This window comes from Streptomyces olivaceoviridis, assembly GCF_014650115.1.
GTDB classification, from domain to species: domain Bacteria; phylum Actinomycetota; class Actinomycetes; order Streptomycetales; family Streptomycetaceae; genus Streptomyces; species Streptomyces olivaceoviridis.
Genome location: NZ_BMUI01000010.1, coordinates 1 through 55,653, shown reverse-complemented (window position 1 = coordinate 55,653; position 55,653 = coordinate 1). Strand labels below are relative to the sequence as shown.

At 73.4% G+C, this 55,653-nt stretch carries 50 protein-coding genes and 1 pseudogene (1 of these 51 only partly in view); 25 read left to right on the top strand and 26 right to left on the bottom strand.

Features of this window, described 5'->3' with window-relative positions:
- The 4 genes from IE273_RS20320 to IE273_RS20305 form a co-directional block, all read left to right on the top strand.
- Positions 1 to 924, top strand: the 3' portion of a protein-coding gene (locus IE273_RS20320) for an alpha/beta hydrolase (protein WP_189816602.1). It extends 39 nt beyond the left edge of the window; the window shows 924 of its 963 coding nt (coding positions 40-963); its start codon lies off the left edge, out of view; the stop codon is at positions 922 to 924.
- 221 nt (positions 925 to 1,145) lie between these two features.
- A complete protein-coding gene (locus IE273_RS20315) occupies positions 1,146 to 2,582 on the top strand; it encodes an amidase (protein ID WP_189816601.1) in 1,437 nt (478 codons plus the stop codon).
- 26 nt (positions 2,583 to 2,608) lie between these two features.
- Positions 2,609 to 2,827 carry an NfeD C-terminal domain-containing protein gene (locus tag IE273_RS20310; protein ID WP_189816600.1) on the top strand — a complete coding sequence of 73 codons (219 nt, stop codon included), beginning with the start codon at positions 2,609 to 2,611 and terminating at the stop codon, positions 2,825 to 2,827.
- Positions 2,828 to 2,960: 133 nt separating this feature from the next.
- Positions 2,961 to 4,448, top strand: coding sequence for an SPFH domain-containing protein (locus tag IE273_RS20305; RefSeq protein ID WP_189816599.1), 1,488 nt, complete (start codon positions 2,961 to 2,963; stop codon positions 4,446 to 4,448).
- Between the two features lie 429 nt (positions 4,449 to 4,877).
- Here IE273_RS20305 and IE273_RS20300 read toward each other — a convergent pair.
- Both IE273_RS20300 and IE273_RS20295 read right to left on the bottom strand, forming a co-directional pair.
- Positions 4,878 to 5,298 (bottom strand): annotated as a pseudogene (locus IE273_RS20300) (hypothetical protein).
- A 261-nt stretch (positions 5,299 to 5,559) separates the two neighbouring features.
- Positions 5,560 to 6,243 carry a helix-turn-helix transcriptional regulator gene (locus IE273_RS20295; RefSeq protein ID WP_189816598.1) on the bottom strand — a complete coding sequence of 228 codons (684 nt, stop codon included), beginning with the start codon at positions 6,241 to 6,243 and terminating at the stop codon, positions 5,560 to 5,562.
- 112 nt (positions 6,244 to 6,355) lie between these two features.
- Here IE273_RS20295 and IE273_RS20290 point away from each other — a divergent pair, with 112 nt between their 5' ends.
- Together IE273_RS20290 and IE273_RS20285 are read left to right on the top strand one after the other, a co-directional pair.
- The gene (locus tag IE273_RS20290) at positions 6,356 to 6,826 is read left to right on the top strand and encodes a cupin domain-containing protein (protein WP_189816597.1); all 471 of its coding nucleotides are present in this window, start codon (positions 6,356 to 6,358) and stop codon (positions 6,824 to 6,826) included.
- A 46-nt stretch (positions 6,827 to 6,872) separates the two neighbouring features.
- Positions 6,873 to 7,319: a type II toxin-antitoxin system PemK/MazF family toxin gene (locus tag IE273_RS20285; RefSeq protein ID WP_189816596.1), complete on the top strand. Its 447-nt coding sequence runs from the start codon at positions 6,873 to 6,875 to the stop codon at positions 7,317 to 7,319.
- A 211-nt stretch (positions 7,320 to 7,530) separates the two neighbouring features.
- Here the strand turns inward: IE273_RS20285 and IE273_RS20280 are convergent, their stop codons facing one another.
- Positions 7,531 to 8,355 carry a TIGR02452 family protein gene (locus IE273_RS20280; protein ID WP_189816595.1) on the bottom strand — a complete coding sequence of 275 codons (825 nt, stop codon included), beginning with the start codon at positions 8,353 to 8,355 and terminating at the stop codon, positions 7,531 to 7,533.
- Between the two features lie 270 nt (positions 8,356 to 8,625).
- Between IE273_RS20280 and egtA the strand changes: the two genes are divergently transcribed.
- Genes egtA through egtD form a run of 4 tightly spaced genes read left to right on the top strand, consistent with a single transcriptional unit; the run spans position 8,626 to position 13,086 of the window.
- Positions 8,626 to 9,975 carry an ergothioneine biosynthesis glutamate--cysteine ligase EgtA gene (gene egtA, locus IE273_RS20275; protein WP_189816594.1) on the top strand — a complete coding sequence of 450 codons (1,350 nt, stop codon included), beginning with the start codon at positions 8,626 to 8,628 and terminating at the stop codon, positions 9,973 to 9,975.
- Positions 9,972 to 11,315, top strand: coding sequence for an ergothioneine biosynthesis protein EgtB (gene egtB / locus IE273_RS20270; RefSeq protein WP_189816593.1), 1,344 nt, complete (start codon positions 9,972 to 9,974; stop codon positions 11,313 to 11,315). Before egtA ends, egtB begins: the two co-directional genes overlap by 4 nt.
- Complete coding sequence (gene egtC / locus IE273_RS20265) at positions 11,315 to 12,130, top strand: ergothioneine biosynthesis protein EgtC (protein ID WP_189816592.1); 816 nt, start codon at positions 11,315 to 11,317, stop codon at positions 12,128 to 12,130. The genes egtB and egtC overlap by 1 nt, the downstream gene beginning before the upstream one ends.
- On the top strand, positions 12,127 to 13,086 hold the full coding sequence (gene egtD, locus IE273_RS20260; protein ID WP_189816591.1) for an L-histidine N(alpha)-methyltransferase: 960 nt from the start codon (positions 12,127 to 12,129) through the stop codon (positions 13,084 to 13,086). Before egtC ends, egtD begins: the two co-directional genes overlap by 4 nt.
- A 15-nt stretch (positions 13,087 to 13,101) precedes the next feature.
- Here the strand turns inward: egtD and IE273_RS20255 are convergent, their stop codons facing one another.
- Positions 13,102 to 14,358 (bottom strand): extracellular solute-binding protein, encoded by a 1,257-nt coding sequence (locus IE273_RS20255; protein WP_189816590.1) that lies wholly within the window; start codon positions 14,356 to 14,358, stop codon positions 13,102 to 13,104.
- Between the two features lie 209 nt (positions 14,359 to 14,567).
- Between IE273_RS20255 and IE273_RS20250 the strand changes: the two genes are divergently transcribed.
- Positions 14,568 to 14,783 (top strand): dodecin, encoded by a 216-nt coding sequence (locus tag IE273_RS20250; protein WP_189816589.1) that lies wholly within the window; start codon positions 14,568 to 14,570, stop codon positions 14,781 to 14,783.
- A 21-nt stretch (positions 14,784 to 14,804) separates the two neighbouring features.
- Here the strand turns inward: IE273_RS20250 and IE273_RS20245 are convergent, their stop codons facing one another.
- On the bottom strand, positions 14,805 to 15,296 hold the full coding sequence (locus IE273_RS20245; protein WP_189816588.1) for a phosphatase domain-containing protein: 492 nt from the start codon (positions 15,294 to 15,296) through the stop codon (positions 14,805 to 14,807).
- A 105-nt stretch (positions 15,297 to 15,401) separates the two neighbouring features.
- On the opposite strand from IE273_RS20245, the gene IE273_RS20240 reads away from it, so the two are divergent.
- The 3 genes from IE273_RS20240 to IE273_RS20230 all read left to right on the top strand — a co-directional run bounded on the left by IE273_RS20240 (position 15,402) and on the right by IE273_RS20230 (position 19,048).
- Entirely contained in the window at positions 15,402 to 16,409 is a 1,008-nt protein-coding gene (locus IE273_RS20240) for an LLM class flavin-dependent oxidoreductase (protein ID WP_189816587.1), read from the top strand.
- A gap of 75 nt (positions 16,410 to 16,484) precedes the next feature.
- Positions 16,485 to 16,682, top strand: coding sequence for an antitoxin (locus tag IE273_RS20235; protein ID WP_189816586.1), 198 nt, complete (start codon positions 16,485 to 16,487; stop codon positions 16,680 to 16,682).
- Positions 16,683 to 16,711: 29 nt separating this feature from the next.
- Positions 16,712 to 19,048 carry an ATP-binding cassette domain-containing protein gene (locus IE273_RS20230; RefSeq protein WP_189816585.1) on the top strand — a complete coding sequence of 779 codons (2,337 nt, stop codon included), beginning with the start codon at positions 16,712 to 16,714 and terminating at the stop codon, positions 19,046 to 19,048.
- 11 nt (positions 19,049 to 19,059) lie between these two features.
- On the opposite strand, the gene IE273_RS20225 is transcribed toward IE273_RS20230, so the two are convergent.
- From IE273_RS20225 to IE273_RS20200, 6 genes are all read right to left on the bottom strand, one after another.
- Positions 19,060 to 19,950, bottom strand: a complete 891-nt coding sequence (locus IE273_RS20225) for a lysophospholipid acyltransferase family protein (RefSeq protein ID WP_189816584.1) — start codon at positions 19,948 to 19,950, stop codon at positions 19,060 to 19,062.
- Positions 19,950 to 20,720 (bottom strand): GNAT family N-acetyltransferase, encoded by a 771-nt coding sequence (locus tag IE273_RS20220; RefSeq protein WP_189816583.1) that lies wholly within the window; start codon positions 20,718 to 20,720, stop codon positions 19,950 to 19,952. The genes IE273_RS20225 and IE273_RS20220 overlap by 1 nt, the downstream gene beginning before the upstream one ends.
- A 312-nt stretch (positions 20,721 to 21,032) precedes the next feature.
- Positions 21,033 to 22,061, bottom strand: coding sequence for a hypothetical protein (locus IE273_RS20215; protein WP_189816582.1), 1,029 nt, complete (start codon positions 22,059 to 22,061; stop codon positions 21,033 to 21,035).
- 94 nt (positions 22,062 to 22,155) lie between these two features.
- A complete protein-coding gene (locus IE273_RS20210; protein WP_189816581.1) occupies positions 22,156 to 22,905 on the bottom strand; it encodes a succinate dehydrogenase/fumarate reductase iron-sulfur subunit in 750 nt (249 codons plus the stop codon).
- Entirely contained in the window at positions 22,902 to 24,851 is a 1,950-nt protein-coding gene (locus IE273_RS20205; RefSeq protein ID WP_189816580.1) for a fumarate reductase/succinate dehydrogenase flavoprotein subunit, read from the bottom strand. The genes IE273_RS20210 and IE273_RS20205 overlap by 4 nt, the downstream gene beginning before the upstream one ends.
- A 1-nt stretch (position 24,852) precedes the next feature.
- Positions 24,853 to 25,524 (bottom strand): succinate dehydrogenase, encoded by a 672-nt coding sequence (locus tag IE273_RS20200; protein WP_189816756.1) that lies wholly within the window; start codon positions 25,522 to 25,524, stop codon positions 24,853 to 24,855.
- Positions 25,525 to 25,644: 120 nt separating this feature from the next.
- On the opposite strand from IE273_RS20200, the gene IE273_RS20195 reads away from it, so the two are divergent.
- Positions 25,645 to 26,529 (top strand): LysR family transcriptional regulator, encoded by an 885-nt coding sequence (locus IE273_RS20195; protein ID WP_189816579.1) that lies wholly within the window; start codon positions 25,645 to 25,647, stop codon positions 26,527 to 26,529.
- 93 nt (positions 26,530 to 26,622) lie between these two features.
- On the opposite strand, the gene IE273_RS20190 is transcribed toward IE273_RS20195, so the two are convergent.
- Positions 26,623 to 27,513 (bottom strand): NAD(P)H-binding protein, encoded by an 891-nt coding sequence (locus IE273_RS20190; RefSeq protein WP_189816578.1) that lies wholly within the window; start codon positions 27,511 to 27,513, stop codon positions 26,623 to 26,625.
- A 158-nt stretch (positions 27,514 to 27,671) separates the two neighbouring features.
- On the opposite strand from IE273_RS20190, the gene IE273_RS20185 reads away from it, so the two are divergent.
- Positions 27,672 to 28,592: a LysR family transcriptional regulator gene (locus tag IE273_RS20185; protein ID WP_189816577.1), complete on the top strand. Its 921-nt coding sequence runs from the start codon at positions 27,672 to 27,674 to the stop codon at positions 28,590 to 28,592.
- Here the strand turns inward: IE273_RS20185 and IE273_RS20180 are convergent.
- The 3 genes from IE273_RS20180 to IE273_RS20170 form a co-directional block, all read right to left on the bottom strand.
- Positions 28,529 to 30,673, bottom strand: coding sequence for a putative bifunctional diguanylate cyclase/phosphodiesterase (locus IE273_RS20180; RefSeq protein ID WP_189816576.1), 2,145 nt, complete (start codon positions 30,671 to 30,673; stop codon positions 28,529 to 28,531). The genes IE273_RS20185 and IE273_RS20180 overlap by 64 nt on opposite strands.
- Positions 30,670 to 31,482 carry an SAM-dependent methyltransferase gene (locus IE273_RS20175; protein WP_189816575.1) on the bottom strand — a complete coding sequence of 271 codons (813 nt, stop codon included), beginning with the start codon at positions 31,480 to 31,482 and terminating at the stop codon, positions 30,670 to 30,672. The genes IE273_RS20180 and IE273_RS20175 overlap by 4 nt, the downstream gene beginning before the upstream one ends.
- A gap of 273 nt (positions 31,483 to 31,755) precedes the next feature.
- Positions 31,756 to 32,721: an SCO0930 family lipoprotein gene (locus tag IE273_RS20170; RefSeq protein ID WP_189816755.1), complete on the bottom strand. Its 966-nt coding sequence runs from the start codon at positions 32,719 to 32,721 to the stop codon at positions 31,756 to 31,758.
- Between the two features lie 808 nt (positions 32,722 to 33,529).
- Between IE273_RS20170 and IE273_RS44700 the strand changes: the two genes are divergently transcribed.
- Positions 33,530 to 33,658, top strand: a complete 129-nt coding sequence (locus tag IE273_RS44700; protein ID WP_258055832.1) for a hypothetical protein — start codon at positions 33,530 to 33,532, stop codon at positions 33,656 to 33,658.
- Between the two features lie 33 nt (positions 33,659 to 33,691).
- Positions 33,692 to 34,456: a bestrophin-like domain gene (locus IE273_RS20165; protein ID WP_189816574.1), complete on the top strand. Its 765-nt coding sequence runs from the start codon at positions 33,692 to 33,694 to the stop codon at positions 34,454 to 34,456.
- 161 nt (positions 34,457 to 34,617) lie between these two features.
- Here the strand turns inward: IE273_RS20165 and IE273_RS20160 are convergent, their stop codons facing one another.
- A complete protein-coding gene (locus IE273_RS20160; protein ID WP_189816573.1) occupies positions 34,618 to 35,625 on the bottom strand; it encodes a hypothetical protein in 1,008 nt (335 codons plus the stop codon).
- A 332-nt stretch (positions 35,626 to 35,957) separates the two neighbouring features.
- Between IE273_RS20160 and IE273_RS20155 the strand changes: the two genes are divergently transcribed.
- Complete coding sequence (locus IE273_RS20155) at positions 35,958 to 36,629, top strand: class F sortase (protein ID WP_189816572.1); 672 nt, start codon at positions 35,958 to 35,960, stop codon at positions 36,627 to 36,629.
- A gap of 49 nt (positions 36,630 to 36,678) precedes the next feature.
- Here IE273_RS20155 and IE273_RS20150 read toward each other — a convergent pair whose 3' ends face one another.
- On the bottom strand, positions 36,679 to 37,515 hold the full coding sequence (locus IE273_RS20150; protein WP_189816571.1) for a polysaccharide deacetylase family protein: 837 nt from the start codon (positions 37,513 to 37,515) through the stop codon (positions 36,679 to 36,681).
- A 95-nt stretch (positions 37,516 to 37,610) separates the two neighbouring features.
- Positions 37,611 to 40,889 (bottom strand): bifunctional lysylphosphatidylglycerol synthetase/lysine--tRNA ligase LysX, encoded by a 3,279-nt coding sequence (gene lysX, locus IE273_RS20145; RefSeq protein ID WP_189816570.1) that lies wholly within the window; start codon positions 40,887 to 40,889, stop codon positions 37,611 to 37,613.
- Positions 40,890 to 41,062: 173 nt separating this feature from the next.
- Between lysX and IE273_RS20140 the strand changes: the two genes are divergently transcribed.
- Positions 41,063 to 41,467 (top strand): universal stress protein, encoded by a 405-nt coding sequence (locus tag IE273_RS20140; RefSeq protein WP_189816754.1) that lies wholly within the window; start codon positions 41,063 to 41,065, stop codon positions 41,465 to 41,467.
- Between the two features lie 348 nt (positions 41,468 to 41,815).
- Positions 41,816 to 43,237: an amino acid permease gene (locus IE273_RS20135; RefSeq protein WP_189816569.1), complete on the top strand. Its 1,422-nt coding sequence runs from the start codon at positions 41,816 to 41,818 to the stop codon at positions 43,235 to 43,237.
- On the opposite strand, the gene IE273_RS20130 is transcribed toward IE273_RS20135, so the two are convergent.
- Positions 43,238 to 44,386: a CapA family protein gene (locus tag IE273_RS20130; protein WP_189816568.1), complete on the bottom strand. Its 1,149-nt coding sequence runs from the start codon at positions 44,384 to 44,386 to the stop codon at positions 43,238 to 43,240. It abuts the gene before it with no gap.
- Positions 44,387 to 44,647: 261 nt separating this feature from the next.
- Here IE273_RS20130 and IE273_RS20125 point away from each other — a divergent pair, with 261 nt between their 5' ends.
- From IE273_RS20125 to IE273_RS20115, 3 genes are all read left to right on the top strand, one after another.
- Entirely contained in the window at positions 44,648 to 45,196 is a 549-nt protein-coding gene (locus tag IE273_RS20125; protein WP_103813702.1) for a sigma-70 family RNA polymerase sigma factor, read from the top strand.
- Positions 45,197 to 45,346: 150 nt separating this feature from the next.
- The gene (locus IE273_RS20120; RefSeq protein WP_189816567.1) at positions 45,347 to 45,862 is read left to right on the top strand and encodes a hypothetical protein; all 516 of its coding nucleotides are present in this window, start codon (positions 45,347 to 45,349) and stop codon (positions 45,860 to 45,862) included.
- Positions 45,863 to 46,013: 151 nt separating this feature from the next.
- Complete coding sequence (locus tag IE273_RS20115) at positions 46,014 to 46,667, top strand: zf-HC2 domain-containing protein (protein ID WP_189816566.1); 654 nt, start codon at positions 46,014 to 46,016, stop codon at positions 46,665 to 46,667.
- Between the two features lie 76 nt (positions 46,668 to 46,743).
- Here IE273_RS20115 and IE273_RS20110 read toward each other — a convergent pair whose 3' ends face one another.
- The 3 genes from IE273_RS20110 to IE273_RS20100 all read right to left on the bottom strand — a co-directional run bounded on the left by IE273_RS20110 (position 46,744) and on the right by IE273_RS20100 (position 51,177).
- Positions 46,744 to 47,607 carry an Fpg/Nei family DNA glycosylase gene (locus IE273_RS20110; RefSeq protein ID WP_189816565.1) on the bottom strand — a complete coding sequence of 288 codons (864 nt, stop codon included), beginning with the start codon at positions 47,605 to 47,607 and terminating at the stop codon, positions 46,744 to 46,746.
- Positions 47,608 to 47,647: 40 nt separating this feature from the next.
- The gene (locus tag IE273_RS20105; RefSeq protein WP_189816564.1) at positions 47,648 to 49,732 is read right to left on the bottom strand and encodes a SpoIIE family protein phosphatase; all 2,085 of its coding nucleotides are present in this window, start codon (positions 49,730 to 49,732) and stop codon (positions 47,648 to 47,650) included.
- A 74-nt stretch (positions 49,733 to 49,806) separates the two neighbouring features.
- Positions 49,807 to 51,177: a DUF6777 domain-containing protein gene (locus IE273_RS20100; RefSeq protein WP_189816563.1), complete on the bottom strand. Its 1,371-nt coding sequence runs from the start codon at positions 51,175 to 51,177 to the stop codon at positions 49,807 to 49,809.
- Positions 51,178 to 51,304: 127 nt separating this feature from the next.
- On the opposite strand from IE273_RS20100, the gene IE273_RS20095 reads away from it, so the two are divergent.
- Positions 51,305 to 52,726, top strand: a complete 1,422-nt coding sequence (locus tag IE273_RS20095; RefSeq protein ID WP_189816562.1) for a lipase maturation factor family protein — start codon at positions 51,305 to 51,307, stop codon at positions 52,724 to 52,726.
- Here IE273_RS20095 and IE273_RS20090 read toward each other — a convergent pair.
- From IE273_RS20090 to IE273_RS20075, 4 genes are read right to left on the bottom strand one after another with little or no spacing between them, the layout of a single operon-like run.
- Complete coding sequence (locus IE273_RS20090; RefSeq protein ID WP_189816561.1) at positions 52,714 to 53,553, bottom strand: amidohydrolase family protein; 840 nt, start codon at positions 53,551 to 53,553, stop codon at positions 52,714 to 52,716. The two genes, IE273_RS20095 and IE273_RS20090, sit on opposite strands and share 13 nt — an antisense overlap.
- On the bottom strand, positions 53,550 to 53,864 hold the full coding sequence (locus tag IE273_RS20085; protein ID WP_189816560.1) for an L-rhamnose mutarotase: 315 nt from the start codon (positions 53,862 to 53,864) through the stop codon (positions 53,550 to 53,552). The genes IE273_RS20090 and IE273_RS20085 overlap by 4 nt, the downstream gene beginning before the upstream one ends.
- Positions 53,861 to 54,829, bottom strand: a complete 969-nt coding sequence (locus IE273_RS20080) for an aldo/keto reductase (protein WP_189816559.1) — start codon at positions 54,827 to 54,829, stop codon at positions 53,861 to 53,863. The genes IE273_RS20085 and IE273_RS20080 overlap by 4 nt, the downstream gene beginning before the upstream one ends.
- On the bottom strand, positions 54,826 to 55,599 hold the full coding sequence (locus tag IE273_RS20075) for an SDR family NAD(P)-dependent oxidoreductase (protein WP_189816558.1): 774 nt from the start codon (positions 55,597 to 55,599) through the stop codon (positions 54,826 to 54,828). Before IE273_RS20075 ends, IE273_RS20080 begins: the two co-directional genes overlap by 4 nt.
- Positions 55,600 to 55,653: the final 54 nt, after the last annotated feature.

Here is a 55,653-nt window from a genome sequence, read left to right as displayed (position 1 = left end):
GCCGTACTGGAGTCGTTCCGGGGCGTGATCGAACCCGGCTTGACACCGGAAGACGTCGAGGCCGCCCGGCGCGGCGCGGCCGTCGAGCTGGTCGACGTGACCATGGACGGCGCGTTCGAGGCGGAGGACCGTACGGTGCCCGGTCCGGAGGGTGCCCCCGGTGTCCGCCTCCTCCTGTGCCGGCCGATGACCGCTCCCGTCCCGGCCCCGCTGCCGGTGCTGTACCACGTGCACGGCGGCGGCCTGGTCGCCGGCACCAACCGGGTCGGCGTGACCGAACCGCTGGCCTGGGCGCGCGAGCTGGGCGCGGTCGTGGTGTCGGTGGAGTACCGGCTCGCGCCCGAGCACCCGCATCCGGCGCCGATCGAGGACGTGTACGCCGGGCTGCTGTGGACCGCGGAGCACGCGCGGGAGATCGGCGGCGACCCGGACCGGATCGTCGTGGCGGGCGCCAGCGCGGGCGGCGGTCTGACCGCGGCCCTGGCCCTGCTCGCCCGGGACCGGCGGGGCCCGCGTCCCCTCGGCCAGCTGTTGATGTGCCCGATGCTGGACGACCGCAACGACAGCGTCTCCAGCCGTCAGATGGCCGGCCTGGGCGTGTGGGACCGTACCGCGAACGAGACCGCCTGGACGGCCCTGCTCGGCGAGCGCCGCGGCGGCCCCGAGGTCTCTCCGTACGCGGCCCCGGCCCGCGCGACCGACCTGTCCGGCCTTCCCCCGGCCTTCCTGGACGTGGGCTCCGCGGAGACCTTCCGGGACGAGGTGGTCGGCTACGCGTCCCGGATCTGGCAGGCCGGCGGCGAGGCCGAGCTCCACGTCTGGCCGGGCGGCTGCCACGGCTTCGACGCCCTCGCCCCGGAGGCGACCCTGTCCCGCACGGCCCGCGCGGCCCGCCTGGGGTGGCTGCGACGACTGCTGGGTTGATCGCCCACCACGCGAGACCCCGCACGCCCCGGCACGACACGCCCGGCCCCGGAGCCGTACGGCGAGGAGCCCTGGGACTTCGACGAGGCGGGCGAACACCGCTCGCCCCCGGGAAGAAACCGGCCCCCGGAAGACACCCGTCGGAAAACCGCGCTCCCGGCCCGCTGTGACGTTACCGTTCGGTAGACATCGTGCCCGGAGTCTCCCGGAGGTGCTCGTCCATGACGCCCGACCGTGCCGCAGGACTCGTGGAGACCCGGCGTGCGCTCGCCGAGGGGGAGGTGAGCTCGCGGGAGGTGGTGGAGCGGACGCTGGCGCGGATCGAGGCCGCTCAGGCGACGCTGAACCCCTTCCGGATCGTGCGCGCCGAGGCCGCCCTCGCCGAAGCGGAGGCCGCGGACCGGGAGTTGGCCGCCGGTGTGCGGCGCCCGCTGCTCGGGGTGCCGGTGGCGGTGAAGGACGACATGGACGTGGCCGGTGAGCCGACCGCGTTCGGCTGCTGCGGCGAGTTCCCGCCGGCGCCCGCGGACGGGGAGGCGGTACGGCGGCTGCGCGCGGCCGGCGCGGTGATCGTCGGCAAGACGAACACGTGTGAGCTGGGGCAGTGGCCGTTCACCGAGGGGCCGGCCTTCGGGGAGACCCGCAACCCGTGGCACACCGAGCACACGCCCGGCGGGTCCTCCGGTGGGTCGGCCGCAGCCGTCGCCGCCGGACTCGTCCCGGCCGCGCTCGGCTCCGACGGCGCCGGTTCGGTACGCATCCCGGCCTCCTGGACGCACCTGATCGGCATCAAGCCGCAGCGCGGCCGTATCTCGACCTGGCCGCGCGGCGAGTCCTTCCACGGCATCACGGTGAACGGCACCCTCGCCCGTACGGTCGCCGACGCGGCCCTGCTGCTCGACGCGGCGAGCGGCAACCACGACCGGGACCCGCACCGGCCGCCCGCGCTGACGGTGGCGGACGCGGTCGGCCGCGACCCGGGCCGGCTGCGCGTCGCCCTGTCGCTGAAGCCGCCGTTCACCGCCGTACCCGCTCGGCTGGACCCGGTGATCCGCTCCCGGGTCGTCGAACTCGCCGAGCGGCTGGCGCGGTTGGGGCACGTCGTGGAGGAGGCCGATCCGCCGTACGGGCAGATCGGGCTGGCCTTCGTGCCCCGGGCCACCGCCGGGATCGCCGAGCGGGTCCGCGAGGCACCGGATCCGGCGCTGCTCGATCCGCGTACCCGGGGCGCCGCCCGGCTCGGCCGGCTGCTCGCCGGTGCCCCGCTCCGTGCGGCCCGGCGCGCCGAAGCGGTGCTGCACCGGCGGATCGGCGCGTTCTTCGAGTCGTACGATGTGATCCTCGCCCCGACCACCGCCATGCCCCCGCCCCGGATCGGTGCCTTGTCCGGACTCGGCGGGCTGGCCACGGACCGGGCGATCATCGCCGCCTGCCCGTACGCCTGGCCGTGGAACGTGCTCGGCTGGCCGGGGGTGAACGTGCCCGCCGGGTTCGCGGGCCCCGGACTCCCGGTGGGCGCGCAGTTGCTCGGCCCAGCCGACAGTGAGCCGCTCCTGGTGTCGCTGGCCGCGCAGTTGGAGGCGGAGCTGCGCTGGCACGAGCTGTGGCCGCCGGAGGGGGCGGACGCCGACGCGGATGCCGGCACTCCGGCCGCGTGACGGCGTTCCGCCCGTACGCTGGGGCCATGGACGACGCGTCGATGGTCGGGCTGATGGGGCGGGTGACCGGGACGGTCGGACCCGGTCTGGTCGGCGAGGTGATCGTGCGGGTGCGCGGCGGCGCGGAGCACTTCCTCGCCTATCCGGCCGGCGGCACGGGCCGGATCGCGACCGGCACGGTCGTGATGGTGGTGGAGTACCTGCCACCGAGGACGGTCTACGTGACGGCGGCGTACGACAGTTGAGCCCGCGTCGCCCCAGGTGAGAGCGGCGTGCGTCAAGATTGCAACAAGGATTACCCGGCGTCTTCACCCGGGCCCGCGGCAGGCGCACACTCCCTTCGTTCGGTGCCGACAGGGCACCATGCAAAGGGGGCGTATGCCGATGGTTGTCGGCGTCGTTGCGGGGGCGGTCGTCGTTGCCGTCCTCGTGTTGATCGGTCTGTTCAAGATGATGTGGCGGGTCGCCGAGCCGAACGAGGCGCTCATCATCTCCGGGTCCAAGCACCGCACCGAGGGCCTGGAGGAGGGCATGGGCTTCCGCATCGTCACCGGGCGCGGCACGCTGGTGTTGCCCGGTGTGCAGGCGGTGCGCAAGCTGTCGCTGGACCTGAACGAGACCGAGCTGCACGTGGACTGCGTGACGCACCAGGGCATTCCGCTGAAGGTGCGGGGCGTGGTCATCTTCAAGGTCGGCGACGACTTCGTGTCGATCGCGAACGCGGCCCGCCGTTTCCTGGACCAGCAGAAGCTGATGTCGGAGCGGGTGCACAACGTCTTCGCCGGTCATCTGCGGTCGATCGTGGGCGGGTTGACGGTCGAGGACATGATCCGCGACCGGGAGAAGCTGACCGGGCAGACCCGGGCGGCCTGTGGCACGGAGATGGAGAAGCTCGGTCTGATCGTGGACTCGCTCCAGATCCACGAGATCGAGGATCCGACCGGCTACATCCAGAACCTGGCGATGCCGCACGCGGCGGCCGTCCAGCGGGACGCGCGCATCGCGCAGGCCGAGGCGAACCGGCTGGCCACGGAGGCCGAGCAGCAGTCGTTCGCGCGGATGGCGGAAGCCACCCGGGACAGTGAGATCCTCCAGGCCGGCTACCAGGCCGAGCGGGACAAGGCAGCGGCCAAGTCCCAGCAGGCCGGCCCGCTCGCCGCGGCGGCGGCCCGGCAGGAGGTCGTCGTGCAGGAGACACGGGTCGCCGAACTGGAGGCGCACCGGCGGGAACAGCAGCTCCAGGCGGACGTCCGCAAGCCGGCGGACGCCAAGGCGTACGAGAAGCGGACGCTGGCCGAGGCCGAGCGTGACGCGAGGATCTCGGCGGCCCAGGCGAAGGCGAAGGAGACGGAGCTGGCGGCGGCGGCCGAGGCGACCCGGGTGAAGGCCGCCGCCGCGGCCGAGGCCGAGGCGACCAAGACCCGGGGTGCGGCGAGCGCCGCCGCCACCCGGGCCACCGGTGAGGCCGAGGCCGCCGCCCAGCAGGCGAAGGGCCTGGCGGAGGCCGAGGCCACCCGCGCCCAGGGCCTGGCGGAGGCGGAGGCCATCAAGGCGCGGGCCGCGGCCCTCGCGGAGAACCAGGAGGCGGTCGTCGCCCAGCAACTCGCCGAGAAGTGGCCGGAGATCGTCCAGGCGGGGGCGTCGGCGTTCGGCAACGTGGACAACATGGTGCTGCTCAACGGCGCGGACGGCATGGGCGAGTTGTTCGCCAAGGCGCTCACCATGGGCGGCACCGGGCTCGGCCTCGCCCGCAAGCTGCTCGCCACGATGGGGGACAACGGGCAGCCGGTGAACGGGGGGTCGCCCTCGCTCAACGGCGTGGTGGCCCCTCCGCCGCAGAAGGTGCCGGTGGAGCAGGAGGGCTGAGCAAGGGGTGCTGTGCGCGGCCGGGGTCCCTCACCAGGGGCCCCGGCCGTGCGTGTGCACGAGCCGGTCGACCGTCTCCGGGCGCGGGGCCGGGTTCGCCCCGGCGGCGTGGGCGAGTTCCGGGTCGGCGAGGAGTTCCGTGAGCCCGGGGGCCGGGGGCCGGGAGGTTCGGGTGGTGGGCCAGGGCCGCCCTGGCCTCGGGCCGGGGTCACGGGTGAGCCGTTCGACGACGGCCGGCTCGGTGTCGGGTCCCGTGCGCCCGGGGCGCGGACCCTGGGGTCGGCGTGCCCCGCGAGATGGGCAGGCCCGGTGCGCCGGAAGTCCGGCAGGCTGGCCAGGCGTTCGCGTCCCGGGTGTCGGGTGTCGGCATGTTCCCTGGTCCCCCGTGCGCGTCCCGGCCTCGCGGCTCCAAGCTCCGACCCTACGGGCTCACGCCGTGAGCAGGGCGACGCCGAGGGCGATCAGGGCGCCTGCCTTGAGGACTTCCAGGGCGCCACAGGTGGCTGCGCGAACGGGGCAGTTCCTCTCCCGCGAGGACCCGGTCGGACCTGCGGTTGAGAAGGGGGCGGACGACGGCCAGCTGGGCGAGGAGGAGGGCCGCCACCGCCGCGGTCAGCGAGATGACGGCGGCCGGGGCGTCGCCCAGCGCGACCGCGAGGATCACGACGACCGCGAGGACGGTCTCCACGGCGTTCAGCGCGCGGAACACCAGTCGTCCGATCGCGAGACCGACGGGGATCGTCACACCCGGGGCTCGGAACTTCAGCGGCGCCTCCAGGAAGGAGATCGCCAGCACCATCCCGAGCCAGACGAAGGTGACCGCGCCGGCGGTGGCGGCGGCGGTGTTCATGGAGGGCCTTTCTCCGCCGGGGTGGTGGGGCGGCGGGGTCGATCGGGGCGGGCGGTGCGGTGGCCGCGGATCCGGCTCGCGGTGCGACGGCCGCCGACTCTGCGAACGGCGCGGTGGCTGCCGACCCAGCAGGGGGTGCGGTGGCTGCCGCGGGCGGCGGGCGGTGCGTTGGCCGGCGATCCGGCTAGCGGCGCGGTGGCTGCCGCGGGCGGCGGGCTCGGCTCGGTGAGTGAGGCGCGCCCGGACGCCGCGCGGGGCGGTTCAGCCGGGCGCGGTCCCCGCCAAGTGGGCCACGCAGGAGTCGGGTTCGGCGAACGGTTCCAGCGTGGCGGCCGTCAGCGGTGCGCCCAGCTCCGCCAACGCTCCCTGCATCAGGCCAAGATGGAGCGAGCAGACCAACCCGCCCTGTTCCTCGGCGAGTTCGAGGAAGGGACAGTGCCGCAGGCGGATCCGCTCCGGCGTCCGGCCGGGCTCGCCGCCCGCTCCGTCCTCTCCGTCCGGCCGCGGCGCGAAGCCCAGGCCGTCCAGCAGGGCGAGCAACGCGGCCACCGACCGCTCGGGCGTCGCCGGCTCGAACGGCGGGAGAGGGTCCACCAGGAAGCGGCCCCAGGCCCGGCCCGTCTCCATCGCCTCCGCCCGCGCCCCGGCCGGGTCGGCGGCGGCCCACCGGCTGAGCAGCATACGGGCGAGCAACCGGTAGTCGCGGTGGCCGCCGCGGTCCATGCCGGGGCGCACGGTGTAGACGGTGCGGGGCCGGCCCGGTCCCGTGGGTGCCACGGCCCGGCGCTCCACCAGGCCGTCGGCCACGAGGGCGTCCAGGTGGAACCGCACGGTGTTGGGGTGGAGCCCCATCCGCTCGGCGGCCTCCGCGATCCCGAGCGGTGCGGGCGCGGTGCGCAGCACCTCCAGCACCTCCCGGCGGCGCGGGCTCTCCCGCGTGGTCACGTCCGGACACCCCTCTCCCACCTGCGGCTATTTTCACGAATCCTACATGGATTAATTGTAAAGTGGTCGGACACTGTGGGCAGGGATACGGAAGAGCCGAGGAGAACACCAGATGACGTCGCCGTCCGCGACCGCCACTGCAGCAGCCCGTCCGGCGACGGACCCGCGCGTGCTGTGCGACACCCGCGCGCTGGCCGACACGCCCCCGGCACCGGCCGGGGTGCTGTGGAAGCTGGCGGAGAGCGGTCGGCAACTCGACGCGAACGTCGTCCGGCTGGCTCCGGGCGGGCGGATCACGGCCCACACCGAGGCGCAACTGGACGTGCTGGTCCTGGTCGTCGCCGGGGACGGCACGCTCGGCAACGGCTCCTCGGAGGCGGTGGAGGCGCTCACCGAGGGCGCCCTGGTCTGGCTGCCGCACGGCGCCGCCCGCAGCATCACCGCCGGCGAGTCCGGGCTGACCTACCTGACGGTGCACAGCCGGCGCCCCGGCATGCGGATCGGCGCGCGCCCGACGGGCACGGCACCGCTCCAGCGCCCCGGCTCCGCACCGGATCGGCACCCCGGTTCGGCCTCGCAGTAACCCACCTGCTCCGGGGCCGGGTTGGCCGGACCACTAGGGTGCCTCCGTGAGCACGTTTACCGAAGAGAACGTCCCCGGCCGGTACGGCCCGCACGCCACCACCGAGGCCGACCCGCGCGAGGTCGGCCGGGTGCGCACCGAGTACTCCCCGGCCCATGACGGCGACCCGGACCCCGGGGAGATCGTATGGACCTGGGTGCCGTTCGAGGAGAACGACGGCCGGGGCAAGGACCGCCCGGTGCTGGTGGTGGCCCGGGAGCCCGCCGGCACCCTGCTCGCCGTACAGCTGTCCAGCAAGCGGCACGACGGCGACCGCGAGTGGGTGGCGATCGGGAGCGGGCCGTGGGACCGGTCGGGCCGTGATTCGTGGGTGGACGTGGACCGGGTGCTGCGACTGCACGAGGAGGGCATGCGCCGCGAGGCGTGCGCGCTGGACCGCATGCGGTTCAACCTCGTCCGCCAACGCCTGCACGAACGTTACGGCTGGACCTGAGCGCGCCGGGCCACGGCACGTGCGTTACGGGTGTAAGGGTGGACCTGAGCGCGCCGGGCCGCGGCACGAGCGTACGGCTGGACCTGACCGCCCCCGAGCCCCACGGGCCGTGCCCACGGTCGAGCGATACGGCAGGGTCCGCCCCCTGGTCCCGGGCCGAGCCGGCAGCCGGCAGCCGGCAGCCGGACCCCCAACTCCCGAATCCCCGCTACTACACCCCCACCGACTCCGGGAACGCCCGTTCGAACGCCCCCCGCACCACCGCCCCCGGCGTCCGGTCCAACACTCCGAACACCACGTGCTCGAACGTCCGGGCGAACCGGCCGTCAGGCCCCAGTAGCGTCCGGAAGGCCCCCGCGACCCGCGCCGGGTCGTTCTGGAAGACGCCGCAGCCCCAGGCGCCGAGCACCAGCCGCCGGTAACCGTGGGCGGCGGCCGTCTCCAGGACGCGTCCGGCCCGTACGGCCAGGGCTGCCGGGAGCGCGGCGGCCCGCTCCGGCGCCGTCCGCCGGATCACACCCGCGTTGGGGGCGGCGGCCGTCAGGAAGCCCGCATGGTACGGCTCGGCGAGCAGCCGGCCCCGGTCGTCGCGGAAGACGGGGACGGCCGGGGAATGGATCACGCGGTCCGAGTAGAACGGATCGCGGTCGGCGCGGTGATGGTCGTAGAAGGCACGGGCCGTCAGCAGGCAGGTGTGCAGCGCGGAGGCGCGGCACAACGCCTCCTCCTGCGCCTGCGCGCCGTTGAGGTAACCGCCGCCGGGATTGCGGGCGGAGGCGAAGTTCAGGACGGCGACGGGGGCGTCGGCGAGCCGGCGGGCCGCCTCCAGGCTGCTCTCGCCGGTGACCTCGACCACCAACTCGGTTCCGCTTGCCGGTGTCACCGGCACCGGGGCGGGGCCGTACATCCGGGTGCCCGCCCGCGCGGCCTGCACCGATTCTGCGAGCGACACCTCCCGGCCGTCCGAGGCGATATACCGGCCCGCGGCCACGATACGTTCCGTTTCCTCGGCGATCCCGCGCAGGCGCGCGCTCACGGCGCCACCCCCGTGGGCGCCACGACCGCGGCCCGCGCGGTCTCCCCCGTCGTGCTCATGCACGCATCCTGGGTGATGCTGGTGATGCGGTGCAACGGAGTTTCCCGGCTCCGCGACGGCCCGGAGACATCCAAGGAAACGGAGGTGACGGATCCGGAACGTCCCCGCTGGCACTCTTGTGCGAATCGGTGCGAAGGTCTTGGGTGGAACGAGTGCCACCGGCCCGGACGCCGTGCCCGTGGCATGGTGGAATCTCAGGAGGATCCCGACATGTCTCATACACACAGCGACGGTGGTGACTGTACGGAGCACCGCACCGCCGTCACCGAGGCCGAGGTGGAGGCCCTGGTCCGGGGCATCTGCTTCAAGACCGGACCGCCCCGCACCCTCGGTGTCGAGCTGGAGTGGCTCGTCCACCCGCTGGAGCTGCCGCAGCTCCCGGTCACACCCGAACGACTCGAAGCGGCCTACGCCACCGTGCGGGCCGTACCCCTGGGATCGGCGCTCACCGTCGAACCCGGCGGCCAGTTGGAGCTGAGCTCGCCGCCCGCCGCCTCCCTGATGGAGTGCGTCGACACCGTCTCCGCCGACCTGGACGCCGTCCGGGCCGTGCTGGCCCAGGACGGTCTCGGCCTCGCGGGCATCGGTCACGATCCCTGGCACCCGCCCCGCAGATTCCTGCACGAACCCCGTTACGACGCCATGGAGACCTGCCTGGACCGCACCGGTCCGGCCGGCCGGCACATGATGTGCGCCTCGGCGTCCGTCCAGGTCTGCGTGGACGCCGGACACGAGGAGCCCGGCCCGCTGGGGCACACCCGGCGCTGGTGGCTGGCGCACCAGCTGGGCGCGGTCCTGGTGGCCGCGTTCGCCAACTCGTCGCTGATCGGCGGTCGCCCCACGGGCTGGCGGTCCGCCCGGCAGCTGATATGGACGGAGATAGGTGCCGGCCGGGCCGGCGCTCCCCCGCCGAACGGCGAGCCGCGGGCCGCCTGGGCCCGGCACGTGCTGGACGCGCCGGTGATGTGCGTGCGCCGGGACAGCGGACCGTGGGAGGTGCCCGAGGGGCTCACCTTCCGGGAGTGGACCCGCTCCGGTTCGCCCCGGCCGCCCACCCGGGCGGACCTCGACTACCACCTCACCACGCTGTTCCCGCCGGTCCGGCCGCGCGGCCATCTGGAGCTGCGGATGATCGACGCCCAGCCCGGCGAGGACGGCTGGATCGTGCCGCTCGCGGTGACGGCAGCGCTGTTCGACGACCCGGAGGCCGCCGAGACCGCCTACCGGACCGTGAAACCACTGGGTGAACGGGCCCTTGACCGGCCCGCACCGCACAACCCCCTGTGGGTCGACGCGGCCCGGTCCGGGCTCGCCGACCCGGAGCTGCGCGAGGCCGCCGACGTCTGCTTCGCGGCGGCCCTGGACGCGCTGCCCCGGCTCGGCGCCACCAGCCGGGTCACCGACGCCGTGGCCGCGTTCCGGGACCGCTATGTCGCCCGGGGCCGCTGCCCGGCCGACGACCTGCTGGACCGACTGCCCGTGACCGCCCCGCCCTCGTCCGGGTCCGGCCCGGCCGGACGCACCCGCACCGCCCGCGGGAGGAAGGACATCCGTACATGACCGCCCCCGAGACCGACATCCAGACCCGGACGGCCGAGACGGACGCCGAGGCGCTGCGGGAGCGCGCACTGGCCTCCCTCACCACCGCCCGCGACCGCACCACGCTGCTGACCTCCTGCGTCGACGAACCGGACCTCACCGCCCAGCACTCGCCGCTGATGTCCCCACTGGTGTGGGACCTGGCACACATCGGCAACCAGGAGGAGCTGTGGCTGCTGCGGGCGGTCGGCGGCCGGGAGTCGATGCGGCCCGAGATCGACAGCCTGTACGACGCCTTCGAGCACCCGCGGTCCGAGCGCCCCACCCTGCCGCTGCTGCCGCCCGCCGAGGCCCGCCGGTACGCGGCGGAGGTGCGCGGCCGGGCGCTGGACCTGCTCCAGACGGCGGACTTCCACGGCACCCGGCTGACCGAGGCCGGCTTCGCCTTCGGCATGATCGCCCAGCACGAACAGCAGCACGACGAGACCATGCTGATCACCCATCAGCTCCGCAAGGGCCCGCAGGCGCTGACCGCCCCGGACCCGGAGCCGGTCCCGCTCTTCACCGGTCCGGCCGAAGTCCTCGTCCCCGGGGGGCCGTTCACCATGGGCACCTCCAGCGAGCCCTGGGCGCTGGACAACGAGCGCCCGGCGCACCCGCGCGAGGTGGCACCGTTCTGGATCGACACGACCCCGGTGACGAACGCGGCGTACCAGGCGTTCATCGAGGACGGCGGCTACGACACCGAGCGCTGGTGGTCGCCGGAGGGCTGGGCGCACATCAGGCAGCACGCCATATCCGCCCCGCTGTTCTGGCGGCGGGACGGCGGCCAGTGGCTGCGGCGCCGGTTCGGGATCACGGAACCGGTCCCGCCCGACGAGCCGGTGCTGCACGTGTGCTGGTACGAGGCGGACGCCTACGCCCGCTGGGCCGGGCGGCGGCTGCCCACCGAGACGGAGTGGGAGAAGGCGGCCCGCTTCGACCCGGCCACCGGCCGCTCGCGGCGCTACCCGTGGGGCGACGCCGACCCAGGGCCGGAACACGCCAACCTGGGCCAGCGGCACCTCAGGCCCGCTCCCGCCGGGAGCTACCCGGCCGGTGCCTCGCCGCTCGGCGTCCGGCAGCTGATCGGTGACGTGTGGGAGTGGACGGCGAGCGACTTCCTGCCGTACCCGGGCTTCCGCGCCTTCCCGTACAAGGAGTACTCGGAGGTGTTCTTCGGCCCCGAGCACAAGGTGCTGCGCGGTGGTTCGTTCGCCGTGGACCCGGTGGCCTGCCGGGGCACCTTCCGCAACTGGGACTATCCGATCCGCCGGCAGATCTTCTCCGGGTTCCGCACCGCACGCTCGGAGACGGTCTGATGTGCCGTCACCTTGCCTACCTGGGCCCCGAGGAACCGCTCGGCCGGGTCCTCACGGAGCCCCCGCACAGTCTGTTCCGCCAGTCGTGGGCGCCGCGCCGGCAGCGGCACGGCACGGTCAACGCCGATGGTTTCGGGGTGGGCTGGTACGCCTCGCAGGACCCGGTACCGGCGCGCTACCGGCGGGCCGGGCCGATCTGGGCCGACCTGTCCTTCGCCGACCTGTCCCGGGTGGTGCGCTCGGGTGCCGTGCTCGCGGCCGTCCGGGACGCGACCTTCGCGGGGGCGGACGCCGAGGCCGCCGCGGCGCCGTTCGCGTCCGGACGGTGGCTGTTCAGTCACAACGGCGCGGTCGCGGGCTGGCCGGACGCGGCGGCGCCCCTGGTGTCCGCGCTGCCGCCGGTCGAGCTGCTCTCGCTCCAGGCCCGTAACGACTCGGCGTTCGTCTGGGCGCTGGTCCTGCACCGGCTGCGCAGCGGCGACGAAGCGGACCAGGCCATGGGAGAAACGGTTCGCCAGCTGGCGTGGGCGGCCCCCGCCTCCCGCCTCAACCTGCTGCTGACCGACGGAGCCACGATCACGGCCACCGCCTGGGGCGACTCGCTCTGGTACCGCACGGAGCCCGGCCGGAGCACGGTCGTCGCCTCCGAGCCGTACGACGACGACCCGTTCTGGCGGGAGGTCCCCGACCGCACCGTGCTCACCGCGAGCCGCGCCGGCGTGCTGCTCGCCCCGCTGGAGGACCCGGCGGCCTCGCCCGCGCTCGGCTCCGCCCGAGCGGGGGCACCCCGATCACCGAAGGAGCCCTGCCGTTGAGCCCCCTGCACGTCACCCTCACGCTCCCCGAGGACGCGACGGACGCCGCGCTGCGCGCCGACGTCCTGCGCGGCCTCACCGCCACTCCCAAGTGGCTGCCGCCCAAGTGGTTCTACGACGCCCGCGGCAGCGAGCTGTTCGAGCGGATCACCGAACTGCCCGAGTACTACCCCACGCGCGCCGAACGGGAGGTCCTCGCCGCCCGGTCCGGTGAGATCGCCGCCGCGAGCGGTGCCCGCACCCTGGTCGAACTGGGCTCGGGCTCCTCGGAGAAGACCCGCTATCTGATCGACGCGCTCCCCCTCTCGGCGTACGTCCCGGTCGACGTCAGCGAGAGCGCCCTCACCCAGGCCGGCGGGGCCCTGATCGAGGAGCGCCCCGACCTCGAAGTCCACGCCCTGATCGCCGACTTCACCGCCCCGCTGGCCCTGCCCGCCACACCGGGGCCCCGGCTGGTGGCCTTTCTCGGCGGCACGATCGGCAACCTGCTGCCCGTCGAACGCGCGGGGTTCCTCGCCTCGGTGCGGGCGCTGCTCGCCCCGGGCGACGGGCTGCTGCTCGGCACGGACCTGGTGAAGGACGAGCGGGTGCTGGTCCGGGCGTACGACGACGCGGCCGGGGTGACGGCCGCGTTCAACAAGAACGTGCTGGCCGTGGTCGACCGCGAACTGGGCGCCGACTTCGACCCGGACGCGTTCGACCACGTGGCCCTCTGGGACGCCGAGCGGGAGTGGATCGAGATGCGGCTGCGCTCCCGTACCGCGCAGACCGTGAAGGTGCCCGCGCTGGATCTCGCCGTGGACTTCGCGGCGGGCGAGGAGCTGCGCACCGAGGTGTCGGCCAAGTTCCGCAAGGAGGGCGTGACCGGAGAACTGGCCGCGGCCGGCCTGGAGCTGACCCACTGGTGGACGGACGCCGAGGGCCGGTTCGCACTGTCGCTGAGCGTGGTGCGGTGAGCCGGGTGCGCCCGGTCAGCCCACGTTCGGGGCGAGCGCCTCGGTGATCTCGCGGGAGGCGCGGCGGGCCTCGGTCGCCGGGTCCGCGCCGCCCAGCACCCGGGTCATGTACTCCTTGATCGGGTTGTCGGCCTCCACGTCGGCCCACTGAGGGGTGTTGGGGGTCGCCCGGCCGTGTGCCGCGCCCGCGGCCATGGCGGCGACCCCCTCCTCACCCCCGACCGCGTCGGCCAGCGTGGTCTTGTTGGGCACGTAGTTCATGGCGCGGGCGAGCTCGGTGTCCCACTTGGCGCCGGTGAGCGCCCCGACGACGGCGGTCGCGGCGAACTGGTCGTCGGTGTTGCGCGGGACGACCAGGTCCGAGCCGCCGGTGAAGACCGTGCCGGGCCGCCCGGCGGTCCGGCCGGGCACGGGGAAGAAGCCGAGCTTGTCCTTCAGGCCCGGGTTCTGCCGGACGACCGCCTGGGCGAGCCCGGGTACGGCGACGATCTGCGCGACCTTGCCGCCGGCGAACACCCCGGCCTGGGGCGGGTGTTCCTCGTCGGCGTCCACGGGCCCCTCGCCCAGCGCCTGGAGCCGGCGGTAGAAGTCCATGCCGCGCAGCGCGGCCGGGGTGTCCAGGGTGCCCTGCCACTCGTAGTCCTTCTCCCGGGCGAGGTCGCCGCCCTCGTCCCAGATGAAGCCGGAGAGCGTGTACCAGTCCTGCCCGGCGAGGTAGATGCCCTGGTTGCCGCCGGAGTCGAGCTTCTCGGTGGCGGCGAGCCACGCGTCGCGAGTCTTCGGCGGGCCGGTGACGCCGGCCTGCTCGAACAGGTCCTTGCGGTAGATGACGACGCGGTTGGCGGCGTACCACGGGATGCCGTACTGCTTGTTCCCGTCCTTGCCGGGCTCGGCGAGACCGGGCAGCCACTTCTCCTTGCCCCAGTCCCGCATCGACTCCAGGGTCAGGTCCGCGAGCCGGCCGCCGTCCGCGTACAGCGGCACCTGGGTGTTGCCGACCTCGATGACGTCGGGGCCGTCGCCGGAGCCGTCCCTGAGCGCGCCGCGGACCTTGTCGACGATGCCGGTCCACTCCTGGATGCGGATGTCCAGCCGCAGGTCCTCGTGGGTGCGTTCGAAGTCCTCGGTGAACCGCCGCAGGAACTCCCCGGAGGCGCTGCCCTTCATCAGCCACACGGTCACGGTCTTGCGGTCGTGGTCGCCGGGGAGCATCCCGCAGCCGCTGACGAGTGAACCGGTGACGCAGATGAGGGCGAGCAGACGACGTCTCACGAGGGGTCCTGTTCTGTCTGGCGAGAGTGCTGGGACAGGGGTGGGGGCCCGACGTGGGGGGACGAGCGCGCGGCTCGTACGGGTGTTCCGGATTTTGGTATGGACCAATGCCGAGGTCAAGGGCCGGCCCCGGCCGGCCCGCGACGCCGTGCGCGCGGAGCGCTGATACGGCACGGTGGAGTACGGCGCGACACGAGAGGAGCACCCGCATGACGAACCACACCTACCGGGTCACCGAGATCGTCGGCACCTCGCACGAGGGCGTCGACCAGGCCATCCGCAACGGCATCGCCCGCGCCGACCAGACGCTGCGCAACCTGGACTGGTTCGAGGTGACGCAGGTCCGCGGCCAGATCGAGAACGGCCGGATCGAGCACTACCAGGTGGGCCTGAAGGTCGGCTTCCGCCTGGAGGACGGCGACTGAGCCCGTCCGCTCGGGCCCTGCTCAGGTACGTCCTTCCCACTCCTGCGCCTCTTGCAGGGCTGCCGACTTCGCGGCCCAGCGGGCCCGTACGACGGTGAAACCGGCCCGCTCGGCGTCGTCGCAGACCAGTTCGTCGTCGTCCACGACCACCCGGACCTCCCGGTCCCGGGCGAGCCGGCGCAGGATCTCCAGCTTGGTGAACCGGGCCGGCCTGCGGTCGGCGTCGCGCCGCATGTGCACGCGCCCCTCCGGGAGCCCGTGGGCCGCGAGCCACTCCAACGTGTCCCGGCGGCACCGCTCGGGGCGGCCGGTGAGGTAGACGACCTCGCAGGCGCGGGCGCTCTCCACGGCCAGCGCCACGCCCTCGGCGATCGGCGGGTCCTGGGGCGCGGCGGCGAAGAACGCGTCCCAGTTCCGCGGCCGGCTCTCCAGGAAGTGCTGGCGGTGGGCCGTGTCGGCAAGCGTGTTGTCGAGGTCGAACACGGCGAGCGGGCGCTCGCTGCTGTCGGTCACACCGACCACCCTAACCAGCCCCCGGCCGGCCGTACGGCGCGTACCCGCGCACCCACCGGGGGTGGCCGCGGGAATCCCGGGCCTGCCACGGCGTTGAACCCTGTTGTGAGCAGCACGCTGATCAGCCGGACCCGGTTCTCCGTCCTCGACCGCTCCCGCACCCGCGAGGGCCACCCGCCCGCCGAGGCGCTGCGGGACACCGTCGCGCTGGCGCGCGAGGTGGAGGCGCTCGGCTACCACCGGTTCTGGGTGTCCGAGCACCACGGCGTGCCGGGTGTCGCCGGCTCCGCGCCGACCGCGGTCGCCGCCGCGGTCGCCGCCGCCACCCGCACCGTCCGGGTCGGCACCGGCGGGGTCATGCTGCCCAACCACCAGCCCCTGGTGGTCGCCGAGCAGTTCGGGGTGCTGGAGGCCCTGTTCCCGGGCCGTGTCGACATGGGGCTCGGCCGCTCCGTCGGCTTCACGGACGGGGTGCGCAGGGCGCTCGGCCGGGACAAGGGCGACGCGGAGGACTTCGCGGCCCGGCTCGGCGAGTTGCTGGACTGGTTCACGGGCAGCTCGCCGACCGGGGTGCACGCCCGCCCCGCGGAGGGGCTGACCGTGCCGCCGTTCGTGCTGGCCATGGGCGAGGGCGCGCCCATCGCGGCCCGCGCGGGCCTGCCCATGGTCATCGGAGACCTGCGGGGCCGCGCGAAGATGCTGCGCGGCATCGACCAGTACCGCTCCCTGTTCCGCCCCTCCCGCTGGGCGTCCGAGCCGTACGTCGTGATCTCCGGCACGGTGGCGGTCGCCGGCACCGAGGCCGAGGCGCGCCGGCTGCTGGTCCCCGAGGCCTGGGCGATGGCGTACTCCCGCACGCACGGCACCTTCCCGCCGCTCGCCCCCGCCGAGGCGGTCGAGGCCCGTGCGATGACCGCGAAGGAACGGGACCTCTACGCGTCCGGGCTCGCCGGGCACATCGCGGGCACCGCGGACCAGGTCGCCCACGAGCTGGAGACCGTGCTCAAGGAGACGGGCGCCGAGGAGGTGCTCGTCACCACCAGCACCTACGACCGTACGGCCCTGCTCGACTCCCACCGGCGGCTCGCCGCGCTCTTCGCGCCGGTCAGGTGACCCGCCCCGAGATGCGAACCCGGCCGGGGCCGGTGACCCTGGGAGGGCGAACCCCTAGCGACGAGGAGGGCTGCCATGTCCCTCAAGGACAAGATCAAGGGCATGCTCAAGGGCCGTGAGGGTATGGCCGACAAGGGCATCGGCAAGGGCGGCGACTACATCGACGAGCGCACCGGGAACAAGTACCAGTCGCAGGTCGACACCGGCCAGGACAAACTGCGCGACGAGTTCGGCACCCGGCCGCAGGACCGGGACAACCCCCCGCAGGTCTAGCGCGCGGGGGCGGTTAGAGTATCCCCCCGATGCACAGCCCCCATGACCCGTACGTCCGCGTCCGCGGCGCCCGCGAGCACAACCTCAAGGGCGTCGACGTGGACATCCCCCGGGACGTCCTCGCCGTCTTCACCGGCGTCTCCGGCTCGGGCAAGTCGTCCCTGGCGTTCGGCACGGTCTACGCCGAGGCGCAGCGGCGGTACTTCGAGTCGGTCGCCCCGTACGCGCGCCGGCTGATCCACCAGGTGGGAGCGCCCAAGGTCGGCGAGATCAGCGGGCTGCCGCCCGCGGTCTCGCTCCAGCAGCGCCGCTCCGCCCCCGGCTCGCGCTCCTCGGTGGGCACGGTCACCAACCTCTCCAATTCGCTGCGCATGCTGTTCTCGCGCGCCGGCGCCTACCCGCCCGGCGCCGAGCGGCTGGACTCGGACGCGTTCTCGCCGAACACGGCGGCCGGTGCCTGCCCCACGTGCCACGGCCTCGGGCAGGTGCACGAGACCACCGAGGAGCTGCTGGTCCCGGACCCCTCGCTGACCATCCGGGAGGGCGCCGTCGCGGCCTGGCCGGGCGCCTGGCAGGGCAAGAACCTGCGGGACATCCTGGACACGCTCGGTCACGACGTGGACCGGCCCTGGCGCGAACTGCCCGCCCGTGAGCGCGAGTGGATCCTGTTCACCGACGAGCAGCCGGTGGTCACCGTCCACCCGGTCCGGGACGCCGACCGCATCCAACGGCCGTACCAGGGCACCTACATGAGCGCCCGCCGGTACGTCCTGAAGACGTTCTCCGACACCAAGTCGCCGACCCTGCGGGCGAAGGCGGAGCGCTTCCTGACCAGCGCGCCCTGCCCCGCCTGCGGGGGCAGCCGGCTGCGGCCCGAGGCCCTCGCGGTGACCTTCGGCGGGCGGACCATCGCCGAGCTGGCCGCGCTGCCGCTGACCGACCTCGCGGGACTGCTCGACGGCGGCACCGGGACGGAGACGGCCCGGGTACTCAAAGCCGACCTCATGTCCCGGATCGCGCCGGTGGTCGAGCTGGGGCTCGGCTATCTCAGCCTGGACCGGGCCGCCCCCACCCTCTCTGCGGGCGAGCTGCAACGGCTGCGGCTCGCCACGCAGTTGCGGTCCGGGCTGTTCGGTGTGGTGTACGTGCTGGACGAGCCCTCCGCGGGGCTGCACCCGGCGGACACCGAGGCCCTGCTGACCGTGCTGGACCGGCTGAAGGCGGCCGGGAACTCGGTGTTCGTGGTGGAGCACCACCTGGAGGTGGTGCGCGGCGCCGACTGGGTGGTCGACGTGGGCCCCGGCGCGGGCGAGCACGGCGGGCGGGTGCTGTACAGCGGGCCGGTCGCCGAGCTGGCCTCGGTCGAGGAGTCGGCGACGGCCGTGTTCCTCTTCGACGAGTCGCCCGGTCCGCCGCGCGAAGTCCGCACACCGCGGGACTGGTTGGCGGTGGGCCCGGTGACCCGGCACAACCTGCGGGAGGTGACGGCACGGTTCCCGCTCGGCGCGTTCACCGCGGTGACCGGTGTCTCCGGCTCCGGCAAGTCCACGCTGATCGGCGAGTTGACGGAGGACCTGGACGGCATCGAGCGGCTGGTCCGCGTCGACCAGAAGCCCATCGGGCGCACCCCGCGCTCCAACCTGGCCACCTACACCGGCCTGTTCGACGTCGTGCGGAAGGTGTTCGCCGGCACCGAGGAGGCGCGGGAGCGTGGGTACGGCGTCGGGCGGTTCTCGTTCAACGTGGCCGGTGGGCGCTGCGAGACCTGCCAGGGCGAGGGGTTCGTCAGCGTGGAACTGCTGTTCCTGCCGAGCACCTACGCGCCCTGCCCGGACTGCGGCGGCGCCCGCTACAACCCCGAGACGCTCCAGGTGACGTACCGGGGACGGACCATCGCCGACGTGCTCGACCTGACCGTGGAGGCCGCGGCGGAGTTCTTCGCGGACTCCCCCGCCGCCGCCCGCAGCCTCGGCACCCTGCTGGACGTGGGCCTCGGCTATCTGCGGCTCGGCCAGCCGGCGACCGAGCTGTCCGGCGGGGAGGCGCAGCGGATCAAGCTGGCGAGCGAGCTCCAGCGCGGGCGCCGGGGCCACACCCTGTACCTGCTGGACGAGCCGACGACCGGTCTGCACCCGGCCGATGTGGAGGTCCTGATGGACCGGTTGCACGGGCTGGTCGACGCCGGGCACACCGTCGTCGTGGTCGAGCACGACATGACGGTGGTGGCGGGCGCGGACTGGGTGATCGACCTGGGTCCGGGCGGCGGCGACCGGGGCGGCCGGATCGTGGCGGCCGGCCCGCCGGACCGGGTGTCCCGCGCGGAGGGCAGCGCGACGGCGCCCTATCTGGCACGGGTCATGCCCTGAGCCCCGGGTCGCTACCCGTTCCCGCTGACGGACCGGCCACCCCGCGCCGGGCCCGGCGCAGCCGGACCCAACTGGTCGTACGGGCCCTCCAGCGCGCTCGCGACCAGCGCCGCGTGGGTCCAGGCCGGCTGGGGCGCGGCCGGCTGGGCCGCGTGGGCGAGGGCGCGGCGGTCGGGGTGGGTGCCGGGCGGGATCACCGGCCGGACCTCCACCTCGGCGACCAGGCCGCGGGCCCGGGCCACCCGCCACAGGGAGGCCAGCAGGGTGTCCTCGCCGACGAAGGCCGCCGTGGTGCCGGGCCCGCCGTCCTGCCACCGGTAGCGCAGACCGACCGGCTGGACGGGCACGCCCGCGTCGAGCGCGGCCTGGAAGACGGCCCGGCGGAAACGGCCGTGGGCGCGCCCGCACCAGGTGCTGCCCTCGGGGAACGCGGCCACGGCCGCGCCCGCGCGCAGGGCGCCGGCGATCTCGGCGACCGTGCCGGGCAGGGCGCGCAGCCGGTCCCGCTCGATGAACAGGGTCCCGCCGCGCGCGGCCAGCGCGCCCGCCAGGGGCCACCGCCGGACCTCGGTCTTGGCGAGCATCCGGGCCGGGCGGACGGCGGTGAGCAGCGGGATGTCCAGCCACGAGACGTGGTTGGCGACCAGCAGCAGTCCGCCGGCCGGCGGGGCGGCGCCGGTGATCCGGATCCGGACCCCGACGGCCCGCACGATCGTCCGGCACCACCGCCCGACCCACTCGGCGGGGATCCTCCCGCCGAGCGGGCACAGCGCGATCCCGGCCAGCAGGAGCACGGCGACCGCGGTCAGCCGCAGCACGGCACGGGGTACGGCCGCGGCGGCCCGGACCGGCTCCAGGCAGGCGCCCGGGGTGCAGGGCGCGGTGGGCAGCCACACACTCATCAGGCCGGGACGAGGGAGAGGAAGTGCCGCAGGTAGCGCGGGTCGACCCGGCGCATCGACAGCAGGACGTACAGGTCGGCGACCCCGAAGTCGGGGTCGTGCGCGGGCTCGCCGCACACCCAGGCGCCCAGCCGGAGGTAGCCGCGCAGCAGGGCGGGGAGTTCGGTGCGGGCGGCGGGGGCCGCGGCGTTCGGGGTCCACGGCAGCAGCGGCCGGACCCGGAACTCCTCGGGCGCCAGGTGCTTGTTCCGGACCCGCTCCCAGGTGCCGGTGGCGAGGGCGCCGCCGTCGGCGAGGGGTACCGAGCAGCAGCCCGCCAGCCACTCGTGGCCCCGGTCGGTCATGTAGCGGGCGATGCCGGCCCAGATCAGGCCGATGACGGTGCCGTCGCGGTGGTCGGGGTGGACGCAGGAGCGGCCGACCTCGACCAGGCCGGGCCGGATCGCGTCCAGCGCGGCCAGGTCGAACTCGCCCTCGGAGTAGAGCCGGCCGGCGACCGCGGCCCGCTCCGGCGGCAGCAGCCGGTAGGTGCCGACGACCTGCCCGGTCACCTCCTCGCGCACGAGCAGGTGGTCGCAGTAGGCGTCGAAGGCGTCGATGTCGTGCCCCGGCTCGGCGGTGGCCAGCAGGGCCCCCATCTCCCCGGCGAAGACGTCGTGCCGCAGCCGCTGGGCGGCACGCACGTCGGCCTCGTCGCGGGCGAGGGTGACGGTGTAGCGGGTGGGGGCCGCGGGCTGCGGGGGGCGGTCGAGGGTGGAAACGCCGGTCATGGCTCTCTCCTGGGCACGGGCCGGGTCGGCGACAGAGGAGGCGGGCCTGGTGCGTACGGCCCGCCGCTCCTGTTCTTCCGAGGCCGGTTGGCGTGCGCGTGACCGGTGCCGGGAGAGGGGATGTGGGGGTGGTGAACGCCGGGGTCCGACGGGGCCGGCCGTCCTCGGCCCGGGCGTCCTCGGCCCGGGCGTCCTCGGCCCGGGCGTCCTCGGCCCGGGCGTTCTCGGTCAGGCGTCCATGGTCAGGGGTCCATGGTCAGGGGTCCTGACTCACGCGTCCTTGCTCACGCGTCCTTGCTCACGCGTCCTTGCTCACGCGTCCTTGCTCACGCACGCGGCGAGCAGGCGCCCGGCCTCCTCCTCGCCGAGCACCCGCTCCAGGACGAGGTCGCCCGTCATGTGCGGGAAGAACCGGCCGGCGGGCCAGCTCCGCTCGTACGGCGGCGGGTCCAGGACGAGCAGCCGTACGCCGTCCACGACGGGGATGTCCGAGGGGGTGCCCTCGTTCCAGACCCAGTCGCCGGACGGGGTGACGAGGTTGAAGGCGCCGGTGGTGTCCAGTTGTCCGGGCTGGTCCCGGCAGACGGCCGCCTCCTCGGCGGAGGGGGCGCGGCCGGGCAGGTGGCCGCCGCCGATCAGCACGTCGGCGAGCAGGGTGTGCAACTGGAAGTTGTCGCCGATACCGCTCATGCGCAGGGCGTACCCGGTGCCGGTGGGGCGGTCCAGCACGATCAGCGGTTCGTCGTCCAGGACGAGCAGGGCGTAGGCCAGGCACTTGAAGTCGTGCCCGGATGCCTCCTCCACCGAGCGCAGGGTCCGCAGCAGGCGGGCGCGCGTGTCGGTGTCGAGGGCGGTGCGGACGGCGGCGTGGTTGAGCATGGCGACGGAGGCCATCTCCCACTGGTGCAGGGTGAGCCAGGCCACGGCCGCGTCCTCCCCGACCCGGTCGAAGAGGTCCGGGACCGGTTCCCCGGCCTCCGGGTCGGGGAGCTCCCCGCCGCCGGTCGCCTCCCACCGCTCGCAGGCCTCCCACGCGCCGTCGAGCGTCCCGGCGAGCCCGGCGAGGACGCGCGGCCCGCACGCGGAGGCGTCGGCACCGCGCTCGACGCACGCGCCGACGATCACGGCGACGGTGGCGCGTGGGCCGGGTGGCACCTCGTCGAGTATGCCGGCGAGCCGTGGCCCGGCCTGGTGGAACTCCTGGTCGGCCGCGTCACCGAAGAACCGGTGCATGTCCTGGAAGTACTGTTGCGAGCGGTCGGCGTCCCGTTCGCGGACAGCGGCCTCGAAACCGGCTGCGGCGTCGCGGAACCGCTCCCTCCCCTTGTTCCCGAAGATCATGCGCGGAGACTACCGGGACCGGGAGAGCCAGACGGGGCCGGGGAGCACCACTCCCGGCCCCGCCCGTCCACCGGTCGGCGAACGCTCTTGTGTGCTACCTCTTGCCGGCCTTCCGGGTGGCCCGCAGCCACTCCTTGTTCATGCTGGTGATCGAGACCAGCGGGATCCCCTTGGGACAGGCGGTCGCGCACTCACCGGTCAGCGTGCAGCCGCCGAACCCCTCCGCGTCCATCTGCGCCACCATGTCCAGCACCCGCGTCTCCCGCTCGGGCGCGCCCTGGGGCAGTACGTTCAGATGGTTGACCTTGGCGGAGGTGAACAGCATCGCCGCCCCGTTGGGACACGCGGCGACGCACGCCCCGCACCCGATGCACTCGGCGTGTTCGAACGCGAAGTCGGCGTCGGCCTTCGGCACCGGCGTGGCGTGGGCCTCGGGCGCGGAGCCGGTCGGCGCGGTGATGTAACCGCCGGCCTGGATGATCCGGTCGAACGCCGACCGGTCCACGACCAGGTCCTTGATCACCGGGAACGCGGACGCCCGCCACGGCTCGATGTCGATCGTGTCGCCGTCCCGGAAGGACCGCATGTGCAGCTGGCAGGTGGTGGTGCGCTCCGGTCCGTGCGCGTCGCCGTTGATGACGAGCGAGCACGCGCCGCAGATGCCCTCGCGGCAGTCGTGGTCGAAGGCGACCGGCTCCTCCCCGGTGAGGATGAGCTGTTCGTTGAGGACGTCCAGCATCTCCAGGAAGGACATGTCGGGCGAGATGTCGTCCACCTCGTAGGTGGACATCGCTCCTTCGGCGTCGGCGTTCTTCTGCCGCCAGACGCGCAGGGTGAGCTTCATGCGTAGCTCCGCTGGGTGGGATGGACGTACTCGAAGACCAGGTCTTCCTTGTGCAGGACGGGCGCCTCGCCGGTGCCGGTGAACTCCCAGGCGGCGGCGTACGAGAACTCCTCGTCCTTGCGGGCGGCCTCGCCGTCCGGGGTCTGGGACTCCTCGCGGAAGTGGCCGCCGCAGGACTCGGAGCGGTGCAGCGCGTCGAGGCACATCAGCTCGGCGAGCTCCAGGTAGTCGACGATGCGGTTGGCCTTCTCCAACGACTGGTTGAACTCCTCGCCGGTGCCGGGCACCTTGATCCGGCGCCAGAACTCCTCGCGGATCTGCGGGATGCGCTCCAGCGCCTTGCGCAGCCCCGTGTCGGAGCGGGCCATGCCGCAGAACTCCCACATCAGCTCGCCGAGTTCGCGGTGGAAGGAGTCCGGGGTGCGGTCGCCGTCCACGGCCAGCAGCAGGTTGATCCGGTCCTCGGTCTCGGCCAGCACCTCCTGGACGACGGGGTGGCCTTCGGTGACCGGTTCCTGGTGCGGGTTGCGGGCCAGGTAGTCGTTGATGGTGGCCGGCAGCACGAAGTAGCCGTCGGCCAGGCCCTGCATCAGCGCCGAGGCGCCGAGCCGGTTCGCGCCGTGGTCGGAGAAGTTGGCCTCGCCGATCGCGAACAGGCCGGGGATCGTGGTCTGGAGGTCGTAGTCGACCCACAGGCCGCCCATCGTGTAGTGCACGGCCGGGTAGATCCGCATCGGCACCTCGTACGGATCCTCGTCGGTGATCCGCTGGTACATGTCGAAGAGGTTGCCGTACTTGTCCTCGACGGCCTTGCGCCCCATCCGCCGGATGGCATCCGCGAAGTCGAGGTACACACCCTGCCCGCCGGGACCCACTCCCCTGCCCTCGTCGCAGACGTTCTTCGCGGCGCGGGAGGCGATGTCCCGGGGCACGAGGTTGCCGAAGGAGGGGTAGATGCGCTCCAGGTAGTAGTCGCGCTCGTCCTCGGGGATCTCGTTCGGCGGCCGGGTGTCGCCCTGGGCCTTGGGCACCCAGATCCGGCCGTCGTTGCGCAGCGACTCGCTCATCAGCGTCAGCTTGGACTGGTGGTCGCCGGTGCGCGGGATGCAGGTCGGGTGGATCTGGGTGAAGCAGGGGTTGGCGAAGTACGCGCCGCGCCGGTGCGCCCGCCAGACGGCGGTCGCGTTGGAGTTCATGGCGTTGGTCGACAGGTAGAAGACGTTGCCGTAGCCGCCGGAGGCGAGGACGACGGCGTCCGCGAAGTACGTGTCGATCCTGCCGGTGACGAGATCGCGCGCCACGATCCCGCGTGCCCGTCCGTCGACGACGATCAGGTCGAGCATCTCGGTGCGCGGGTGCATCTCCACGTTCCCGGCCGCGATCTGCCGGGACAGCGCCTGGTAGGCGCCCAGCAGCAGCTGCTGGCCCGTCTGGCCGCGGGCGTAGAAGGTGCGCGAGACCTGGACACCGCCGAAGGAGCGGGTGTCGAGCAGGCCGCCGTACTCACGGGCGAACGGCACGCCCTGGGCCACGCACTGGTCGATGATCTCGACGGAGATCTGCGCGAGCCGGTGCACATTGGACTCGCGGGCCCGGAAGTCGCCGCCCTTGACGGTGTCGTAGAAGAGCCGGTGGATGGAGTCGCCGTCGTTGCGGTAGTTCTTCGCCGCGTTGATACCGCCCTGCGCGGCGATGGAGTGGGCGCGGCGCGGGGAGTCCTGGTAGCAGAACTGGACGACGTGGTACCCCTGTTCGGCCAGCGTGGCGCCGGCGGAGCCGCCGGCCAGGCCGGTGCCGACGACGATGATCGTGTGCTTGCGGCGGTTGGCGGGGTTGACCAGCTTCGCCTCGAAGCGGCGCTTGTCCCAGCGTTCGCGGACGGGCCCGGCGGGGGCCTTGGTGTCGGTGACCGGCGCGCCGGTCGCGTAGTCGGCGTAGGTAGTCATGTCAGCTCACCACTCCGGTCATGACGCCCACGGGTACGGCGATGAAACCGGCCGTGAGCAGCAGCGCGAGGACGTTCGCGAGGGTCTTCAGGGCGCGGTCGCGGGTGCGGCTGCCGACGCCGAGGGTCTGGGCGGCGCTCCAGAAGCCGTGCCGGATGTGCAGCCCGAGCGCGAGCATCGCGACGATGTAGATCACGTTGCCGTACCAGGTGGAGAAGGTGTCCACGACGTTCTGGTACGGGTGGCCCTCCTGGAAGCCGCCGGAGTGCACGGTGCCGGTGGTCAGGTCGAGGAGGTGCCAGACGATGAACAGGCCGAGGATGACACCGCCCCAGCGCATGGTGCGGGTCGCGTAGCCGGCCCGCGGCTTCTTGTGCACGTACTTGCTGGGCCGTGCCTTGATGTCGCGCCGGCTGAGCTGGTAGGCGGACGTGGCGTGGGCCACCACGGCGACCACGAGGACGATCCGGATGAGCCAGAGCGTCCACTCGTAGTGCATGAAGGGCTCTCCCACGGTGCGCAGCCAGTGTGCGTAGTGGTTGAACTCGCCCGCGCCGAAGTAGATCTTCAGATTGCCGATCATGTGCGCGACCAGGTACAGCAGCATGATCACGCCGCTGACGGCCATCACCGTCTTCTTGCCGACGGAGGAGTCCCACATCGTGCGCGCCATGGACGTCCGTCGGTCCGTCCGCGTTGCCAGAGCCATGGAACAGCACGCTAGGGGCGAAGGACCCGATCGGTCCAAGACATGGTCCAGCTCGTTTCCATAGGCCGGGGCTATCCTGGGGGTGTGCAGTTCCAGCAGCTCCAGTACTTCGTGGCCGTCGCCGAGACCCGGCACTTCACCCGGGCCGCCGAGCTGGTCCACGTCGCCCAGCCCTCGCTGTCCCAGCAGATCAAGGCGCTGGAGCGGGAACTGGGCGCGGACCTCTTCCTGCGCGCCCGGGGCAACATCACGCTCACCGACGCCGGCGAGGCGCTGCTGCCGCTGGCCCGGCGCATCCTGGCCGACGCCGACACCGCCCGGCACGAGGTGCAGGAACTGGTGCAGCTGCGGCGGGGACGGGTACGGCTGGGGGCGACGCCGAGCCTGTGCACGGGACTGCTGCCGGACGTGCTGCGGGCCTTCCACGACCGGTATCCCGGTATCCAGCTCCTGATCGAGGAGGGCGGCTCCCACGACCTGGTACGGGGACTGGCGCGCGGCGCGCTCGATCTCGCGCTGATCGTGCTGCCGCTGCCGACGCCGGCGCCCGCGCTGACGACGGTCGAGCTGCTGCGCGAGGACCTGGTGGTGGTGTCCTCGCCGGAGGCGCCGGAACCCGGCCGGGGCGGACGGGCCGTGGAGATCGCCGACCTGGAGGGGGAACGGCTGGTGATGTTCCGGCACGGGTACGACCTGCGGGAACTGACCGTCGCCGCGTGCCGCTCCGCCGGGTTCGAGCCGGACTTCGCGGTGGAGGGCGGCGAGATGGACGCGGTGCTGGGATTCGTCCGGGCGGGGCTCGGCGTGGCCGTCGTCCCCCGGATGGTGGCCACACGGGCGGGCCGGGGCCTGCGGGTCACCCCGCTGGCCCGCCCCGGCCTGCACCGCACCATCGCACTCGCCCACCGCAGCGATGTGGCTCCGCCGCGAGCGGCCCGGGAACTGCAACGGATGCTGCTGGAGCGGTAGGCGGTACGGGCGGAGCCTGCTGATGACCGGCGCGGTGCCGCCGGTGGCACCGGTGGGAGTCAGCGGTGCCGGCGGCACCTCAGGCGGTGGCCGTCAGGTCAGTACGGTCGGCTTGAGCACCTCCTCGCACCACCGGCGGAAGGACGTGGGCGCGGTCTCGGGCGTGGTGGGTGCCGCGCTGCCGTAGAAGCCCTGCTCGGCGGTCGCGGCCGCGAGGTCGGCCACGGCCTGGGCCCAGTTCTCGCTCGCGCCGTGCTTCAGCATCGACGCCCGGTACTCCGCCCCGCTGATCCGCCGGAAGCGGACCGGCCGGTCCAGCACCTCGGAGACGACGCCTGCCATGCCCTCGGGTGTCAGCGTGTCGGGGCCGACCATCGGGACGTCCTCCTGGCCGGTCCAGGAACCGTCGAGCAGCAGCCGTGCCGCTGTGGCGCCGATGTCACGGGTGGTGCAGGTGCGCAGCACCCGGTCGCCGTACGTCGCCATGGCGATCACACCGCTGTCCCGGATCGCCGCGGCCTGGTGGAGCAGGTTCTCCATGAGGTACGGCGGGCACAGCGCCCGGTGGTGGACACCGGTGGCCCGGACCTCGTCGTCCATGGCCAGCGAGGCCGAGATCTGCCCGGCGTTCCGGGCGACGCCGCGGCCCAGGGTGGAGACGGCGACGACCCGCTGGACGCCCCCGGCGCGGATCGCGTCGACCAGGGGCCGGGTGAAGGCGTCGAAGTGGCCGTCGACGCTGTCGGCGGTGGGCGTCGGCGGCACCAGCCAGAACACCCGGTCGACGCCCGCGCACGCCTTGGCGGTGACGTCGGGGTCGGCGTGCGAGCCGGTGACGGCCTCGACGCGGGCCCGCACGCGCGGGGACAGGCGCTCGGGATCGCGCACGATCACGCGGACTTCTCCCGCCGCGTCCCCGGCGTCGAGGAGGGAGTCGAGGACCCGGCTGCCGATCTGGCCGGTCGGGGTGGTGACAAGGATCATGGAAGGCTCCTGGAAGCACGGGAGGGAGGCGTGACCGAGCCTGCCGTCCGGCGCCCGGCAACTGAAGGACCGCTTCGCTCCGGGTTGTTACCCTCAGGGCAATACCGAGCTCGGGGGTACTGCCGAGCCGAAGGCACCGACCAAGGGAGGGCGAAGCCGTGGAGTCCCGCCCGCTGCGCTACTTCGTCGCCGTCGCCGAAGAACTCAACTTCGCCCGCGCGGCCGAACGGCTGGGCATCTCCGCCCCGCCGCTGTCCCGGGCGATCCGCCACCTGGAGGCGGAGCTCGGGGTCACCCTCTTCGAACGGACCACCCACAGCGTGGCCCTGACCCGCGCGGGCGAAGTGCTCCTCGCCCAGGCGCGGTTCGCGCTGGACGCCCTGGAGGCCGCCGGGCGGCGGGCCCGGCGCGCTGCGGACCCGGACCGGAAGCTGGTCCTGGCGGTCAAGGCCGACGGCGACGCGGGACTGCTGGAGCCGGTCCTGGAGCGCTACGCCACCGACCCGGCCGCCGTCCCGGTGACGGTCCGGCTGTGCGGCTGGCTGGAACAGCCGCGGCTGCTGCGGCGCGGCGAGGCCGACGCCGCGCTGGTCCACGAGCCCTTCGACCGCACCGGCCTGGACAGCGAGACCCTGGTCGCCGAGCCGCGGGTCGCGGTGCTCGGCGCGGCCCACCCGCTCGCCGCCCGCGACCACGTCCTCCTCGCCGACCTCGGGCTGCGCCCCGGGGATGTGCACCGGTTCCTGGAGGACATGCGGCACGAGGGACGCGATCTGGCCCAGTTGCTCACCCGTGTCGCCCTGGGCGAGCTGGTCGCGCTGCTGCCGGCGTCCGTCGCCGACCGCTATCCGCGTCCGGGCGCCGTCTACCGGCCCGTCCCGGACGCGCCGCCCTCGCTGCTGGCGGTCGCCTGGCCGCAGCAGTCCCGTTCCACGGCCACCGCGGCACTCGTCAGGGCGGCCACCGCCGTCGCCGCGGCCGTCCGGGAGGGGGACGACGGCGCGGCTCCGGCCGGTCAGCCCGTCGCGTCCACCAAAGCCAGGTCGTGGAGTCTCTCCGGCGGGCCCGGGCGGGCGTAGTACCAGCCCTGGGCCGTGTCGCAGCCCAGTATCCGCAACTGCTCGGCCTGGGCGCCGGTCTCCACGCCCTCGACCGTGACCGCCAGGTCGAGGCTGTGGGCGAGCGAGACGATGCCCTCCACGATCTTCAGGTCGACGGGGTCGGCGGGGAACTGCTGCATGCCCTGGGTGAAGGAGCGGTCCAGCTTGAGGATGCTCACCGGCAGGCGGCGCAGGTTGGCGAGGTTGGAGTAGCCGGTGCCGAAGTCGTCCAGGGCGATGTCGACGCCCATCTCCGCGAGCCGGCGCAGGGGCTTGAGCAGGTCGTCGTCGGCGCCGATGAGCGCGGACTCGGTGACCTCCAGGCACAGGGCGTCCGGGGTGACGCCCGTCCGTTCGAGGATGTCGACCGTGTCCTGCACCAGGCCGGGGTGGCTGAGCTGGCACGGGGACAGGTTGACGTTGATCCGCAGCGGGCCGGCCGCCTTCTGCCCGCCGTGGAGTTCGCGCCAGGCGCGGGCCTGGCGGATCGACTCCTCCAGGACCCAGCGGCCGAGCGGCACGATCAGGCCGGTGTGCTCGGCGAGCGGGATGAAGCGGTCGGGGCCGAGGACGCCGTGCTGCGGGTGCAGCCAGCGCACCAGGGCCTCGGCGCCGCGCACGCTGCCGTCGCCGAGGTGGACCAGGGGCTGGTACTCGATGAAGAACTCGCCGCGCTCCAGCGCGGTCGGCAGGGCCGTGGTCAGACCGTGCCGGGTGATGGCGCGGGCGTCGGCCTCGGGGTCGGCGAGTTCGGAGCGGTTGCCGCCCGCCGATTTGGCGCGGTACATGGTGATGTCGGCGCTGCGCAGCACCTCGGCCGCGGTGCGCTCCCCGGCCGGGCCCTCCACGATGCCGAGGCTGCCGCGGACCATGAGGTCACGGCCGTCGATGCTGATCGGGGTGACCAGCGCGTTCATGATGCGCTCGGCGAGTTCGTCCACCTTCCGTTCGGTGCCGGGGCCGGTGGTCAGGGCCACGAACTCGTCGCCGCCGAGCCGGGCGACCATCTCGCCGGGCGCGGTCGCGCAGGACTGGAGCCGGTCGGCGACCTCCACCAGCAGCCGGTCGCCGGCCGCGTGGCCGAGGCTGTCGTTGACGGTCTTGAAGCCGTCCAGGTCCAGGTAGCACAGCCCGAAGCGCTGGCCCTCGCCCGCGCCGAGGGCCTTCTCCAGCCGCTCGAAGAACAGGGAGCGGTTGGGCAGACCGGTGAGGGCGTCGTGCGTGGCCTCGTAGCGCAGCCGGAGGTTGAGCAGCCGGCGCTCGGTGGTGTCCTCCATCAGGGCGAGCTGGTACTGCGGGTCACCGTCGGCGTCACGCAGCAGGGACACCGTCAGGTTGGTCCACAGGACCGTCCCGTCGGGGCGGTTGAAGGCCTTCTCGACGTGGTAGTGCTCGCGGTCGCCGCGCACGAGTTCGTCGTACAGCCGCCACATCTGCGGGGCGTCCTCGGGGTGGACCCAGTCCTGCACGCGCCGGCCGCGCAGGGTCTGCTCGGAGAGGCCGAACATCCGCAGCAGCGCCTTGTTGACCTGGAGGACGTTGCCGTCGAGGTCGGCGATGCCGATTCCTATCGCGGCGCCCTCGAAGACCGCGCGGAAGCGGGCCTCGCTCGCGTGCAGCGCCTGGGCCACCACGCCCTGGGCCCGCAACGCGGCCTGGGCGATGGCCTCCTGCTCGGCGAGGGTGCGCTCGCGCAGCGCCTGGGCGTAGCCGGCGGCCATGGCGTGCTGCAACCGGGAGGAACGGATGCGCAGTTCGTCCTGGGGGCCGTCCTCGCCGCAGTACAGGACCAGGTAGGCGTCGACGCAGTCGAGGGTGCGGGCCAGTGCCTCGGGGTCGGTGCAGTGCGCCCCGACCAGGGCGGCGCCGACGGCCTTCGCCGCGTCCGCGTCGAAGCTGCGGGCCCGCAGCAGTTCGCTCAGCCGCCGGGCGAGCGGCAGGAGTTGTTCCTCGAACTCGGTGCGGGTCAGTGACGTGGAGGTCACCGGGAAGAGCGCCCGGCTCCAGATCGTCGTCAGCCGGCGCAGTCTGCCCTCCGGCCCGTCCGGCTCCGCGCTCACGCCGTACGCCCCACGCCGGCGAATCCGGAGAAGGCATACGGATCCTCGTCCTCCGGCGCCGAGTCCGGGCGCCAGCGCGGCATCAGCACCAGTCCGGGTTCCACCATGTCGTACCCCTCGAAGAACCGCGCGATCTCGTCGCGCGTACGCATGATCAGCGGGTTGCGAATGTCCTTGTACACGTCCACCGCACCCCGGGCCCGCTCGGCGGGCAGCGGGATTCCCTCGTACGAGGCATGGGTGAGGATCAGCAGGCTGCCGGGCGCGAGCGCCTCGCGCAGCTCGGCCACCGCACCGTACGGGTCGTCCGCGTCTTCCACGAAGTGCAGTATGGCAACGAGGAGGAGCGCCACTGGCCGATTCAGGTCGATCAGGCGGTGCAATGGGGGGCTGGAGAGAATGTCCTGGGGCTTGCGCAGGTCCGCCGCGACCACGTCGACGTCGTCGTCGCCCGCCAGGACCGCCTGGCTGTGCGCGACGGCCACCGGGTCGTGGTCGACGTAGACCACGCGCGCGCCCGGCACGGCCGCCCGCGCCACCTCGTGGACGTTTCCGAAGGTGGGGATGCCGGAGCCGACGTCGAGGAACTGGGTGATGCCCTCCCCCGCCGCGAACCGCACGGCCCGGCGCATGAACGCCCGGTTGGCCTGCATGATCTTCGGCAGGCCCGGCATGAACTCCATCGCCTTGCGGGCCGCCTCCCGGTCGACCTCGAAGTTGTGCGAACCGCCCAGGTAGTAGTCGTAGATCCGCGAGACGCTGGGCACCGAGATGTCGATGCTCCGTGGGGCCCAGGCGGGACGCTCCATGTATCTCTCCAAGGCGGTGGACGGGTGCAGGCGATCCGGTGTTCGAGCTGAGGCTACTGATCGCCTGCCAATGGAGCGACCCCAACCGGAAATTGACCGTCCGTTCCCGGTCACTGCCTGCGGCAAGTGCCCGTATGACCCCGCTGTGTGACGGCTGTACGGGCGGCTCGCGCGCTCACCGCACACAACGATCCGCCCCCTCCGTGCGGTGCGGAGGGGGCGGATCTTCGGCCGCGCGCCGGGGCGGGCGGGGCGATCGACCTGGGGAGGTGATCAGTCGCCCGGCGCGCCGACCGGCTTTCCGTCGGGCGAGACGGCGTACCACGTGCCGCCCACGCCCTGACCGTTGGTGTCGCCCGGGGCCTTGTCCCCGGAGAAGGTGTAGATCGGCCAGCAGTTGACGGTCATCTGCTTCACCCCGTCGGGGCGGGTGAAGGGCATCAGACCCTTCTTCTTGACGCCCTCGGTGTCGTCGGCGTTGACCGGGCCGACCGCCGGCCACTTCTCCAGGCAGGCGCCGGTGCAGTTGGAGACGGACTTCGGCCAGGCCTGGTCCTTCATGAAGCGGTAGACCGTCATGCCGTTCTTGTCGACGACGATGTCACCCAGCTTGCCGTCCTTGCGGACGGACAGGCCGGGCAGGTCGGACAGCTTGGCCTTCTTGCCGGTGGGAGCGAGCGCGAACCACTTGCCGCCCACGCCCTGGCCGTTGACGTCACCGGCGTTGACGTCCTTGGCGTAACGGTAGGCCGGCCAGCCGCCGATGGTGAGCTGCTTGGTGCCGTCGGCGCGGGTGACCTCGCCGAGCAGCGCCTTGTCGATGCCGGCGCCGGCGGTGGCGTCGGCGGCGGGGACCGGAGGCCAGGTGGTGGCGCAGTCGCCGTCGCAGTTGGACCTGGGCGGGTTGGCGGTGTCCTTGTCGAACCGGTAGAGGGTGAGGCCCACGCCGTCGGTGAGCACATTGCCCAGCTGGGGGTTACTGGCCACGGCGAGCTTGCCCGCGGGGGTGGCCGGGGCCGGGGAGCCGGAACTCTGGTTGCCGTCGGCGCCGTATCCGTTGCCGGTGCCCGACGCGGTGCCGCTGCCCGGGTTGCCGTAGTCGCCGGCCGCGGCCGTGGCCCCGACGTTCTGGGCCGCCGACGCGGGAGTGGCGGCATTGTCCTGACCGCACGCCGTCGTGAGCGCCAGCACCGAAGCGGCTGTCGCCACCAGTGAGGCGGTCCGCCAGGAGGTCTTCATCGTCAACTCCCCATTATCGCCTGGATGTTGCAGCGCCCTGATGTGCCGCCGCACGGCCATGGGTACGCACCGGAGGGGCCCGGGTGTTCAACGGCGGCCGGAAATTCCTTCCGGATGCCGTGCGGCGCCGGGGCCGGAGCGGGAGCGGGAGCGCCAGGGTGACGTACCGGGCGATAGTGGACTCTTCGGCTCGTCAAACCTCTGATCACCCCATCTCCCTCTTTCGGAGCAATCTCGGCCCACTGCGGGGTACGACGGCCTTCCGCGCCTCATGATCTCGGTCGTGCCTGGACCCGAAGTGACCCGATGCGCGCCCGCCACACGGGTGTTGGCCCTGTTGGCGCTGACCTGGGCCCTGGTGGGCTGGCCGGCCGGCGGCGCGTCGGCCGACGCCTGCGCGTACGCCTCCACGGGCCCGGACGGCACGGTGGCGGTGGCCCACGCCGGCGGCCACCACTGGCCCGACCCGCCCTGGCCCGACCCGCCCTGTCCCAAGCCGCCCCCGCCGCCGTGTCCACCGACGCCCACTCCCACTCCCACTCCCACTCCGACACCGACCCCGACGCCGAAGCCGCCGCCTCCGCCCGAGCCGACGCCGACTCCGACTCCGACGCCGAAACCGCCACCCCGGCCGACGCCGGAACCGCCGCCGAGACCGGCCCCCACGCCGCGACCGCCCGCCCGGCCCGCTCCGGCACTCCCGCCTCCCCCGGCACCCCGGCCGACCCCCACCGCCACGCCGCCACCGAGACCCACGCCGAAGCCGAAGCCGACGCCCAAGCCCACCCCACGGCCCTCCGTGACCCCGGTGAGCTACCCGGAGTACCACCCCCACGCCATCAGCCGCCCCACGCGCGGTCACACCTCACCCGTCACCTACGTCCTGCTCATCACCGTCCCCGCGATCGTCGCCGTGGCGGCGCTGCGCCCGCGCTGACGCGTCGGCCACCTCACTCCCTGGAGGCACCAGTTGTCGGATTGGCTTGTTCTCGTCCTCGCGATGCTGGCGGCCTGCGCCGTGGTGGTCGTCATCACGCTGCTACGGCACCGGGCAGCCGCCGAGGACGAGGATCCCAACGAGACCCCGGACGTCATCGAGTACATGACGATGTGGATCGGCGTCATCTACGCCATCGTCCTGGGCCTGGCCATCGCGGGCGTGTGGGAGGCGCGCAACGCCGCCCAGGACCACGTGCAGACCGAGGCCCAGGCGCTGCACGAGATCTCGGAGCGGGTCCGGGTCTACCCGCCGGACGTCCGGGACGGGATCCGCGCGGACGTCGACGCCTACGTCGGCTACGTCGTCCACACCGAGTGGCGGACGATGGCGGACGACGAGCGGGTCACGGACCGCGGCACCGAACTGCTGCACAAGGTCCGGGAGGCCGTCACCGACTACCAGCCGAAGAACGACTTCGAGGCGCAGGCCTACCAGCCGCTGCTGGACCAGATGGCCACCGCCGATCAGGCGCGCAACGCGCGCGCCGACTCCACCGGGGCCACCATGCCGCCGGTCGTGTGGTGGGGGCTGCTCACCGGCGCGCTGATCACCGTCGGCATGGTGTTCGCGCTCCAGATCCGGCGCACCGGGCGCGAACTGGTCCTGGCCGGGCTGTTCTCCGCGACCATCGCCTTCATGCTGTTCCTCATCTGGGACTTCGACGCGCCCTACAGCCGGGGCATCGCGGTGACGGCGGAACCGTTCCAGATCCTGTTCCCGGGCATCACCGGCTGATCCCGGCCACCCCGGCGAAGCGGCGTCCGCCGCCGGACCGGGACGGCAGCCACGGCAGGCCTTCGCCCCCGCTTCCGCGAGGAACCGGGGCGAAGGCCTGCCGACGTGCGTGTGCTCGGGGACGGGGACGGATCCGGTGGCCTCGGCGGCGCACCGGGGACTCAGGCGCGCTTCTCGTGCCGGCGGCGCATCCAGAAGGCGCCACCGCCGAGCACGGCCGCACCCACCAGGCCGCCGCCGATGGCCATGTCGGTGGGCGTCGCGCCGCTGATCCTGCTGCCGCCGAAGCCGCCGTTGACGCCGCCGACGACGCTGAAGGCCCCGCGGCGGGTCAGGGTGCGGCCGTCGCAGCGGACGGTGACGTCGTACCGGCCGCGGCCGGCGTCGCGGTCCACGATGGCGACACCCCGCGCGGTGTCGTCGTGGAACTGTTCCAGGTCGATGGTGCCGAAGGCGTCGGAACTCGCCGTACCCCGCCGGCAGCCGTTCACGATGACGGTGAGGCGGCCCCCGGCCGAGACGATGTCGGGCGTGACGAAGATGTCGCGCGAGTTGGCGAAGTCGTCCTCACGCCCGAACCTCTCTCCGCCGAAGTCGTTCCCGCGGCCGAAGTCGTCTCCGCGTCCGTTGCCTTCACCGCCACGGTGGTTGCCTTCGTCCCCTCGGCGGTTGCCCTCATCCCCTCGGCGGTTGCCCTCATCCCCTCGGCGGTTGCCCTCGTCCCCTCGGTGGTTGCCCTCGTCCCCTCGCCGGTTGCCCTCGTCCCCTCGGCGGTTGCCTTCATCCCCTCGGCGGTTGCCCTCGTCTCCTCGGCCGTTGCCGTTCCCGTGGTTGTTCCCGTTCCCGTTCCCGTTCCCGTTGAAGTTGCCGTTGCCGTTGCCGTTGCCGTGGTTGTTCCCGTTGAAGTTGCCGTTCCCGTGGTTGTTCCCGTTGAAGTTGCCGTTGCCGTTGAAGTTCCCGTTCCCGGGGAAGACGCCGTTCCCGGGGAAGACCCCGTTCCCGCTGAAGGTGCCGATGTTGCCGGTACCGGGCACGACGACCGTGGCGTTGTTGTCCGTGCTGCTCGGTCCGCCCCCATTGCCCATGCCGTCCGCGACGGCGTCAGGGGCGGCGAACCCGAGCACGGCGACCGCGGTGCACGCCGCCGCCAGGGCGCGTTGGTTGCGCATGTGATCCTCCGCGGGAGGCACCCCGGGTCCCGTCCCCGGTGGATCGGCGAGAAAACACCTCCCGGGTAGACCCTCAGACGCGCAGAACACGCCCGCATGTCGAGAATGGTCCGTCCTGGTGAGCCGACACGCCGACGGACAACCACACAATCGGATATTGCCGCAGGTCACGGACCGTCAGAAATTTCCTGGAAACGGCAACTCGGATGGCGCACCGGCCGGGTGCGAGGCCACCCGTTCGCCGTTCGACCCGTCGCCCGCCGCACGCGCGGGACTTAGCGTTTTCCCATGCGCGAGGGACGTGGCGAGGCCCGCGTCGAGAGGGGTGACGAATGTCTGCGTCCAAGCTGGCCCAGCTTGCCGAAGAGGAGGAGCGGCGGAGGAAGCGTGCCCCCTGGGGCGTGATAGCGCTTGTTCTGCTGACCGGCCTGGCGCTCATTCGCAACGGTTCGGGCGAGTTCGACGTCGGCCCGCCGCAGCCCGCCACCGCGGCGGCCCCGGACAACCGCGTCGCCCTGGGCACCTTCCCGGCGGCGCCCGCCTCCCTGCCGTTCTCCCCCGTGCAGCGGGTCCGGATCCCGGCGATCCAGGTGGACGCGCCCGTCGTACAGGTCGGGCTGGACGCGGACGGCTGGGTCGCCGCGCCGCCGCCGGAGAACCCGGGCCTGGCCGGCTGGTTCACCGGCGCCGTGTCCCCGGGGGAGAAGGGCACCGCGGTCATCGTCGGACACGTCGACAACAAGCAGGGCCCCGCCGTGTTCTACGGCCTCGGGGCGCTGAAGAAGGGGGACCAGGTCGAGGTCCTGCGCCAGGACGGGAAGACAGCCGTCTTCGGGATCTACGGGGTCGAGGTCTTCGAGAAGAACAACTTCCCGGGCGACCGGGTGTACGGCTCGAAGGGGGCACCGGAACTGCGGGTCATCACCTGCGGCGGCGGTTTCTCCAAGCAGAACGGCTACGACGGGAACGTCGTGGTCTTCGCCCGCCTGGCCACGGTCATGTGAACCACCGCGGCCCGGCGGGCGGAAGAGCGGCCGGTACGGCCGGAAGGCGTCACGCGCGCCGGCGCGGCACGGTGAGGCGGTATCCGGAGTCGATCAGATAGGGAAGCCACTCGCGGATCGCGCGGACGGTCTGCGAGCGGTCGCCCCCGGCGTCGTGGGAGAGCACCACGACACCGGGGGCGGCGCCGCCCTCGACCCGGTCGATGATGGTGCGGGTGCCGGGCTCCATCCAGTCGGTGGTGTCCACGGTCCAGGCCATCGGTTCCATGCCCATCTCCGCGCCCAGCTGGAACGTGGCGCGGTTCCAGGCGCCGTAGGGAGCGCGGAACCACTGCGGGCGCTCGCCGTAGGCGTCCTCGATGGCGTCGCTGGTGCTCTCCATCTCTGAGCGGATCTCACGGCGGTTCAGCTCGGTCAGCAGCGGGTGCGTCCAGGTGTGGTTGCCGACCACGTGGCCCTCGTCGGCCATCCGGGCCAGCAGTTCCTTGTTCTGCACGACGCACTCGCCGCAGACGAAGAACATCGCCCGTACGTCGTGCTTGGCGAGGGTGTCCAGGATGTGCGGGGTGTACGCCGGGTTGGGGCCGTCGTCGAAGGTCAGCACCATGTGCCGACCGCTCGTGGACACCCGCATGATGGGTTCCTTCCGCACCTTCAGCCTGCGGGGCGCGGCGCGTGGCGGTCCGTCCCCGGTGAGCGGCTGGAGCCGGAAGGCGGAGGGCTTGAGCGCCTGGCGGGCCTGTGGGCCGGCGACGGGGGCGGCGGCGGTCCCGGCGGTCTCCTCGCCGCCTTGCGCCAGGACGACTCCGGCGGTGCCCGCGGCTCCCAAGGCGGCGGCGCCGGCGAGGAGCATGCGGCGCCGGGTGAACAACTGATCCTTCTGCATGACTCATCAGTCGCCCCACCGGAGTCCGGCGCACCACAACGGAACCGGTGCGGCGGCGGTAATGCACCCGGACAGCGCAGTGGGCGCCGGACGTCTCAGCGGCGGCGCACGAGCGGGAAGGGCAGCGTCTCGCGGATCGTCAGACCGGTGAGGAACATGACGACCCGGTCGACGCCGAGGCCGAGGCCGCCGGTCGGGGGCATGGCGTAGGCGAGGGCCTGGAGGAAGTCCTCGTCCAGTTCCATGGCCTCCGGGTCGCCGGCGGCGGCCAGCAGCGACTGCGCGGTGAGCCGGCGGCGCTGCTCGACGGGGTCGGTCAGCTCGGAGTAGGCGGTGCCGAGTTCGGTGCCGAAGGCGACGAGGTCCCAGCGTTCGGCGAGCCGCGGGTCGGTGCGGTGCCGCCGGGTCAGCGGGGAGACGTCGGCCGGGAAGTCCTTGTAGAAGGTGGGCGGTCCGGTCCGGTGCTCGACCAGCCGCTCGTACATCTCCAGCACGACGTCAGCGGGCCCGTCGTACGCGGTGTACGGCACCCCGGTGCGGTCGCACAGCCGGTGCAGCCGCAGCAGTTCGGTGCCGGGGCCGATCTCCTCCCCGAGCACCTCGGAGAGCGCCCCGTGCACCGTCTTGACGGGCCAGGTCCCGGAGATGTCGTGTTCCCCGCCGTCCCTGCGGGCGACCGGGGAGCCGAAGGCGGCGGTCGCGGCGCCCTGGATCAGCTCGCGGGCGAGGTCGAGCATGACGTCGTAGTCGGCGTGCGCCTGGTAGGCCTCCAGCATCGTGAACTCGGGGTTGTGCTTGTGGGAGACGCCCTCGTTACGGAAGGTGCGGCCCAGTTCGAAGACCTTCTCCAGGCCGCCGACGCACAGCCGCTTCAGGTAGAGCTCGGGGGCGATGCGCAGGTACAGGTCGAGGTCGTAGGCGTTGATGTGGGTGGTGAAGGGGCGGGCGTGGGCTCCGCCGTGGACCTGCTGGAGCACCGGGGTCTCGACCTCCAGGTAGCCGCGGTCCAGCAGCCCCTGGCGCAGGGCCTGGACGGCGGCGGAGCGGGTGCGCAGGACGGCACGGGCGTCGGGGCTGGTGATCAGGTCCAGGTGGCGGCGGCGGACCTTGGCCTCGGGGTCGGTCAGGCCGCGCCGCTTGTCGGGCAGGGGGTGCAGGCACTTGCCGGTGAGCCGCCAGGAGGTGACGAAGACGGTGGGTTCACCGCTGTCGCTGGGGGCGGCGTGGCCGGTGACGGTGATGTGGTCGCCGATGTCGGTGTCGCGGGTGAAGCGGTCGAGTGCCGGGCCGGAGCCGTCGCGGGTGAGGGCGATCTGGTGGTCGCCGGACCAGTCGCGCAGTACGGCGAAGACGATGCCGCCGAGGTCGCGGACCAGCATGACGCGTCCGGCCACGGTGACGTCCGCGCCGGGGGTGACGTCGGCGAGGGCGTGGGTCGGGGCGGGCACGCCCACGGGATAGGGGTCGGTGCCGGTGGCCCGCAGCCGGTCGAGGGTGCGGTACCGGACACGGACCTGCTCGGGCGGGCCCGCGGCCGGTGCGGCGGGCCCGGCCCCGTCCCCTCCGGCGGGGCCGGACACCGGCGCGGACGGCGGGCCCGCCGTGGTGGCGGGCCGCCGTCCGCTGTCCGGGTGCCCCTTTCCCCAGAGTTTGCGCAGCGAGGGGACGGAGACGAAGCCTTCGGCGATGGCGGAGGCGAGGCCGATGCGGGCGAGTGAGGCGGTGTCGCCGTAGCAGATGAAGCGTGGGTACCACTCGGGGAGGTACTTGGCGTTGGAGCGGTACAGGGCTTCCAGCTGCCACCAGCGGGAGAGGAACAGCAGCAGCCGGCGCCACAGCCGCAGGACCGGTCCGGCACCGATGCGGGCGCCCTCCTCGAAGGCCGAGCGGAACACGGCGAAGTTCAGGGAGACCCGGCGCACGCCCAGTTTCGGCGCGGCGGCGCACAGTTCGGCGACCATGAACTCCATGACCCCGTTGGGTGCCGCGCGGTCACGGCGCATCAGGTCCAGGGAGACGCCGTCGCGGCCCCAGGGCACGAAGGAGAGCAGCGCGAGCAGCCGGCCGTCCTCGCCGAGGGCCTCCACGAGCAGGCAGTCGCCGTCGGCGGGGTCGCCGAGCCGGTCCAGGGCCATCGAGAAGCCGCGTTCGGTCTCGGTGTCCCGCCAGGCGTCGGCCTTGCGGACGATCTCCTCCATCTCGCGTTCGCCGAGGTGCGCGTGGCGGCGGATGCGGCAGACGGCTCCGGTGCGGCGGACCCGGTGCACGGCCTGCCGGGTGACGCGCATCCCGCGGCCGGCCAGATCGAATTCCGGGACGTGCAGGATCGCCTCGTCGCCGAGCTGGAGGGCGCCGAGGCCGGCGCGGGCACAGGCGCGGGCGCCGGCCTCGGAGGCGCCCATGACGGCGGGCGCCCAGGCGTGCCGGCGGGCCAGGTCCAGCCAGGCGTCGATGGCGCGCGGCCAGGCCTCCGGGTCGCCGACGGGGTCCCCTGAGGCCAGGCACACCCCGGCCTCGACGCGGTAGGTGACGGCCGCCTTGCCGCTGGGCGAGAAGACGACGGCCTTGTCGCGCCGGGTGGCGAAGTAGCCGAGGGAGTCACGGTGGCCGTACGCCGCGAGCAGGGCGCGGATGCGGGCCTCCTCGTCGCCGTGCAGGGCGGCTTCCAGGCGCTGGGAGCGGAACAGCGTGGCCGCCGCGTTCAGCAGGGCGAGGGCGCCGAACAGGCCGAGCACGAAGGTCACCTGGCGCGGTGGGCGGCCGTCGAAGGCGCTGCCCCGGACCAGCCCGCCGCACACCCGGTCGGCGGCCCAGGCCAGGTGCTGGCCGGCCGGGAGCGTGCCGGGGAAGAGCAGCACCAGGCCCCAGCCGAGGAGTATCGCCACGGCGAGCCCGGCCAGCAGCACGGCGAGGGCCCGCCATACGGCTCCGCGGCGGGAGACGGCGTAGAACTGCCCGCGCGCGAGCACGAGCAGGAGCAGCAGCAGGGCGCAGAGCACGAGGGACGGCAGCGCCTCGGCGTACAGGCCGGCGGCGGTGCCGAGCGCGTCGGTGAGGACGAGCAGGCCGAGGTACACGACGACCAGCCACCAGGCGATCTTCTTGCGGGCGGCGGTGGCGCCGGCCAGCAGGAACAGGAAGACGGCGTAGGCGAGGTTGTCGCTGATGGGGACCAGGACCAGGTCGAGGGTGCGGACGAGCGGGCGGAGCGGGTGGCGCAGCGGGCTGATGACCGCGAGCAGGGCGCACAGCAGGCCGAGGGCGGCGAAGAGGGTCGCGAAGGCCTGCGGGACCCAGCCGAGGCGTCCGCCGGCGGGCGGGCGTGTCGGCGCCGTGGCGGCCCTCCCTGCTGCGGGTTCCGCGGTGGCGGTCATGGTTCCGACTCTAGGAAGGGCCGCCGTGCCGCGCCCGTCGAGCGGCCCTCTGTGAACAGGCGTTCACCAGGAACGGTCGATTCCGATAGCCTCGTGCCGTGACGGAACAGCATCACGAGCAGCACTCTCACGCGCACCGGTTCGAACGGGGCACGGACGGACCGAAGGTCATCATGGTCGGCGTGGACGGCTCCGACTCCTCGATGCGCGCCGCCTCGTACGCGGCGGGTCTGGCCCGGCGCCAGCGCGCGCTGCTGGCGGTGGTGTACGTGCAGCCGGTGCTCGCGGCCGGGGCGGCGCTCGGGGCGCCGGTGGCGGATACCACCGAGGAGATCGCCGAGGATCTGGTCGCGCAGATCCGGGACGCGGCCGAGCGGCTCAAGGGGACGTTCGAGGTGCGCTGGGAGTTCCACACCTTCCGCGGCGACCCCTACAACGGGCTGGTGAAGGCGGCGGACGAGCTGAAGGCGGACGCGGTGGTGGTGGGCGCCTCGGAACAGGCCGGACACCGGATCATCGGCTCGGTGGCGGTCCGCCTGGTGAAGACGGGCCGCTGGCCGGTCACGGTCGTGCCGTAGGGCGGCGCGGGAGGGGGCCACTGCGGCGGAGGTGAGCGTGGCGCACGGACCGGAGAGGGGCGCGGGCGGGCCGCACCGGGCGCCCACGCCTCCCGGTCGGCCCGGTGTCCCCTGACCGGCACGGGGGAGATCGCCGCGTGCCTCGATCCGACCCCGGCGACCGGGTGGCGCCCGTACCGTCGCCGGCCGCCGGCTTGTCGTCCTCGCCGGCGAGCGGACCCGGCGCGGCCCTCTCCCCGGTCGGGTCCGGGCACCGCGTGGGCCGTGCGTGGCGCCTTCCCAGGGGCTCCTCGCTGAGCCATCATGATCCGCCGTCAGCCGTTTGCCGTAGGCGAAGAGGTGAGGCCCATGGACAGGCTCCGAGCGGGTGAGGGGATTCTCCGCCGCAAACCCATCGAGCACATCGAGGAGACGGAGGTCGGTGAGGGCACCCGGCTGGACAGGTCGCTGGGGCTCTGGCAGCTCACCGCGATCGGTGTGGGCGGCATCATCGGCGCGGGCATCTTCACGCTGGCCGGAACGGTGGCGAACGGCACGGCCGGGCCCGCGGTGCTGGTGTCGTTCCTGATCGCCGGTGTCGCGAGCGCGTGCGCGGCGCTGTCGTACGCCGAGTTCGCGGGGCTGATCCCGAAGGCGGGGTCGGCCTACACCTACGGTTACGCGGTGCTCGGCGAGTTCGCGGGCTGGTTCATCGGCTGGGACCTGCTGCTGGAGTACACCGCGATCGTGGCCGTGGTGGCCATCGGCATCTCCGGCTACTTCAGCTTCCTGGTCGAGCAGATGGGCGCCGGCCTGCCGCGGTGGATGCTGGGCGCGCCCGGCACCGGGGCCGGGCACCGGGTCGACCTGTTCGCGGCCCTGCTCTGCCTGCTGATCGCCTGGCTGCTGAACCAGGGCATCCGCAGCGCGGCCCGTTTCGAGACGTTCGTGGTCGCGCTGAAGGTGCTCGTGGTGCTGCTGGTGATCGGGGTGGGCGTCTTCCACGTCAACACGCGCAACTACCACCCGTTCTTCCCGTTCGGCATCAGCGGGGCGTTCACCGGCGCCGCGACGGTGTTCTTCGCCGTGTTCGGCTACGACGCGATGTCGACGGCGGCCGAGGAGTCGAAGGACGCCCAGCGGCACATGCCGAAGGCGATCATCTACTCGCTGGTGATCTCCATGGTGCTGTACGTGGCGGCCTGTCTGGTGCTGACGGGCATGCAGAACTACAAGGACATCGACAAGGAGAGCGGCTTCTCCACGGCGTTCAAGTCGGTGGGGCTGGACGCGCTGGCCGACGTGATCGCGGTCGGGGCGATCATCGGCATCCTCACGGTCATGTTCACGTTCATGCTGGGCGTGACCCGGGTGTGGTTCTCGATGTCCCGGGACGGACTGCTGCCCCGGTGGTTCGCGAAGACGCACCCGACGCGGCACGTGCCGACCCGGGTGACCTGGATCGTGGGGCTGGCCTCGGCCGTCATCGCCGGGTTCGTACCGATCGGCGAGGCGGCCGAGCTGACCAACATCGGCATCCTGCTGGCGTTCGTGGTGGTGTGCACCGCGGTGATCGTGCTGCGCTACCGGCAGCCGGAGCTGCCGCGCACCTTCCGGACGCCGGGGATGCCCGTCGTGCCCGCGCTGGGGATCGTCTTCTCGATCTGGCTGATCACGTTCCTCCAGTGGCAGACCTGGGTGCGGTTCGCGGTGTGGTTCGTGATCGGCTGCGGTATCTACTTCGGCTACTCCTACCGCCGCTCGGTGCTGGCGGAGCGACCGGCCGCGTAGTCACTCGGCCATGACCAGGCCGTCCTGCCCGGCGCCCCGGCTGAGGACGACGTCCTTGATCCGGTCCCGCACCCCCTCCAGCTCGGCGCCCTCGGCGATGGCCTTGTTGAGGTCGACGACCCGGCCGGCGTCGAGGTCGTACAGCTGCGGGACGAACTCGGCCTTGGTGACCCGCCAGGGCTCTCCCGGCCGGGCGGGCGGGGCGAAGGTGAAGCGGCCGAGGGTGGACTCGTTGCCGCGCGGGTCCTGGGCGCCCTCGCCGTTGTACATCTCGCCGGCGACCTGGTCGCCCATCCCGTAGATCACCCAGGTGCCGTTGACCTTCTCGTACGCCTGCGGGACGTGGGCGTGGGTGCCGAGGATCAGGTCGATGTCCGGGCGGCCGGCCGTGGCCGAGGAGGTGAGCCGCTGGGCGAGGGTGAGCTGCTGCCGGTCGGGCTCGTCCTGCCATTCGGTGCCCCAGTGCACGGAGAGCACGACCACGTCCGCGCCGGCCCGGCGGGCCGCGCGGGCGTCGGCGATCATTCGGTCGGCGTCGATCAGGTCGACGGCCCAGGGCTGTCCGGGCGGCAGCGCGTTGCCGTTGGTGCCGAAGGTGTACGACAGGTGGGCGACCTTGGCCGAGCCCGTCCGCAGGAGCGTGACCGAGCGGGCCTCGCCCTCGGTGCGGGCGGTCCCGGCGTGCCGGAGGCCGGCCCGGTCCATGGCGTCGAGGGTGCGCCGGATGCCGGTGGCGCCGTCGTCCAGGGCGTGGTTGGAGGCGGTGGAGCAGCCGTCGTAGCCGGTGGCGGCGAGGGCCTGGGCGATCTGCGGCGGGGACTTGAAGTCGGGGTAGCCGGCGTAGTCGCCGTCGGCGCCGTAGACGGTCTCCATGTGACACAGCGCCAGATCGGCACCGGCGACGACCGGTTTGACGGCGGCGAGCATCGGGCGGAAGTCGTGGCCGCCGCCGCCGGCGTCGAAGGAGGCGCGCTCGATGACGGAGGTGTGCGGCAGCACGTCCCCGGAGGCGACGAGGGTGAAGCCGTCCGTGGCGGCGGGCGCGGAGCGTCCCTCCGCGCCGGACTCCCGGTTCTGGTTCTGGCAGGCGGCTGCGGCCGCGAGGACGGCGGTCAGGACCAGGGCCACCTGCTGTCTGCGTCCGATCATCAACTCACCCCAAGATTGTCGTATATACAGACGAAGCCGTCACGGGCATATGGGTATGAATCTGATGAGTCGGATAAACAGCCCGGGAGGCGTGCTTAGCCCGTCCGGGGCCCTGGCGTACCGCCCGCCCGGGTCTGGCGTACGGCTCGCCGAGGTCCCGGCGTACCGCTCGTCCGACCGTTCGCCGACGCGTTCGACCGTCCGTCGCACAACCGCGTCCGCCCCCTGTCCGCCGGCCGCGCCCTGCGCTGCCATACGGCCATGACGGCCGGAACCTCACTCACCCCCGGGACGACGACCGCCGAGCATGAGCTGGCCGCGCTCCAGCGCGAGCACGGCGGACCCCTGTTCGCCCTGCTGTTCAGGCTCTGCGACGGAGACCGGCAGCGCGCCGAGGACCTCGTCCAGGAGACCCTGGTGCGCGCCTGGCAGCATCCGGAGGCGCTGCACGCCGACGGCTACGACTCCGTACGGCCCTGGCTGCTCACCGTGGCCCGGCGGCTCGCGATCGACGCCCGGCGGGCCCGGCAGGCGCGACCGCCCGAGATCGGCGACGAGGTCCCCGAGAACGCGCGGGTGACCGCGGACCACGCCGAACGGGCCGCCGCGATGCTCGACGTCCGGGAGGCTGTGAAGACACTCACGCCGGAACACCGTGACGTGCTGGTACTCGTGTATTTCCGCGGGGCCAGTGTGGCGGAAGCGGCGCAGACCCTGGGGATTCCACCCGGTACCGTGAAATCCCGCGCGTATTACGCGTTGCGCGCCCTGCGCCGGGGCCTTCCGGGTTACGCGACCGACCTGCGGTGAAACCGGGAGCCGGGTCAAACCTCGGTAAAGCGCCTTGCTGCGGGCCCCGTTCGGGCATGGGCTGTCCTCATCCGCGTTCTCGCGGGCACCGGGGCCGCGGTCCCGACGGGGCTCGGGCGACGCGCACGCACCGGAGGAAGGCAGGAAGGGATGCTGCACAGAGGGCACGAGAGCACGGACGGCGCCGACGGCGGTGAACTGGTCGTTCCGATGGCCTGGTTGTACGCCGAGTACATCGCCGACGAGCTGCTGCGCACCGGCGATCTGATGCCACCGACGTCCTTCGAGTTCCGGGCCGGCCGGGACGCGCTGGCGCTGACCGTCTTCCTGTCCGACACCGACGGGGAGCTGTCCGGCATCCGGGTGATCTCCCAGCTGGAGAACTGGCTGTCGCTGACCGCCTACGACCAGCCGTGGCAGGACTGGGTGCGCGAGCGCCTGGCCGAGCTGACCGAGCGGGCGGCCGGCTCCGGGACGCCCGGCCCCGACCTGGCCCTGGCGGCGGACGCCTGGCGCTGGCTGGAGGAGACCGAACTGCTCGCGCCGGACCTGGACGCGGTGCCCGGCGGCGGGGCGGTGTCCGGGGAGGACGACGGGCCGAAGGTGTGGACCCCGGCCTGGCGGCTCGGGCTGCCCCTCGGGCACCTCGCGATCCACCTCTTCTGAACCTCCCGGAATTCACACCAATCCGCGGGCCGGACCGCTCCGAATCTCCTGTCCGCGATTCTGCGCGTGGCTTGAGTGATTCGGCGGTCGGCTGCGTACGGGTGGGAGCAAGGAGTAACCCTTCCCCCACCCTTCGGCACGAGGATTCGGCATGAGGTCCCTGGAAAGGCATCGCGACGTCGGCGCGTACGCGCTCGGCGTGCTGGACGAGGCGGAGGCCTTCCGCTTCGAGGACCACCTCATGGAGTGCCCTCGGTGCGCGGCGCACATGACCGGATTCGGGGCCACGACCCGGCAGTTGATGCTGTACCGCCGGGCCACGCCCCGCTTCGTGCACCCCATGGCACAGCCGGGTCCCCGGCTGCTGGACCGGCTGCTCCGCGAGCCGGCGCGCCTGCGGCGGACGCGGCGCCGCCGGATGCTGTACGGCCTGGCCGCCTCCGTGGTGCTGGCCGTGGCCGGTCCCGGGATCGTGGCGTTCGCCGGCCACACGGACCCGGCCGCACAGGTCGCCGCCGCGACCGATCCGGACACCGGGGTGTGGGCGCGGGTCACCGCGGCGGAGGAGGACTTCGGCAGCGATCTGCGGCTGGAGGTCAAGGACGGCTCCGGAGCGCACACCTGCCGGCTGGTCGCCGTCGGCCGCGACGGCACGGAACAGGTCGTCGCCGGCTGGACCAACGCGGGCGACGGCACCCGGCCCACCACCGCGATGGGCGCCACCGCGATGCGTCCGGAGCAGATCGCCCGGTTCGAGATCCGCACGACGGACGGGAAACGGCTGGTCACGGTGCGGGCACGGTGACCGCACCGGGACGTGACCGTGCTCCTCGGTGCCACCCTCGCCCCGCCGGCACAACAGCCGGACCCGGGCCCCGGGCTCATTTCAGCAGACGGGAGAGCCGACGGTCGGCCAGGGGCTTGCCGCCCGTCTGGCAGGTGGGGCAGTACTGGAGCGAGGAGTCGCTGAAGGAGACCTCGCGGATGGTGTCGCCGCACACCGGGCAGGCCTCGCCGGTGCGACCGTGGACGCGCAGACCGCTCTTCTTCTCCGCCTTCAGCCGCCCGACGGCCACGCCCCGGGAGCGCTCGACCGCCTCGGCGAGCGTGTCGCGCAGCGCCTCGTACAGCCGGTGGGTCTCCTCCGGGGTGAGGGAGGCGGCCGGCTTGAACGGGGACATCTTCGCGGCGTGCAGGATCTCGTCGCTGTAGGCGTTGCCCACGCCCGCGATCAGCGACTGGTCGCGCAGGGCACCCTTGAGCTGCCGCCGTTCGCCCTGGAGCAGGGCGGCGAAGCGGTCCTCGTCGAAGTCGCCGGCGAGCGGATCCGGGCCGAGGCGGGCGATGCCGGGCACCTCTTCCGGGTCGCGGACGACGTACACGGCGAGACGCTTCTGCGTGCCGGCCTCGGTCAGGTCGAAGCCCTCGCCGGTCTCCAGGGCCACGCGCAGCGCCAGCGGGCCCTTCCCGGGCTTCGGCGGGCCGTCCGGCAGCCGGTCCTTCCACTGGAGCCAGCCCGCGCGGGCCAGATGGACCACCAGATGCAGCCCGCCGTCCGTCTCGACGTCCAGGAACTTGCCGTGCCGACGCACGGCCGTCACCTCGGCTCCCTCGACGGCCGTGACCGGGGGGTCGTACGTCTTCAGGACGCTGATGGCCACGGGCAGCACCCGTACCACCCGCCGTCCGACCAGGTGCTCGGTGAGGAAGTCCGTCAGCGCTGCTACCTCGGGCAGTTCGGGCATACGTCCAGAGTGCCATCCGACACCGACAACGCCCCTGCCGTCACGCCCGGACCGGTGGCCGGGGCACCCGGAACTCGCACCACACCGCCTTGCCGCCGCCCCGCGCCTCCACGCCCCAGCTGTCGGAGAGCCGTTCCACGAGGACCAGGCCGCGCCCGGAGACACCGATCTCCCCCGCGTCGCGGCGCCGTGGCAGGGCGCTGGAGCCGTCCTCGACCTCGATGCGCAGCCTGCGGTCGCCGCCGTCCAGGGCCCGCAGGGTGACGGTCGCGGAGCCCTCGGTGTGCATCAGCACGTTGGTGATCAGCTCCCCGGCGACCAGCTCGATCTCGTCGGCGAGGTCGTGGGCGCCCCAGGCGCGGACCGCGGCCTGGATCATGTGCCGGGCCTGGGTGAGGGCCTCCGGGTCGCCGGGCGCCACCTGCTGCCGGAGCCGGCCGCCGGCCCACGTGACCTCCCTGCTGCGGCGCCGCAGCAGGAGCAGCGCCACGTCGTCGTCACCGCCCCGCTCCTCGGCGAGCCGGATCAGCCGGTCGGCGAGGTCGCGCACCTCGCGGGGGCCGTCGCGGACGAGGTCCACCAGGCCGCGCATGCCGTCGTCCAGGTCGGCGCCGGGCTGTTCGACCAGCCCGTCGGTGCACAGCAGCAGGGTGTGGCCGGGATCGAGTTCCAGGGTGGCGACGGGATACTCCAGCCGCCCGAACTCGGCGGACAGGCCGAGCGGCAGCCCGCCCTCGACGCCCACCCGGGCGCAGTTGCCGTCACCGTGCCGCACCAGCGGGTCGATGTGCCCGGCGCGGACCACCTGGACGACTCCGGTGGACAGGTCCGCCTCGGCGTACAGGCAGGTGGCGAAGCGGTCGGTGTCGAGTTCGTGCAGGAAGACGGAGGCGCGGGCCATCACGGTGGCCGGGGGATGGCCCTCGGCGGCGTAGGCGCGCAGCACGATGCGCAGCTGGCCCATGACGGCCGCCGCGTGCGTGTCGTGGCCCTGGACGTCCCCGATGACCGCGCCGACCCGGTCTCCGGGCAGCGGGATGAGGTCGTACCAGTCGCCGCCGATGTCCCGGCCCAGCGCCGCCGAGCGGTAGCGGACCGCGACGTCGGCGCCGGGGACGCTGGGGATGGTGCGGGGCAGCATGGCCTGCTGGAGGCCCTGGGCGAGGTCCTTCTCCTGTTCGTAGAGCATGGCCCGCATGAGGCTCTGGGCGATGCTGCTGCCCAGCGCGACGAGGACGGCGCGCTCCTCGGCGGAGAAGCCGCGCCGGTCGTCGTAGAGCAGGCCCATCGCGCCGATCGGGCGGGCCTGGGCGATCAGGGGCAGGTAGGCGGCCGAGGTGATGTGCAGGTCGGTGAGGTGCGGCCAGAGGATCGGGTAGCCCTCGGCGAACTCCTCGGGCGATTCGATGAACCGGGGGCCGAGCGTGCGGACGACCTCGCTCATCGGGTACGGCTCGTCGATCCGGGTGACGCGGGTCCCGGGGACGGAGGCGCCCACGGGTCCCTCGGCCACCAGCCGGATCCGGCCCGCCTCCACCAGGCCCATCACCAGGCTGGCCGCGCCGAGGTGACGGATGCCGTGGGTGTCCTTGAGGACGTCGATGACGTCCTGGACGCTGCGGGCGTGGGCGAGCGCGGCGGAGATGACCTGGACGACGCTGGTCTGCTGCCGGAACGCCTCGTCCTGGGCGGCCCGGAGGCTGCGGGCCGCGCTGTCGGCGAGTTCCTCGGTGGCGTCGCGGACGATGCCGACGACCCGGCGCGGACGGCCCGTGTCGTCGCGCCGGATGTAGCCCTGCGTGTGCGTCCAGCGCAGGGTGCCGTCGCGGCAGCGGATGCGGAAGTAGGCGCCGTAGTTCTCGCTGCCGTCCTTGATCGCGCGGGCGACCACCGAGTCGAGCCGGGCGGCCTCCGGCGGCGGCACCCGGACGGCCAGGGTCTGCGGGCGTCCGTCGTACTCCTCGGGCAGCAGGTCGAACACCGCGAGGGCCTGGGCGTCCATGTGGAACAGACCGGCGTCCAGGTCCCAGTCGAAGCTGCCCATGCGGTTGAGCGCGAGGATCGGGTCCGGGTGGGCGGGCCAGTCCTCCGGGAGTGACAGGGCGCTCGCTCCCCGATCGGCCATGGGGCCACCTTGCCAGGAACCGGCCGATTCTTCGACTTGATCGGCGACGGGCCCGGCGGCCACCCGGCCCGCGCTCAGCCGCCGGGCTCGTCCGAGGGGCGGGCGGGGACGGTGCCGGGTGCCGTGCCGGACCGGGCGGCGGGCGGGGCGTCCGGGACCAGGCCGCCGCCGTCGGGGAGGCCGGGGGTCTCGGGCACGGTGGACGGGCCGGTGTCGGCGGAGGTGTCCGGGGCGGTGAGGGTCGGCTCGGAGTCGCCCGGAGCAGAGGCGTCCGGAGCGGAGGTGCCTGGATCGAGGGCACCCGGATCGGGGGCCCTCGGAACAAGGCCGTCCGGATCTACGGCGCCCGGATCGGAGACACCCGGGTCCGAGGGGTCCACGGAGAGGTCGAGGGAGAGATCGCGGGCGGGATCGGGAACGGGATCGGGATCGGGGGCGTCCTCGGCGGGCGGCGGCTCCTGCGCCGTCGTCCCGGAGTTCCGGTCCGCGAGCCCGCTGGCACCGTCCGGGCGATCACCCCGGCCGTCCGGCACCGCGGAGCCGGACGGGGACGGCGGCGTACCGGGCGGGGACTTCGACGCGGCCGGGCCGCTCTCGCGCGGGCTGGGCCACCCGGTGACCGAGGGTCCTGCGTCCGCCGGACCGGACGGGACCGGGCTGGCGGCGGCACTCGCGGGCGGGGCCACGATCCGGTCCCGGCGGACGTCGGGGCCGACCCGGCGCTCGATCCAGGCACGGGTCGCGGCGTCCAGGATCGTGATGCTGGTGACCGCCCGGGGCGCCGGGGCCACCACGATCACCTGGTTCGGCTGGTAGCCGGCCCAGGGGGTACCGCGGGCCCCGGCACCGCCGCGGGTCGGCGCGGGCGGCTTGAGCGGGTTGCCGCAGGCGCAGCGCACCCGGGGCAGGCCCCGGTCGTCGACGAGGACCGCGGTGCCGGCCTGGAGCACGGCCTGGTAGCGGGCCGCCTGACCGTCGCGGTAGGCGTGGTTGGTGACGCGGGTGTCGCCGCCCAGGACGACCGGGGTCAGGCCGCGCAGATAGCCGGGGAGCGCCGCCCGGGTGACGTCGGCCGCCTGCGCGAAGGCGTCGGCCTTGGCCCCGTCCGCCACCAGACGGCCGATGTGCCGCTCGACGTCGCAGGCGGCGACGTGCGGGGTGCCCCTGTACAGGCCGGGCGTGGCACCGGACACGGTACGGGCCGCGCGCAGGGGTGCCTCGACTTCGCCGGGCGGGACCCTGGCGTTGCCCCGGGGGGACTCCGGCCGGGGGGTTCCGGTGTCCGTGGGGTCGGTGAAGGGGTCGGGCCCCCGGTCGGTGGCGGCCTCCAGGACGACCAGCTCGCCCGCCCTGGTCTGCTTGACACCGGCGCCCGCGCAGCCCGCGGCGAGGAGCGCCACCGAGAGCGCCCAGGCCGCGACGATGGATCGGGTGGGTATCCGCACCGCACACTCCGCATCACTGTGGGTGATTACGCCCTATTGTTGGCATCGCTCAGGTTTGGCTGGCAACTCGGGGGACGCCGTGACGACAGCGGCGCCGGGTTCGCCGCACAGGAGGGCGCGCACAGCCGTGGACTGGTTCACCGCACCCGACTACTGGCTGAGCCGGCTGGTCTTCCAGCGGGCTCTGGCCGCCGTGTACCTGGTCGCGTTCCTGACGGCGGCCCTCCAGTTCCGGGCCCTGCTGGGCGAGGGCGGGATGCTGCCGATCCCCCGCCACCTGGCCCGGGTGCGGTTCCGGCACGCCCCGAGCCTGTTCCACCTGCACTACTCCGACCGATTCTTCGCGGCCTGTGCCTGGACGGGCTGCGCGGTGTCGGCGGCCCTGCTGGCCGGGGCGGACTCGCTGCTGCCGCTGTGGGCCGGGATCCTGCTGTGGCTGGTGCCGTGGGCGCTGTACCTGTCGATCGTCAACGTGGGCCAGACGTGGTACGCGTTCGGCTGGGAGTCGCTGCTGCTGGAGACGGGTTTCCTGGCCGCGTTCCTCGGCAACGGCGAGGTGGCGCCGCCGGTCGTCGTGCTGTTCCTGCTGCGCTGGATCCTGTTCCGGGTGGAGTTCGGCGCCGGGCTGATCAAGATGCGGGGCGACGCCTGCTGGCGGCGGCTGACCTGTCTGGACTACCACCACGAGACCCAGCCGATGCCGGGCCCCCTGAGCTGGTTCTTCCACCGTCTGCCGAAGCCGCTGCACCGGGTGGAGGTGGCCGCCAACCACGTCACCCAGCTCGCCGTACCGGTCCTGCTGTTCACCCCGCAGCCGATCGCCTCGGCCGCCGCCGCGCTGATGATCGTCACCCAGCTGTGGCTGGTGCTCTCCGGCAACTTCTCCTGGCTGAACTGGATCACCATCGTGCTGGCGCTGTCCGCGCTCCGGCTGCCGGCGACCGCGCCGTCGGTGCCCCCGGCACCGCTGTGGTACGAGGTGCTGGTGCTCGCGGTCGGCGCGCTGCTGCTCTTCCTGAGCCACCGCCCGGTGGTGAACATGGTCTCCCGCCGCCAGGTGATGAACCGCTCCTTCGACCCGCTGCACCTGGTGAACACCTACGGTGCGTTCGGCAGCGTCAGCCGGGTCCGCTACGAGGTGGTGGTCGAGGGCACGCTGGACGACACCCCGCACCCGGACTCGGACTGGCGGGAGTACGCCTTCAAGGGCAAGCCCGGCGATCCGCGCCGCTGGCCGCGCCAGTTCGCCCCCTACCATCTGCGCCTGGACTGGCTGATGTGGTTCGCGGCGCTGTCGCCGGCCTACGCCGGGGAGTGGTTCGGCGGCCTGGTGGAACGCCTGCTGGAGAACGACCGGGACACGCTGCGGCTGCTGCGCCGCTCCCCGTTCCCGCCGGACACCCCGCCGCGCTATGTCCGGGCCCGGCTGTTCCGGTACCGGTACACGACCTGGGCGGAGCTGCGGGAGACGGGGGCGTGCTGGGAGCGGACGTTCGTGCGGGAGTACCTGCCGCCGACCCGGCTCGCGGGCGCGGTTCAGAGATCGTAGACGCGGGTCGCGGTGGTCTCGAACAGCGCCGTGCGCTCCGCCTCGCCGAGCCCGGCCGTCACCTCCCGGGTGAGCGCGTGGACGTCGGTGTAGCTCATGGCCAGGGTGCACACCGGCCAGTCGGAGCCGGTCATCAGCCGGGCGGGGCCGAAGGCGTCCAGGGCGGTGTCGACGTACGGGCGCACACCGGCGGGGGTCCGGGTGTCCGGGCCGGCCTCGGTGACCAGGCCGGAGAGTTTGGCGACGGTGTTGGGGAGGGCGGCGAGGGCGCGCAGGGCGGCGGCCCAGGACGCGCGGTCCCCGGAGGCGATGGGCGGCTTGCCCAGGTGGTCGAGGACGAAGGTGAGCTGTGGCAGGGACCTGGCCGCCACCGCGCAGGCCGGGAGCTGGTGGGGCTGGACCACCAGGTCGTAGACCAGGCCGGCGTCGGCCACGGCGGCCAGGCCGCGCAGGACGTCGGGCCGCAGCAGCCACTCGGGGTCGGGTTCGCCCTGCACCTGGTGCCGGATGCCCTTCAGGTAGGAGCCGCCGGGGAGCGCGCGCAGCCGGGCCAGTTCGTCGGCGACGCCGGGGTGGGTGAGGTCGGTCCAGCCGACGACCCCGGCGATCAGGTCGTGGGCGGCGGCGAGGGCGAGGAACTCGGGGGTCTCCTCCGGCACGGTGATCGTCTGGACGAGGACGGTCCGGTCGACCCCGGCGGCGCGGGCCTCGGGTTCCAGGTCGGTGACGGTGAAGTTCCGGCGCAGCGGCTGGAGTTCGGGTCCCCGGATCCAGTCCTGGTCGCGGACGGTCAGGTCCCAGACGTGGTGGTGGGCGTCGACGCTCATGGCAGCTCCCATACGACGGGCAGGGTGGCGGCCGTGCCCTCGGCGGAGTAGTCGTGCGCCACGTCCAGCAGGTCCGCCATCCGGGTCTGCCAGGCCTCGTTGGCCGGGAGCCGTTCCAGCTCGGCGAGCAGACGGGCGTAGTCGGCGCACTCCAGGACGTGGAAGAGGTCGGTCCCCGACCGCCAGATGGTCCAGGAGGTGGCCCCCGCGGCGCGGATGGCGTCGGTGAGCTCCTTCGGGACCGCGCGGTGGGCGGCCTCGTACTCCTCGATCCGGTCCGCGCGGACCTTGGTGTGCAGGGCGACCCTCATGACGGTGCCTCCGGGGGCAGCAGGCCGGTCGCGCCCAGTTCCCGCCAGAAGGCGTCCGGCACCGGTGTCGCGAACTGGTCGGCGCAGTCGTGGACTTCGGCCGCCGAGCGGGCGCCGGCCAGGACGCTCGCCACGGCCGGGTGGGCGGAGCAGAAGGCCAGGGCGGCGGCGCGCAGGGTGGTGCCGTGGCGCTCGGCCACCGCCTGGATCCGCAGTGCCCGGTCGAGCAACTCCCGGGGTGCCTGGGCGTAGTTGTACGTCGGGTGGCGGGCCGGGTCCGCCAGCAGGCCGGAGTTGAAGGCGCCGCCGATGACCACGGACACGCCCCGTCGTACGGCCTCGGGCAACAGCTCGGTGGCCGCGCTCTGGTCGAGGAGGGTGTACCGGCCCGCGCAGAGCACCACGTCGACGTCCGTGTCACGGACGAACCGGGCCAGCATCTCCGCCTGGTTCATGCCCGCCCCGATGGCGCCCACCACGCCCTCGGCGCGGAGCTTCTCCAGCGCCGGGTAGCCCTCGCGGAAGGCCTCTTCGGCGTGGTCGTCGGGGTCGTGGAGGTAGACGATGTCGACCCGGTCGAGGCCGAGGCGTTCCAGGCTCGCCTCCAGGGTGCGGCGGACGCCGTCGGCGGTGAAGTCCCAGACACGGCGGTGGGCCGCGGGTACGGCGAAGCCGTTGGCCAGGTCGTCGCCGGTGCCGTCGGCCGGCTCCAGGCGGCGGCCGACCTTGGTGGAGACCGTGTAGTCGGCGCGGTCGTACTCCCGCAGGGCCGCGCCCAGGCGGCGTTCGGACAGGCCGAGGCCGTAGTGGGGGGCGGTGTCGAAGTAGCGGATGCCGCGCTCCCAGGCCGCCCGCACGGCCGCGTGCGCCTGCCCGTCGCCGACCGGGGTGTAGAGGTTGCCGAGGGCGGCGGCGCCGAGGCCCAGGGAGGTGACCTCGGCGCCGCCGCGGCCCAGGCGGGTCACCGGTCCGCCGCCGGACGCAGCCTGAGGCCCTGCATGCCGCCGTCGACGGCGAGGGCGGTGCCGGTGGTGGCTGCGGAGAGGGGGCTCGCCAAGTAGGCGATGGCGCCCGCGACTTCGGCGGCGGAGACCAGCCGCCCGGTGGGCTGCCGGGCCTCCAGGGCGGCACGTTCGGCGGCCGGGTCCCCGGCCGCGTCCAGCAGCCGGCCGATCCACGGGGTGTCCGCCGTACCGGGGGTGACGCAGTTGACGCGGATGCCCTCGCGGACGTGGTCGGCGGCCATGGCGAGGGTCAGGGAGTACACGGCGCCCTTGGTCGCGCTGTACAGGGCGCGCTGCGGCAGGCCGGCGGTGGCCGCGATGGAGCAGGTGTTGACGATCGCGGCGGTGCCCGGACGGGCAGCGGCGGTGCGGCGCAGGTACGGCAGACAGGCACGGGCGGTGCGGACCATGCCGAGGACGTTGACGTCGAAGACGTGCCGCCACTCGGCGTCGTCGTTGTCCTCGACGGTGCCCTGGGCGCCGATGCCCGCGTTGTTCACCAGGATGTCCAGCCCGCCCAGTGCCTCGGCGGCGTCCTGGACGGCCGTACGCACCGAGGTGTCGTCGGTGACGTCGGCGCGCAGCCCGAGGAGGGGCTTGTCGACCGCGGACGGGTCCAGGTCGAGGACCGCGACCCGGGCGCCGCGGGCGGCGAGGAGGTCGGCGGTGGCACGGCCGATACCGGACGCTCCGCCGGTCACCAGGGCCCTCAGCCCCGCGAAGTCGTTCATGCGGCTCTACCTTCTTCCTGGGTCTGCCCCAGCCGTTCGTAGGGTTGTGGCACC

Excerpts from the sequence above, each read along its gene's own strand:
- IE273_RS20315 (WP_189816601.1), top strand. The coding sequence starts at position 1,146 with ATGACGCCCGACCGTGCCGCAGGACTCGTGGAGACCCGGCGTGCGCTC.
- IE273_RS20310 (WP_189816600.1), top strand. The coding sequence starts at position 2,609 with ATGGACGACGCGTCGATGGTCGGGCTGATGGGGCGGGTGACCGGGACG.
- IE273_RS20305 (WP_189816599.1), top strand. The coding sequence starts at position 2,961 with ATGCCGATGGTTGTCGGCGTCGTTGCGGGGGCGGTCGTCGTTGCCGTC.
- IE273_RS20290 (WP_189816597.1), top strand. The coding sequence starts at position 6,356 with ATGACGTCGCCGTCCGCGACCGCCACTGCAGCAGCCCGTCCGGCGACG.
- egtA (WP_189816594.1), top strand. The coding sequence starts at position 8,626 with ATGTCTCATACACACAGCGACGGTGGTGACTGTACGGAGCACCGCACC.
- egtB (WP_189816593.1), top strand. The coding sequence starts at position 9,972 with ATGACCGCCCCCGAGACCGACATCCAGACCCGGACGGCCGAGACGGAC.
- egtC (WP_189816592.1), top strand. The coding sequence starts at position 11,315 with ATGTGCCGTCACCTTGCCTACCTGGGCCCCGAGGAACCGCTCGGCCGG.
- IE273_RS20250 (WP_189816589.1), top strand. The coding sequence starts at position 14,568 with ATGACGAACCACACCTACCGGGTCACCGAGATCGTCGGCACCTCGCAC.
- IE273_RS20235 (WP_189816586.1), top strand. The coding sequence starts at position 16,485 with ATGTCCCTCAAGGACAAGATCAAGGGCATGCTCAAGGGCCGTGAGGGT.
- IE273_RS20230 (WP_189816585.1), top strand. The coding sequence starts at position 16,712 with ATGCACAGCCCCCATGACCCGTACGTCCGCGTCCGCGGCGCCCGCGAG.
- IE273_RS20225 (WP_189816584.1), bottom strand. The coding sequence starts at position 19,950 with ATGAGTGTGTGGCTGCCCACCGCGCCCTGCACCCCGGGCGCCTGCCTG.
- IE273_RS20220 (WP_189816583.1), bottom strand. The coding sequence starts at position 20,720 with ATGACCGGCGTTTCCACCCTCGACCGCCCCCCGCAGCCCGCGGCCCCC.
- IE273_RS20215 (WP_189816582.1), bottom strand. The coding sequence starts at position 22,061 with ATGATCTTCGGGAACAAGGGGAGGGAGCGGTTCCGCGACGCCGCAGCC.
- IE273_RS20210 (WP_189816581.1), bottom strand. The coding sequence starts at position 22,905 with ATGAAGCTCACCCTGCGCGTCTGGCGGCAGAAGAACGCCGACGCCGAA.
- IE273_RS20205 (WP_189816580.1), bottom strand. The coding sequence starts at position 24,851 with ATGACTACCTACGCCGACTACGCGACCGGCGCGCCGGTCACCGACACC.
- IE273_RS20200 (WP_189816756.1), bottom strand. The coding sequence starts at position 25,524 with ATGGCGCGCACGATGTGGGACTCCTCCGTCGGCAAGAAGACGGTGATG.
- IE273_RS20190 (WP_189816578.1), bottom strand. The coding sequence starts at position 27,513 with ATGATCCTTGTCACCACCCCGACCGGCCAGATCGGCAGCCGGGTCCTC.
- IE273_RS20175 (WP_189816575.1), bottom strand. The coding sequence starts at position 31,482 with ATGGAGCGTCCCGCCTGGGCCCCACGGAGCATCGACATCTCGGTGCCC.
- IE273_RS20170 (WP_189816755.1), bottom strand. The coding sequence starts at position 32,721 with ATGAAGACCTCCTGGCGGACCGCCTCACTGGTGGCGACAGCCGCTTCG.
- IE273_RS20160 (WP_189816573.1), bottom strand. The coding sequence starts at position 35,625 with ATGCGCAACCAACGCGCCCTGGCGGCGGCGTGCACCGCGGTCGCCGTG.
- IE273_RS20155 (WP_189816572.1), top strand. The coding sequence starts at position 35,958 with ATGTCTGCGTCCAAGCTGGCCCAGCTTGCCGAAGAGGAGGAGCGGCGG.
- IE273_RS20150 (WP_189816571.1), bottom strand. The coding sequence starts at position 37,515 with ATGCAGAAGGATCAGTTGTTCACCCGGCGCCGCATGCTCCTCGCCGGC.
- lysX (WP_189816570.1), bottom strand. The coding sequence starts at position 40,889 with ATGACCGCCACCGCGGAACCCGCAGCAGGGAGGGCCGCCACGGCGCCG.
- IE273_RS20140 (WP_189816754.1), top strand. The coding sequence starts at position 41,063 with ATGGTCGGCGTGGACGGCTCCGACTCCTCGATGCGCGCCGCCTCGTAC.
- IE273_RS20135 (WP_189816569.1), top strand. The coding sequence starts at position 41,816 with ATGGACAGGCTCCGAGCGGGTGAGGGGATTCTCCGCCGCAAACCCATC.
- IE273_RS20130 (WP_189816568.1), bottom strand. The coding sequence starts at position 44,386 with ATGATCGGACGCAGACAGCAGGTGGCCCTGGTCCTGACCGCCGTCCTC.
- IE273_RS20125 (WP_103813702.1), top strand. The coding sequence starts at position 44,648 with ATGACGGCCGGAACCTCACTCACCCCCGGGACGACGACCGCCGAGCAT.
- IE273_RS20120 (WP_189816567.1), top strand. The coding sequence starts at position 45,347 with ATGCTGCACAGAGGGCACGAGAGCACGGACGGCGCCGACGGCGGTGAA.
- IE273_RS20115 (WP_189816566.1), top strand. The coding sequence starts at position 46,014 with ATGAGGTCCCTGGAAAGGCATCGCGACGTCGGCGCGTACGCGCTCGGC.
- IE273_RS20110 (WP_189816565.1), bottom strand. The coding sequence starts at position 47,607 with ATGCCCGAACTGCCCGAGGTAGCAGCGCTGACGGACTTCCTCACCGAG.
- IE273_RS20105 (WP_189816564.1), bottom strand. The coding sequence starts at position 49,732 with ATGGCCGATCGGGGAGCGAGCGCCCTGTCACTCCCGGAGGACTGGCCC.
- IE273_RS20090 (WP_189816561.1), bottom strand. The coding sequence starts at position 53,553 with ATGAGCGTCGACGCCCACCACCACGTCTGGGACCTGACCGTCCGCGAC.
- IE273_RS20085 (WP_189816560.1), bottom strand. The coding sequence starts at position 53,864 with ATGAGGGTCGCCCTGCACACCAAGGTCCGCGCGGACCGGATCGAGGAG.
- IE273_RS20075 (WP_189816558.1), bottom strand. The coding sequence starts at position 55,599 with ATGAACGACTTCGCGGGGCTGAGGGCCCTGGTGACCGGCGGAGCGTCC.